The organism is Novosphingobium acidiphilum DSM 19966 (assembly GCF_000429005.1).
Taxonomy (GTDB): domain Bacteria; phylum Pseudomonadota; class Alphaproteobacteria; order Sphingomonadales; family Sphingomonadaceae; genus Novosphingobium; species Novosphingobium acidiphilum.
The window spans coordinates 1-41,563 of the sequence record NZ_AUBA01000025.1; the positions used below are offsets into that span (position 1 = coordinate 1).

A 41,563-nucleotide genomic window follows, 5' to 3' on the forward strand; every position below is an offset into this window, starting at 1 on the left:
CCTACATGACGTTCCCCAAGGAACATCGGGCCAAGTTGCACAGCACGAATCCCATCGAACGCCTGAATGGCGAGATCAAACGCCGCACCGAAGTGGTCGGGATCTTCCCCAACGAAGGCGCGATCACCCGCCTGATCGGCGCCATCCTCATGGAGCAATCCGACGAATGGGCCGTCCAGCGCGCACGCTACATGACGCTTGAAACAATGGCGCCACTCAGCGACAATCCCATCGTCATGCTATCGGCTGTGCCCGGCGCATGATCGGCTCAAACTGACGCCGAAATCGGTGGTGGCCCCAATAAGCTACACCACGCCGTGGGACACGATCTGTGCATGCGCATATTATGCGATTCTATGCACTTACATGACACGACGCATAGGTGACCGGAGCCTGATGTGACAACCCCCCGGCCAGCCGCGATGGGCGCCAACTCTGCCCGAAAGGGCGGTGGGCAGCAGCGCAAATCCGCCGCGCGCCGGCCACAAACGCGCGGCGCAGGGCAGCACAATATCTCGATGTTCCATGATACTAGACCGGGCGGACCGGGCCGATCGCGTCATGCGAACGGCTGCCCGAACCGGCCGCGATAGCGCCAGGCTAAGTACCAATACTGTATGACATTTTGCGGAGAGGCCCGGTCAGACGGCGGCGCGAAGGTGCCATGGCCACCGCACTGTTCTGCCGCGCAACTGTCACAGCGCGGCGATTGTCATGGGCTATAACGGTCGCAATCCCGGGACCTTGTGTTCAATCATGATGATTACGCAATTCAAACATGGCCCTACGCAGGATTACGCAGACATGATTGGCGAGTGCCCCCCGCCCGGACCACGGCGGGCGGATCGTGCAAGCACATATTATGCGATTTTTGCAGGTCAGGCCTATTCCCATCGCGCCCGCCGCGTGATAGTTAATTTGAGTAAACACTCACCAGGCAGCCGGCGTATGGATTTGGGTACTCGGATCAAGACGATCCGGCTTGGAATGGGGCTGGATCAGGCGCATTTCGGGGCAATGCTCGGCGCATCGCAAAGCGCGGTGGCACGGTGGGAAAACGGATCTTCCCCCAGGGCCGCTGCCCTGCGGCAAATTGCGGCGCTGGCCACGATAAGCGTTGAAGATCTGCTGGGCGACGATCGTGTCCGCAACCCGGTCAAAGCGCACATCCCGGTAATCGGATATTTCGACGGCGTCCGGATTGTGCCGCACGATCGTCATTTTTCTCAATCGCTTGAAACCGACCTGTACCCTGCGGCAACCGACGGCACGACCATCGCAATCGAAATCCGCGATGACAGCCTGATGCCGATCGTCAATCCAGGGGCGTTTCTGATTTGCGAACCGACCCCGGTCGCGGGTCTGACGAAAATCCGCAAATCATTATATCTTATAAAACTTTCGAATGAAGACCATATCTTTGGCCGGCTTCACAAAAACGCCGACAATTCGTTCAGCGCAATTTCGACCAAGTCTGCGTTTCACGATAAAATTCATATCGAATGGCTGGCCGAGGTGCGTGCCATTGTCATCGGATGACCCCGCTGGCGATCGGCCGGAAGTTTGCGGCCAGAAGTTTGCGGCGAGGCATCGCGGTGGGGTATGGGGGCAGGTGCGATGCCTCGCCGCAGCACGGGCCAGCCCATTTGGGGGGGCTTGGGGCGGGCGGCCCGGCTAGGACATTCGGCGGCCCGCTGGGCTGCGCCGATAACTGCAAACGGCACGCGACCAGCCGCAATACCGGGGACTGATAGGCGCGACACGGACAGCGCGGCGCCGAAAGCCAGGGTTCTATCGGCGCCGCGTCGTCATCTTGTGGCTGTTGACCTATCATAGGTTAGTGGCAAACCCCTCACAAGCGAACTAGACCACGGCCATAAGAGATTTTATGACATGCCGATCATGCTGACCCGCCTGCGCACATTTGTCGAAGTCTATCGCCAGCGATCGATCAGCGGCGCGGCCCGTTCGCTCGAACTGACGCAGCCCGCGGTATCCCAGCACATCGCCAGCCTGGAAGGCGCGATCGGCCGCACCCTGTTTGAACGCCATCCCCACGGGGTAAACCCGACCCCTGCTGCCGATGAGCTGTCATCCGACATCGGTGATCGGCTGGATCTGGCCGAAGCCGCGCTGGCCAGCGCGCGCGCGCGCTCGGCCGACATGGCGGGCACCGTGCGCATTGTCGGCCATGCCGATTTCCTGTCCGAAGTGGTGGCACCGCTGCTGGTACCGCTGTTGAAAGACGGGTTGCGCGTGCGCATGGAAACCGCAGACCTTGACGGGGTGATCGCCGCATTGGTCGAGGGCCATTGCGATCTGGGCATTTCCGCCTTTTCGATCACCGACCGGCGGCTGAGCAGCGAACTGGTGCATTCAGAGCCGCTGATTGCGGTGGCCGCACCCTGCGTTGCCGCGCGCATCGCCGCAGCACCCGACCGCGCTGCTGCTTTGGCATCCGAACCCGTGCTGGCCTACAATATCGAACGCGCTTTGATCGATGAATGGCTGGAAGCCAACGGCCTGTATCGCAAGACGGTCAGCCCGGCCCTGATCGCGCCCGACTTGCGCGGGTTGCGCGCACTGCTTGCGGTGGGGTTTGGCTGGTCGGTGCTGCCGATCTATCTGTGCGCGGGCGAACTGTCGCGCGGTGAACTGGTCGAAATCCCTTCGCCTGTGCAGCGCATCGTCAATTCCTATTTCCTGGTCTGGTCACCGGCTGCGCTGCGCCAGCCGCGCATCGCCCATGCCCGCCGCACGCTGATCCAGCGATTGCAGCAGGCGCCGCAGGAAATCTGACCGGTCGGCGGATTCTTTTCATTTGTCGCGGTGGGACGCGCACCGCAAATCCGCTGAAACGGAGGCGTGTGCGATGCGGATCGGATTTATCGGGCTGGGCAATGTCGGTGGCAAACTGGCGGGCAGCCTGCTGCGCAATGGCCATGATGTGGTGGTGCGCGACCTGAACCCCGATCTGGTGGCGGAATTCACCGCCCGCGGGGCGGTTGCTGCCAACAGCCCGCGCGCCTTGGCCGAAGCGGTCGATATCGTGATCACCTGCCTGCCCTCGCCCGCTGCCAGCGCGGCCGTGGCCGAAGGGATCGACGGGTTTCTGCAAGTGCTCAGGCCCGGACAGGTGTGGATGGAAATGTCCACCACCGATTATGCCGAAGTGCTGCGCCTGGGCGCGGCGGTCGAGGCCTGCGGCGCGCTGTTCATGGAATGCCCGGTTTCGGGCGGATGCCACCGTGCCGAAACCGGCAACATCTCGATCTTTGCCGGCGGCCCGCGCGAAGGCTTTGACCGGGTGCTGCCGGTGCTGACCACGCTGGGGCGCCGCGTGCTGCACACCGGGCCCCTGGGCACGGCATCGCGGCTGAAAGTCATGACCAACTATCTGTGCACGGTGCACCTGGTCGCGCTGGCCGAGGCGCTGACCACGTGCAAGGCGGCCGGCCTGGACATGAACACCACCTACGAAGCGATCCGCATTTCGTCGGGCAACAGCTTTGTCCACGAAACCGAAAGCCAGGTTATCCTCAATGGCAGCCGCGACATCAATTTCACCATGGATCTGGTGTCGAAAGATATCGGCCTGTTCGATGATCTGGCGCAACAGCACGGCGTGCCGCTGGAAATGTCGCCGCTGATCGTGCGCCTGTTCAACGAAGCACGCGCGACGTATGGTGATCGCGAATTTTCGCCCAACATCATCCGCCGGTTTGAAGAACCGCTGGGCCTGAAAGTGCTGGGCACCGGTTTCCCCGACCAGATGGTCGACGATGAACCCGAAGAGCCGGGTTACGAGGTTGTCCCCAACCGCTGATTGGCGGTCAGCCACTCGATAAACAGCCGCACCGGCAGGCGTTCTACCGCGTTGCGCCGGCAGATCAGACCCCAGGCACCGGGGCACCGGACGCGGTGCGCCACCGGGCGAACCAGCCGCCCCGCGGCCAGATCGGCGTCGGCAAATGGCCCGTTGACCAGCGCGACACCGCGTCCGGCCAATGCCATTTCCAGCGCCACGGCCAGTGTATCGACCATCAGATAGGGCGCACCCGGCGCAAAAGCGACGCCGGCGGCGGCAAACCATTTCGCCCAGTTGTGTTCCTCGGTGTAATTGGCCACCAATGGCTGGCGCATCAGTGCAGCAGCATCCAGACTGCCGCCTGCACGGTCGAGAAACGCCGGGCTGCACACCGGATCAAGCGTGTAATCGAACAGCGGCACCCAATGGTAACGATCGGGATCGGGCGCGGCCTCGCAATAGATCAGGCCCAGATCGGCGTGCGCCTCGTCAAAGGTCCAGTCCACCGCGCACGTGGTCAGCGACAGCGTGATCGACGGATGGTCCTGCAAAAACAGCGGCACCCGCGGCGCCAGCCAGCGGATCGAGGCGGTGACATAGGTCTGCACCCGCAGCGGTGTGTCCTGCGTCTGGCGGCGCACCGCCTCAACCCCTTCGATCAGCGATTCGAAGGCGGCGCGCACATACGGATAAAACAGCCTGCCTTCTTCGGTTGACACCACGTGGCGGCCATCCTGCGCAAACAGGCGCACGCCCAGCGTTTCTTCGATCAGCTGAATCTGGTGGTTGATCGCAGGCGGGGTCAGGCACAGTTCCCCCGCCGCATCGCGGATCGACTGGTGACGCGTGGCCGCCTCGAACCCGCGCAGGGCTTTCAGCGGCGGCAGATCCCGCAAATTGAACCGCGAACTCATTGTTCCTCCAGCGATCGGAGGTCTATCGCTATCGCAGATTGCGATCCTGGGCCAGCATCGCGGCGCCTTTTTCGGCGACCATCACGGTTGGCGCATTGGTGTTGCCGCTGGTGACCGACGGAAACACCGAGGCATCGATCACGCGCAGCCCCTGAATGCCGTGCACGCGCAGCCGCGCATCGACCACCGATGTGCGCGGATCGGGCCCCATGCGGCAGGTCGATGTGGGGTGATAGACGGTGTCGGCGCGGGCGCGAAAATCGGCAAACAGCGCCTCGTCGTCGGCAACATCGGGTCCCGGCACCAGTTCTTCGACAATGATGTCGGCCAGCGGCCTGCTTTGCGCAATCTCGCGCAGCAGGCGCACGCCCATCCGCGCCTCGGCAATGTCCTGTTCGGTCGCCAGGTAATTGGGATGGATCGCCGGCGGCACAAACGGGTCGGCCGAGGTGATCGCCAGGTGGCCCCGGCTGGTCGGCCGGCACGAATTGAACGACAGCAGGAACGCGGGAAACGGATCGGGATTGAGCAGGCGCCGCGCCGCGATCGGCGTTTTGGTATAGCTGACCGGGCTGAAATAGAGCTGAAATGTCGGGTGCGCATCGTCGACCCGCGCCCGGACAAAGCCCCCCGCCTGGTTTACGCTCATCGACAAAGGCCCGCGCCGATCGATCATGTAGCGGATCGCGGCGGCAAGCTTGCCGGTGAACGGACGCAGCACATTGTTCAGCGTGGGCACCGACGTGCGATAGAAATAGCTGACCGCCAGGTGATCCTGCAGGTTCTGCCCGACCGCAGGCAGATCGGCCACGACAGGTATGCCCAGACCTTGCAGCAGCGCCGCATCGCCCACGCCCGACACTTGCAGCAATTGCGGCGATCCGATCGATCCGGCGCACAACACCACTTCGCGGCGCGCGCGGATAATCCGTTCACGCCCGCCCTGCCGGTACGCCACACCGACCGCGCGCGTGCCTTCGAACACCACGCGCAGCACGCGCGCCTTGCGAATCAGCGTCAGATTGGTGCGATGCCGCACCGGGTGGAAATAGGCATTGGCCGTCGACGCGCGCCAGCCGCCGCGCGTGTTGATCTGATAGATGCCGAAACCTTCGCCATCGGGGCCGTTGAAGTCCGCGGTGACGCGGTGGCCCAGCGTGCGCCCGGTTTCCAGAAACCAGTTGCACAACGGATGCACCGAGGCGGAAATGTCGGTGACATGCTGCGGCCCACCCTGCCCGTGAAAGCCGTCGGTGCGGATATCGTGATCTTCAGACCGGGTGAAAAACGGCAGCACATCGTCCCAGCCCCAGCCGGGATTGCCCGCCGCCGCCCAGCCATCGTAATCGTGCGGAAATCCGCGCACATGGACCATGGCGTTGATCGAGCCCGATCCGCCAACCACTTTGCCGCGCGGCCAATAGCTGCTGCGGCCGCCGAGTGAAGGCACCGCCTCGGTTTCGTACATCCAGTTGATGCGCTTGTCGAAAAAGGTGCGGCCATAACCGATCGGCAACTGGATCCAGATCGACAGGTCCGATCCGCCCGCCTCGAGCAGGGCCACCTTGGTCCAGGGATCTTCGGACAGGCGGCTGGCCACCACACAGCCGGCCGTGCCCGCGCCAATCACCACATAATCGGCTTCTTCGATCATCGAACGGGGTGCTGGGTCATATCAAGGTGCAGCATGGTGCCGGTATAGGGATGCGCCAGCGCCACCGCGTCGTTCAATTCGATGCCCAGGCCCGGCGCGGTGGACGGGATGACATGGCCGTCCTCGAACCGGATCGGGGTCTTGAGGATCTGCGCGTGGAAACCGCCCCAATCCTCGATCCCTTCCAGGATCAGGAAATTGGGCGAAGCGGTCGCCAGCTGGATATTGGCAGCCCCCACCACCGGCCCGCAATAGAGATGCGGCGCGATCTGCACATGGCGCACTTCGGCCATGCCCGCGATCTTCTTCGCCTCGAGCAAGCCACCCACGCGCCCCAGGTTGAGCTGCAGGATCGCCGCCGCGCCGCAATCGAGCAGGCGCGCAAAATCATACTTGGTGGCCAGCCGTTCGCCGGTGGCAATCGGGATCGAAGTGGCGCGCGCCACGCGCGCCGTCTCTTCGGGTGCGTCGGGCGGCAGCGGTTCTTCCAGCCACAGCGGATCATAAGGCTCAAGCCGTTTGGCCAGCCGGATTGCGCCCGCTGCGGTCATCTGCCCGTGCGTGCCGAACAGCAGGTCGGCGCGGCTGCCCACGGCTTCGCGCAAGATCCGGGCAAAACGTTCGCACAGATCGAGCGCCTCGAGCGACAGCTGCCGCCCGTCAAATGCAGAATACGGCCCGGCCGGATCGAACTTCAGCGCGGTAAAGCCCATGTCGAGATAGGTCTGCGCGCGTTCGGCCGCCAGATCGGGATCGTGGTAGACATCGGTCGCGTCGCCGGGGCGCGGGTAGATATAGGTATAGGCGCGCAGGCGTTCGTGCACCTGCCCGCCCAGCAGCTTGTACACCGGCTGGCCCGCCGCCTTGCCGATGATATCCCAGCAGGCCATTTCAAGCGCCGACAGCACGCCCATCACGGTCAGATCGGGGTGCTGGGTAAACCCGGCCGAATAGACCCGCCGCCACAGCATTTCGATATCATGCGGATCGGTGCCCTGGGCATAGCGCGCAAACATGTCTTCGCACATCTGCGCCACCAGATGCGGCGAAAACGGCACGCAATAGGCCTCACCCAGCCCGGTGATCCCGCAGGCCGTGGTCAGCCGCACAAACACGAAATAGCGCCCGCCGAAATGCGGCGGCGGATTGCCCACCACAAAGGTTTCGATACCGGTCAGCCGCATGGGTACCCTGCCATTGGTTTCCTCTTTTGCGCGCCGCACAAGGCCGGGGTAACGACAACGGCATGAACCACGCGCGACGCTGCGCGGCGTCGTCGTGCGCCAAAGTGTAAGTCCTCTACCCGCGCGGCAAGTGAAGCTTTTTGCCGGACCCGACAATTTCCTTATTGCGATAGCCCGATGTCGCGCGCGCCGCTATGGGCAGCCGATGTCTGCCACGCTTTCCATTTTCGTCGATGCCGACGCCTGCCCGGTCAAGGACGAGATCTACAAGGTTGCGTTCCGCCGCAACGTGCCCGTCACGGTGGTCAGCAACAGCCGCATGCGCCTGCCCGATCACCCGCTGATCACCCGCATGGTGGTCAGCGATGCGTTCGACGCCGCCGACGACTGGATCGCCGACAATTGCAGCGCGGCGAGCGTGGTGATCACTGCCGATATCCTGCTGGCCGATCGCTGCCTGAAGGCAGGCGCCACCGTGATCGGATCGAACGGCAAACCGTTCACGCATGCATCGATCGGCGCGGCGATCGCCACGCGCGCGATCATGGCCGATCTGCGCGCCGGCGGTGACGCCATCGGTGGCCCGCCGCCCTTTGCCAAAGCCGATCGGTCGCGGTTTCTCCAGGCGCTCGATGAAGCGCTGGTGCGGCTGGCCCGATGACCCACGACGCGATCATTCTGGGCGCCGGCGCGGCCGGCCTGATGTGTGCCGCCACGGCCGGACAGCGCGGCCGGCGCGTGCTGTTGCTTGACCATGCGCCCGAAGTGGGCCGCAAGATCCTGATTTCGGGCGGCGGGCGGTGCAATTTCACCAATCTGGGCACCGTGCCCGACCGGTTTATTTCGCAAAACGCGCATTTCGCCAAATCGGCGCTGAGCCGTTACACCCCGCACGATTTCCTGGCGCTGGTCGAACGCCACGGCATTGCCTGGCACGAAAAAACCCTGGGGCAATTGTTTTGCGACGGATCGGCGCGGCAGATCGTGGCGATGCTGCTGGACGAATGCGCGCGCGGGGGCGTAGATATCCGCTGCAACGCGCAGATCGGCGAAGTCGCGCATGCCGATGGCCTGTTTCGCGTTGGCGCGGCCAGCGCGCCGGCGCTGGTCATTGCCACCGGCGGGCCTTCGATCCCCAAGATGGGCGCCACCGGCTTTGCCTATGAACTGGCACGGCGGTTCGGGCTGAAAGTGGTGCAGCCGCGTCCCGCGCTGGTGCCGTTGACGCTGGCGGGCGAAGACCTGCTGTTCCGCGAACTGTCGGGCGTGTCGTCCGACGTCATCGCACGCTGCGGCAAGGCGGCCTTTCGCGAGGCGGCGCTGTTCACCCACCGCGGGCTGTCGGGCCCGGCCATCCTGCAAGTGTCGAGCTATTGGCAGCATGGCACGCCGATCGATGTGCAGTTCCTGCCCGACCGCGCGCCCGGATGGCTGCTTGCCGCCAAGGCCGCGCACCCGCGCGCCGGGATGCGCCGCATGCTGCGCGATGGCCTGCCCGAACGATTGGCCGACGTGCTGTGCGAACGCCTGGCGATCGACAGCGAACTGGGCGCGACCACCGACCGCAAGCTTGCCGCCGCCGAGGCGCAATTGGCCGCCTGGCGGTTTACCCCCAACGGCAGCGAAGGCTACGCCAAGGCCGAAGTAACCGCCGGCGGCATCGCCACCACCGAACTGTCGTCCAAGGACATGCAATCACGCCGCGTGCCGGGGCTCTATGCCATCGGCGAAGCAGTCGACGTGACCGGCTGGCTGGGCGGCTACAACTTTCAATGGGCATGGGCGAGCGGTTGGGCCGCTGCGTTGGCGATATAGGGTCCGGACCACCCGTCAGGAGATTTGACATGATACCCCGCGAATTGATCGACACCGCGCAAGTCCCCGATGGCGAAGAGCTGCGGCTGTATCGCCACGGCACCGACTTCATGATCGTGCTCGATCGCAATGAATTGATGAGCACGCGCCAGCGCGGGTCGGAAGAGGCGCTGGCGACGATGGCCGTCGCGCGCATCGCCAAGACGCCGCGCCCGCATGTGCTGGTGGGGGGCTATGGCATGGGCTTTACCTTGCGCGCAGCACTGGCGGCACTGCCCGCCGATGCCATGGTCACCGTGGCCGAAGTGCTGCCCGATATCATCGAGTGGGCGCGCGGGCCGATGGCCGAAGTGGCCGCCGGTTGCCTGGATGACCCGCGCGTGCACCTGATCGTGGGCGACGTGGTCAAAGTGATCGAACGCTCGCCCGAAACCTTCGATGCCATCCTGCTCGATGTCGACAACGGCCCCGACGGGCTGGTCCGCCCCGACAACAATCGGCTCTATTCGCGCCGCGGCCTGGCCATCGCCGGCGAAGCGCTGCGCCCCGGCGGCGTGCTGGCGATCTGGTCTGCGGCCAAGGACGAACGCTTTGCCCGGCGGCTGGACGAGGCAGGCTTTGACGTGGACGAAGTGTTCGTGCGCGCCCGCTCCAACGGCAAAGGCGCCAAGCACGTGATCTGGTTCGCCACACAGGCCTGAACGCTATCGGCTGCTGGGCGCGCCCTTGATCCCCAGCCACAACGCGGCATTGAACTTTGCCGTGTCGAGCTTGTCCTCACCCGAAAAATCCTGCCCGGCCATGGCCGCCGCCCACCATTGCGCCGGACGTTCGGGCAGGACACCTGCCGGGCGGGTCATGGCCTGGCGCAGCGCCGGCTTGGGCAGGTCGGTCGCATCGAGCGGTTGCGGCCATTTGGCGGTGTATGTCCAGGGCGCGTTGACGCTGGCCGGGTCGAACGCCTGCGCCATCGGCAGCGCGGTGCTGTCGTTAAGGCCAAGCGCGGGCAGATCGAGCAGGCGCTCGATCGTCTTGATCAGGTTGACCGTGGAATAGCGGGTGGAAATCACCGTACCCCGCCTGACCCCGGGGCCCGCCAGATAGACGACCGAACGGTGCGCATCGACATGGTCGGCACCGTCCTGCGCATCGTCTTCGACCACCGCGATCAGCGTGTCGGCAGCGGCGGGACTGTGCGCCACCGCCTCGACCATGCGGCCCAGCGCATAATCGTTGTCCGCCATTTGCCGGTCGGGGGTGTTCACCCCGTCGATCGCCTCGTCAAAATCGCCGAAGTGATCGTGATCGATGCGCAGCAGCGTCAGGCGCGGAGTCTGGCCTGCCGCCACGCGGGGCAGCCAATCGCGTTTCCATTCCTCGACCAGCCAGTAATCGGGAAAGCCCTGGTCAAAACTGCGGTAATACGGATCGGTCACCGGATCGAGCCGCGCGTCTGCCGACCACATCACGCGCAGGCCCGCGGCATGCGGATCGCGTTCACGCGGCACGCGGTTTGCGCCAGCCTCTTTGCCATAGCGCGACAGATCGCCATAAAATCCGTAATTGCGTACCGACAGCCCGCGCGCCATGGCCGCAGCCCACAGCGATCCGGCACCGGCTGCGCCATCGGGCACATCGGGATTGGCCCTGTGCCGATCGGCAGCGCCCAGCGCCACATTGACAAAGCGATTGGTGCCTTCGCTTTCATAAGCCAGCCCCTTGCCGGCATAGCCGATCGGGGTGATCCGTTCGAGCAAGTCGACCGCGCGCGCCTGCGTCGACCAGCTCCAGCCCGTGGCCGAAACTTCGCCCGCGTCGAAAAAGCGGTCAAACGTCACGAATTCGCGCGCCAGCGCGTGGTGGTTGGGGGTCATGTTGCCCGGAAACAGCGCCAACGTTGCATCGCCATCGCCCGGCCGCAGATCGCCCAGCAACTGGTCATAGGTGCGGTTTTCCTTGACGATATAGATCACGTTCCTGATCCGCCCGCGCAGTGCCGCCATCACCCCTTCTGCCGCTTGCGCGGCTTTCGCTGGGGGCAATTGCAGGTTGCGCACCACGCGCGCGCGCAACGCGGCAAAGGTCGCATCAGCCGGCAAGGGTGCGGTCAACAGCGATCCGGTCTGCAATTGCAGGACATAACGGCCCGAGGCGCGGCACGGACCCAGATCGCTGCGCCTGGTGCCCAGCGTGTTGCGGCAGGCGCCCGGATTGGGGCCGGGAACGCCCTTGAAATTGGCCAGTGCCAGCCGGTTTCCGATCGTTGCCACAGCAGCGGGATACCAGCCGGTCGGTGCCATGCCGACCACTTGCGCGGCACTGCCCGAAGGCCGCGCCAGCGTGCGCGGCCAATCGATCGAAGCCACCGCGTTGATCCCGCCCAGCGTCACCAGCACGCGGCCCTTTGCACCAAACGCCAGTGCATCGGGATTAAGCCCCCTGGGCCGCAGCGCCCCCGGTACATCACCGGTGACCAGAACCGGATATTCGGCAACGGACCTGCCATCTGCGGCCAATGCGATCAGCGTGTCGGCATTGTCGCCCGTGGCCAGCACGCGGCCATCACCCAGCGCCAGCAGCGCGGTCGGCTGCCCTTGCGTCCTGGCGCGCGCCACCACCTGCATGCGATCGCCGTCAAGCCCAAGCGTGATCAGCTCGCGATCGCGCGGGACTGAAACGACCGCATGCCCCGGTGCCGCCATGACAATCCGGTACGGATAGGTACCGCCCGGCACACCGCGCTGGCCCGCATCGATCTTGCCCGGGCGCAAATCGATCTCGCCCACCACCGCACGCCGTGCCGTATCGACCAAAGAGACCGAATCATTGAAGAAATTGGCCACCAGCACACGTGTTTCGCCGGCCCAGACCACACCCGCCGCCGCCGGCTTGACCCGCAGGCCCAGCCCCGCCTTGTGCCCCAGCGTGATCGGCGCGCCATCGGCCACCAGCGCCTTGCCATCCCAGCGGAACAGCGCCACGCCGTCGACAAAGCCCGTCGTCGCGGCAATCCTGGTGCCATCGGGCGACCAGGCAAGCCCTCCAAACGCGGCAGGCAAAGGCGCCTCGGCGATCTTGACCGCGCCCGTCGCCCCGACCCGGAACAGCATCAGCCGCTCGGTCGAATGGGCATAATCGGTCGCGCCGCCGGGCAGCGCCATGCCGTTGAAGCCCGATGTCAGCACCGCCAGCACCGTGCCATCGGGGCTGGTCGCCAGGGCTGAAGGATTGGTGATCGCAGGCGACGATGCGGTGCCGTCAAGCGTGCCCAGCCCCGTCAGCCGCGCGCCCGGCATCGCCAGCGGGGTCAGTGCCATGCCGGGGGCCGTCACAGCATCATCGTCATCGGCATCGCGCGCCAGCGCGGGCGCCGAAACAGACAGCAAGACCTGCGCCGCCAGTAAAAGCCGTGCGATCTTCATACCCTGACCCCTTTGCAACAGGCTTTGCGTAACGGGGTTATATGATCGTTTTGCGTCTGGGAAAAAAGGATCTCCTATTCCTTGGTGCGCAGACGCAAGACCGCGGATGACACCGACCCCGGCACCGCGCGCGCCAGCCTGGCGCGCAGGCCCGACAGGAACTGGCGCTCGGTGGCATAGCTTTGCGGATCGCCTTCAAACAGCGGGTCGACCGATCCGATCGCGATCACCATTTCCGCCCCATAGGGCGCGCCCACCTGAAACTGCACTTGCGCGGTGCCGCCGGTGCCGATGCCGACCTGGCGATGGCCATGCCGATCAGGCGCGGGCTGACCGCGGTAAATCGTCACCGCGCTGCCATCGGCCTGCAGATAGATCACGGTCAGCCAGGGCCGCGCAGCGGTGGTTTCGGCGCTGAACCCGAACTTTTCACCCGCGTTCAAGACCACCGGATCGCCTGTGCGCGCGGTGCCGGTTTCGGTTTGTGCCACCAGGTGCACGCCACCTGCGCCCAGCGGTGTGGCCAAAGTCTGTTCGGCCTCGCACTGCGGCCAGGGATGGAAATCCATCGTCCATTTGCCATGCGCGTCCACCGCCAACATCGCCTTGTGCAGGGCATCAAGCGACTCTTCGCTGCCGGCAAAGCCCGACAGCGTCAGATGATCGCCCTTTTCCTCAAGCCGTGCCACGCCGCAGGGCAAGGCGGCAATCCGTGCATCGAGCGCCTGACGCGGGGTCAGATTGGCATCGGCGGCCGGGTGCGCCGGCATGTCATCGGCGCGTTGCAGGGCATAGGCCTCACCGACCAGCAGGCGGAACGTATCATAGCTGATCCAGGCATACCCGGCATCGCCCCAGGTGGTGCCCCAGCTGTTGATCAGCCGAAACGCCTGGCGATCCTCGTCATACCCGACCAGGGTCATCGCGTGCAGGTTGGTCGATTCCAGCGTGGCGTGGGTGTAAATTGTCGGGCCCGCCAGGCGCATGAAATCATCCAGCGCGGGCATTGCAAAGACCACCGGTTCGCCGCGGAACAGCGCGCCCTTGATATCGTCGATCACCACCGGGCTGCGCCGGTCACCCGGCTTTTCGCGATCGATTGCCTGCCACCCGCCCAGCCTTTGCGCTGCCTGCGCGCTGACCAGCGAATGCTGCACGGGTTCGGCGCAAGTGTCGGGTGTGTCGGGAAATTCGGCCAGCGACACCGTGCCTTCGGATTTAAGGAACGTCAGCGCATCGACAATCCGCGTCGGCACCGAACACCCCGATCCGCGCGGTCGCAGCCGGTTGTAGACATAAGCCGGGCTGGGTTCCTCGCTCGTGGCGAGTGGCCGGTGGCCAAGCGCCGCACCACGCAGATAGCCCAGCCCCGAATACGTCGTCGCCCAGGCGGTGCAATCGGGCTTGGGCGCCTGGTTTCCGGGCACCGGAAACAGCGCGGACAGATCGACCCGTTTTGGCAGCCACGCGCGAAACTTGCCCAGCTTGGGCAAGCGGTCATAGTCGTCCGGCGCAATCGGGGCGAGCCCGGTGGGATAGCGCGCGGCCTGGGCTTGAGGAACCTCGGCCGGGGCAGTTTGCGCCTGTGCGCCACCCGGCACGCTGCACATCAGCAAGGCCATGCCCGAACCAAGCGCCATGCGGATCGATTGCAATGTCGCCGCCACGGTCAAAACCGGTAACCGAGCGTCAAGGTCGCCGAGTCATAGCCGCTGTTGGCCACATAGGCGAAATGCGAATGGGTATAGAGCAGGCCCACGCGCAGCTGTTCGAACCCGTTTTTCTGTTCAGCCTCGCGCGTGCGGACGCCTATGCTCAGCCCCGCTTCGTGTTCGTGCTTGTAGGTCACCGGATCGCCGGTGGTCACGGTATAGACATAGCTGGCCCGCAACGAGGACTGGCGGCCGAACATCCGGCTTTTCAACGGCAATTGATAGGCCAGGCCGTTGCGGAACACCCAGTTGATGGTCGGCGCAAAAAAATCTTGCGAGGTCAGTATTTTGGCCGAATGGGTATAGGATACCGAATTGCCGATGATCAGATCGCCGCGGCCGATCTGGCGAATTTGATATCGGCTGGACAGCGAAGCCGTGGCCAGTTCGCCGTTGCCCCCGAAAAATCCACCCGCACCGGCCACGCCATAGGCCACCCGCGGGGTGATCAGCCAGTTGGGCAGGACCGGCATTTCCAGCCCGACGTTGACGGTGCCCAGCACCGCCGTCGCACCCTTTTCCGAACCGAAGGCCGAGGTGATCGTGCCGGCCTGGATCACGTTGACCGGTGCATCGATCACCAGCCGCGCCCGGCTGCCCTTGAACACGCGCCGCGCGTGCTGATAATGCGCATCATAGCGCTCACCGGTTTCACCCGGCACGCCCCAATACGTGAACGCGCCGCCGATCGTATCGGAATCGCCTTCGGGGCCAAGCCGTGCGTCACCCTCGGGGTCGACCGTTTCCAGATCGAGCGCGGTCTTTGCTGCCTGGAACTGCAGGCTGTTGGGGCTGCCGTAGGTCGGATAATAGGCCCCGCCATATGTCGTCTGCTGAGCCCTGGCCATGCCCGGCACGATGGCAACTGCAATGAAAAGCCCCGCAATCCACTTCATCGACGTATCCCCTTGTTGCCCGATTGCTATTGCACCACCTCGTCGGCGCGCAGATCGCGCACCACGCGCAGGCCCACATCATCGCGGCGGTGCCCGCTGCGCACATGCAGCCGACTGGCCGCGCGCAATTCATCGGGTGCGCTCTGGAACGAACCGCCGCGCACGATCTGGCTTTCGCAATGCGGATCGCCGCAGCCGCCGGTCCATTCCCACACATTGCCGTTCATCTGGTACAGGCCAAAGGCATTGGGCGGATAGGCGTTCACCGCCTCAGGATAGCCGCGATAGGGGGCGGTGGGTGATCCGCGATAGCTGGCGGTCTGGTCGTAATTGGCATCGCCGGGCGCAATCGTGTCGCCCCAGGGAAAGGCGGTGGCGGCGCCGGCCCTGTCGGCATATTCCCATTCCGCTTCGGTCGGCAGGCGATAGGCCAGCCCCGATTGCACCGACACCCAGGCGACATAGGCCTGCGCATCGACATAGCTGATGCCGGTTGCGGGAATTTGCGGATTGGGATTGTCTTTTGACCAGTCGGTGATCGGCCGGCATGCCTTGTCGCGCACGCAGGCCGCCCATTCGGCGATGGTCACTTCAAACACGCCAATGGCAAACGCGCGGTCGATCCGCAGATCGTGCTGCACCGCTTCGTCGTGCCCGCGCCCCGGTTCGGTCGCGGGCGAACCCACCGGCCCGGTGCCGGCGGGAATGATCCGCATCGTCGGGCAATTGGCACAATCGTAGAACCGGCCGGTGCTGGCCGGATCGCACGTGATGAAACAGGGCGGTTCGCCCTGCAGGCCATAATCGAACGTCGGCTTCTGGAAACGGACACCCGCCTTGACCGCGTTCATCGCCACCCGGTCGGACGTGCGTTTCAGCGCGGTCGCGATATTCTGCTGCGGGCGGCGGATTTCTTCGGCCAGAATGCGCGAAAAGGTGCCGTCATCGAATGCCACCTGATCCGCGCTGGTCGAAAATGCCACCAGATAGCCCTGATCGGGCCGCAGCAGCGTGTCCGACGCGCGGATCACCCGGCGCAGACCCTTGGTGCCGCCGGCAGCCCCTGCATCGCCGGGGTCGGGCGCAACATTGCCCGGCGCGGCCGCATCGGGCGCGATGGGCGGCTCGGTCAGCACATCGCGGCACATGTCGAGGATGATCAGCACCGTTTTTGCGCCCGACCCCAGCAGCGAACGGGTCAGCGCCGCGCGGGTCAGGCTGGTCGATCGCACATCGAGCGTGCGCCCGGCATCGACCGGCAACAGCATGACATCGCCGTACGTGCTCAGCGCTGCGCCATGCCCCGAATAATACAGCACACCAAAGGCATCGGGCCCGGCAGCCTGCAACGCCTGGCGAAATTGCGCCACCGCCGCCTGCATCTGGCCCAGTGTCAGATCGCGCTGGACCGTCACCGCGCCGCTGCCGGTTGCATCGCGGAAACCGCTGGCGGTCAGGCCGGCGGCGATACGATTGCCATCATCGCCGGTGGCGGCAAGGCGATCGAATTGCTGATAGGCCCCGTTGGCGATTACCAGCGCCAGCCGCGCCTCGCGCGCGTGGGCCGCGCCCGGAAATGCGGCGGCCAGGGCAACCAGGGCAAGCACCAGCCCGGCCAGACGGGCAAGCGGCGCGACCGGTAATGCGATCACGCCCGATCGGGTCATGACCCCGCCCGGGGTTTGAACTCCACTTGCGTCACAGCCGCCACCGCGCCGTCAACATGCAGCACCGCGTCATAGCCATCGGCCGCCGCATAGCCATCGGGCGTGCCTGCACCGAACAGCCCGCGAAACATGCCGAACAGGCCCCGGCTTTGCGCGCAATAGCTGTCGACCGTCACCGTACCGCCCGACGATTTGACCTGGCGCAGCCACGGCGCAAGCTCGGCGGGCATCGCGGCACCGATCGGCGAAGGTTGCGCCAGGTCGACCACGACGGGCCCATGTCTGCGGGCCAGACGGTGGCGCAGCGCCGCAGCAAATCCCTCCGCGCCGGTCAGCCGCACCTCGGGATGGTCGAACGGACGCCTGCAGGGTTGCTGTGCGGCCACGACCGGTGGTGGCGGGGGCGGCGGTGCCGGTACCGGTGCGACAACCGGGGCCGGGGCCGGTTCAACCGCGGGCGCCACGGGCCGCAACACGATGATCCCGCGCGTGCCCGTATCGGCAGCAGGCGATGACGGCGGTGGCGGGGTCTGCGCCCTTGCGGCGTTCAGATGCCCGGGCAGACCAATCCCGGCAAGGATCAGACAAAGCGCAAGAACAGGCCCGTGACGATGATGCGGCATAGCTGTGCCCCCCCAAGGCATTGCCCTGTTCTTAATTACGGTTAATGTATCGAACATGTACTGGCAATCCTCAATTCGCGCCCGGGCGGCAGTCGCCGCAAAAGGCCGGATCCTGAGATCGGGCGCGATCACCGCCGTCATTGGGCCATTTCTGGGCTTTGCCTTGGCCTTGGCCTGTGCCGCTGGTCCGGCGCAGGCAGAGACGCGCGCGCTGATTGCCGGCGTGTGGCAGTTCGATTCGCCGATGATCCCCAATCTGAAAGGGCCCGAAAACGATCTGGCCGCGATCGAGGCGGTGGTGCGCGGCCAGGGCGCCGGCGATGTTACCGTCCTGCGCAACACTGAAGTCACCCGCACCAGTATCGAGACCGCGTTGCATGCGCTGGGGCTGCGGGCAAAGCCGGGCGACTGGATCGTGTTCTATTATTCGGGCCACGGCGCCGAAGCAGAGGCCGAGATCAAGGGTACCGCCGACGGCAATGCCAACCAGTTCATCCCGCTGGCCGGGTTTGATCCCGATCGGCAAGACCCCGAACGGTTCATCGTCGACAAGGATTTCTATGCCTGGATGGCGCGCTATATTCCGCCCGATGTGCACATCCTGATGATTGCCGACACCTGCCATTCGGGCACGCTGAACCGATCGGTCGATGCATCGTCGTTTCGCTTTGTTCCGCGCATGGCATTTCGCGGCGATGCGGCGCAGTTCACGCTGATTGCGCGCCCGCTGCCGCGCTTTGCCGCGATCAATCCGGGCAGCGAAAGCGCCGTCGGCGCAGATGCCGCCGGGACCCGCGCGATCGATCGGCCCGACCTTGGCAATCTGGTCTACATCGGCGCGGCGCAAGATGACCAGCTGGCGCTGGAGGCGCCGATGCCGGTCAGCGGTGCGCCATCACGCGGGGTGTTGTCCTGGGCGTTGGAGCAGGGGCTGACCACCCGCGGTGCGGGTGGTACCGGTGCCGCCGCCGATCTGGACCACGACGGGCGCATCACGGTGGCCGAGATCGGGATCTATCTCGACAGCCAGGTCCGCGCGCTGACCGCGCAGCGCCAGCAGCCGCGCACCAGCTTTGTTGCCTCGGCCGGAGATCTGGTGCTTCTGGCCAGGGATGCGCCGCTTCGCCCGACCCCGCCCGCAGCCCTGCCCGGCGTGCTGACGCTGGGCCCGCCCCGGCGGCACGACGATGCCGTACCGTGGCGCGATGTCGGCACCCGCGAAGCGGCCGATTTCATCTGGGATGCGGCGCAGGGCGCCGTCATGCGCCGGTCGGGCGACACGGTGGCACAAGGCGTGACCACCCCGGCCGCATTGCGCGGGGTGATCGAAAAATGGAACACGGTCGAAGCGTTGCGCCCGCTGATGAACGAACGCATGCTGCGGCTAACGATCGGTCCGCGCGCCAATGGTGTGCGCTATGGCGCGGAGCAACAGGTGACGATCGCGCTGAACCCGATCGCGCCGGGCCAGGCCGCGCGCTATGCCACCATCGTCAATCTGGCTTCTGACGGCACGGTGCAGCGCCTGTTCCCGCTGACTGCCGAGGATGGCGAAGGGCAACTGGGGCCGGCGGGTACGGTGCCGACGATCACCAACCGCGTGGTTGCCCCGTTTGGCGCCGACCATATCGTGGCACTGGTTACGCCGGCACCACCGCTTGCGCTGCGGGCGATGCTGCGCAGCATCGACGGGCAGCGCCTGGCCGCGCGGCTGGCCCTGCCGATGCGCGACCTGCTGGCAAACGGTGGCGGCCTGTCGATCGGCGAAATCTATACCGGCCCGTGATCGGGCAGCGGCAGACGGCCCAGCACAGCCTCTATCGCAAGGCCGATGCCAAGCAGGCGACGGTCCGAGCCGGCCGGGCCATCGAGTTCGATCGCCACAGGCAACCCTTGGGCAAGCCCTGCGGGCAGCACCAGACCGGGCAGTCCTGCCGTGCTGCCGGGCGCGATATTGCGGCCCACGGCATCGGTGAAGGCGACGGTCTTGTGCCCGATCCGCACCGTCGTGTCGTCACCGATCGGGGTGGCGGCAACCATCGTTGCGGGCAGCAGCATGGCATCGACCCGGTGTTCGGCAAACCAGGCGGCCAGCACCGCGCGCAGCGCGGGCAAATGCACATCGCGCGCCGCCAGATAGTCCACCTCGGATATCGCATGGGCCGCGCCGGGCAGCGAAAAATGCCGCAGCAGCACCATGACATCGGGGCTGACTTTGGACAGCATGGCATCAAATCCGATCGGCGCGCCCGACCGTGCCAACCATTCGGTCAGCGCGGGAACGACATCGTGCACCTGCACACACAACGTGATCGCATCGATCAAGTCACCAAGGCCCGGTACATCGGCCTCGACAATGGTCACCCCGGCATCGCGCAGGCGGTCGATCACGCCGGCGACCACCCGCGCCAGCGCCGGGTCGAGATCGGCGAAAAAATAGCCCGGCGCGATCCCCAGCCGCAAGTCCGACAGGCACGGCACCGCAACCGGCGCATCATCGCCGGTGATCACGCTGTCGAACAGCACGATATCCGACACCTGGCGCGCATGCGGGCCGATCTGGTCGAACAGCGCGCTGATCGGCGCGCAACCGTCGTTGGGATAGCGCCCGGTGGTCGGGCGGAACCCGGCAATGCCGCACAACGCAGCCGGCACGCGGATCGAGCCCTGGGTGTCTTCGGCCAGGCCAAGCGGGGCCATGCCGGCCGCCACCGCCGCCGCGGTGCCGCCGCTGCTGCCGCCGGGAATACGCGCCAGGTCCCAGGGATTGCGCACCGCCCCATAGGCCAGATTGCTGCTGGTCCAGCCGAGCGACAGTTCATGCAGATTGGTTTTGCCCAGCACGATTGCCCCCGCCGCGCGCAGGCGCGCGACGATCGCGGCATCGCGCACCGGTGTGAACGCGCGCAAGGCCGTGGTGCCCGCCGTGGTCGGCAGATCGACGGTGTTGATGCTGTCCTTCACCGGGATCGGCAGGCCGTGCAACGGCCCAAGCGGTTCGCCCCGCGCGCGCCGGGCATCGGCCTTGCGCGCGGCGGCGCGCACTGCATCGGCATCCAGCGTGATGAACGCGTTCAACGCCGCCCCTGCGGCACAGCGTTCGAGCAGGGCCTGCGCATAGGCGAGCGCGGTGATCCGCCCGTCGCGCATGGCATCGACCGCATCGGCGGCGGAAAGTGCGATCATGGCATCGTGTGTCATCATGGCGGTGCCCTCTGTTGTGAAACGGTGATAAGCCAAGACCCTGGACCACTCAATTGCCCGGCGAGCCCCAACGATGCGCACCGAAACCGACAGTCTTGGCCCTGTAGACGTGCCCGACAACGCCTATTGGGGTGCCCAGACCCAGCGCAGCATGACCAATTTCGCCTTTCCCGCGACCGAGCGCATGCCCATCGCGGTGATCCATGCGCTGGCCACGATCAAGCTGGTGGCGGCGCGGATCAACCTGCGGCACGGGCTGGACGAAACGCTGGCCGGCGCAATTAAGACCGCAGCCGCCGAGGTGATCGACGGCACGCATGATGACCAGTTTCCGCTGGCGATCTGGCAGACCGGATCGGGCACGCAGACCAACATGAATGTCAACGAAGTGATCGCAGGCCGCGCCAACGAGATCCTGAACGGCCGGCGCGGCGGCAAGGCGCCGGTCCATCCCAACGACCATGTCAACCGGTCACAATCGTCCAACGACAGTTTTCCGACCGCGCTGCATATTGCCGCCGCCCGCGGCGTGATTGTCCGGCTTGATCCCGCGCTGTCCGAAATGCACCGCATCTTGGCGGGCTATCACGCGGCCTGGTCCGATCTGGTCAAGATCGGCCGGACCCATTTGCAGGATGCGACGCCTCTGACGCTGGGGCAGGAATTTTCCGGCTATGCCGCGCAGATTGCGCAATGCCGGTCAAGGATCGGCCATGCGCTCGACGAAGTGCTGGCTTTGGCGCAGGGCGGTACCGCGGTGGGCACCGGGCTGAACGCACCGGCCGGTTTTGCCGATGACTTTGCGCGCGAAATGGCCGCGATGACCGGCATGGCGTTTCGCCCCGCCACCAATCCCTTTGCCGCGCTGGCGGCCAATGATGCGCTGGTGGCGCTGTCTGGCGCGCTGTCAACACTGGCTGTTGCGCTGACCAAGATCGGCAACGACATCCGCCTGCTGGCATCGGGCCCGCGCGCCGGGATTGGCGAGCTGATCCTGCCCGAAAACGAACCGGGCAGCTCGATCATGCCGGGCAAAGTCAATCCGACCCAGTGCGAGATGCTGACCATGGTCGCAGCACAAGTCATCGGCAACCATGCCGCGGTAACCACAGGGGGGATGCAGGGGCACCTCGAACTGAACGTGTTCAAGCCGCTGATCGGGGCAAACGTGCTGCGATCGATCGATCTGCTGGCCACCGCGATCGACGGGTTCACCCGCCATGCCCTGGCCGGATTGCAGCCCGACCGTGCGCGCATTGCCGATCTGGTTGATCGATCGTTGATGCTGGCAACCGCACTGGTACCCGAAATCGGCTATGAAAACGCGGCAACGATTGCCCACCATGCACAGGCGCACGGCCTGACCCTGCGCCAGGCAGCACTCGCCACCGGGCTGGTCGATGCCGCAACCTTTGACCGGGTGGTGCGGCCCGAAACGATGGTCGGGGCAGCCAAAGCCTGATCGATCGTCCGCTTCAAACCTGGCGCGTCCCGGTCTATGGGGCAGCGATGCAGCCCTTGCCCCCCACCACCGAACACCCGCCAATCCGCGTTGCGGCGCTGTATCACTTTTGCCGGTTCGACGATCCTGCTGCCTTGCGCGAACCGCTGCAGCGGCTGTGCCGTGGGCATGGGCTGCGCGGCACGCTGTTGCTGGCGCATGAAGGGATCAACGGCACCATCGCAGGAACCGCCGATGCCATCGCCACGGTGCTGGCGCATATCCGCGGACTGCCTGGCTGCGCCGGGCTCGAGGCAAAGTTTTCGGGCGCCGCGACCATGCCGTTTCACCGCATGAAAGTGCGGATCAAGCGCGAAATCGTGACCATGGGGCAGCCCGATATCGATCCGGTGCATCATGTCGGCACGTATGTCGATCCGCACGACTGGAACGCGCTGATTGCCGATCCCGATACGCTGGTGATCGACACGCGCAACGACTACGAAGTGGCCGTCGGCACCTTTGCCGGCGCGATCGATCCGCAAACCCGCGCATTCAGCGAATTTCCCGAATGGTTTCGCGCGCATCGCGATGCGCTGCTGTCGGGCAAGGCCAGGGTGGCAATGTTTTGCACCGGCGGGATCCGCTGCGAAAAATCGACCGCGTTCCTGCGCGCCGAAGGGGTGGACGCGGTCTATCACCTGAAAGGCGGCATTCTCAAATATCTTGAAACGATCCCGCCCGAACACAGCCTGTGGCAGGGCGAATGCTTTGTGTTCGATCAGCGCGTCGCGGTCGGCCATGGCCTGGCCCCCGGCACGCATGCGCTGTGCCACGCCTGCCGCATGCCGGTGTCGCAGGCCGACAGCCAGTCACCGTTGTATGAACCGGGCGTCAGTTGCCCCGCCTGCCACGCCGAACGCACCGACGAACAACGCGCCGCCTATCGCGAACGGCATCGGCAAGAGGCGCTGGCCGCAGCGCAAGGCCGTGCGCATGTCGGCGCGGTGCTGCCCTGAGCCACGCCGGCGCGGTATACGTATTCCGCTGGAGTCCGGACAATCGGCGCAGCAGTGTCGCCCGACAGCAGCGAGAGGCAGCAGCGATGACGATCAACCGCTTGATGCGCGCGGGCCGGCGTTGCGCGCTGATCGTCCTGGCTTTGGCGGGCAGCCTGCCGGCCCGCGCCGCGCCCGCGCACGAGCCAGAGATTTTCTACCACGTATTTGTCCGCAGTTTCCGCGACGCCGATGGCGATCGGATCGGCGATCTGGACGGGGTGACCAGGGGGCTGGATTATATCAAGGCGCTGGGGGCCACCACGGTGCTGCTGACCCCGGTGCAGCCTTCCCCGTTCTATCACAACTATTTCGCCACGGATTTCAACGGCGTGGCCCCTGAATATGGCGGCATGCCCGCGTGGACCCGCCTGCTGCGCGCGGTTTGCATGTCTATATGGACCTGGAATTCCAGTATGTGGCGGGTGCTCATCCATGGCTGACCAGCACATGGCATCATCCTGCGGCACCGCGGCGCGACTGGCTGGTGTGGGACAAGGCGCATGGCGCGGTCGATCCGCTGCCGTCGCCGTTCGGGCTCTATGCCGGGGCCGCCGATGGCACCCGCCATGCGATAGCATTCGTCAATCTGGATAACCCGGCGGTGCGCGCCTATTTTCGCCGTTATCTGTTGCGCTGGGCCGATCCGCACGGCGATGGCAGCGGCCGCGACGGGGTCGATGGTTTTCGCATCGATCACATGATGGACGATCTCGACAATGCGCATGTCGTTACCCGGCTGTTCGCCGGGTTCTGGCGCCCGTTGATCGCGGCGGTCAAGGCGCGCCGCCCGGGTGTGCGGTTTGTCGGCGAACAATGGGATTGGGGTTATGGCACCGATTTCCTGGCGCGCGGCCATGCCGACATGGTGTTTGCCTTTCCGCTGCAAGCCGCGCTCAACCGGCTCGACAAGCCGGCGATCATCAAGGAAGCCCTGGCGACACAGGCGGCCACCCCCACAGGCACCTCGCAGGTGGTTTTCCTTGAAAACCACGACACCGACCGCTTCATGACAACCATCGGCGATGATCCGCAAAAGGCGCGCGCGGGCGCGGCCATCCTGTTTGCGCTGCGCGGCGAACCTTCGGTCTATTATGGGCAGGAACTGGGCATGCGCGGCCGCAAAGGCCCGGCCGAGGCCTCCGATGCCCCCGATGTGCCCAAGCGCGAGGCATTCCGTTGGCACGCAGACCTCGACGCGCCAGGATCGGCAACCTGGTACCGATCGCTCGATCGGGTGTGGAACGCCCGGGTCAATCGATCGCACGACGGGGTCTCGGTCGAAGAGCAGGACCATGCGCCCGGATCGCTGCTGAACTGGTATCGCCGGCTGATCACGCTGCGCCGCACGCGCCCCGATCTGGCCAGCGGCGACCAGGCGTTCCCCTGCGCCGCGCAATCGCCGGTGCTGTGCGTGCTGCGCACCATGGGCACGCAGCAAACGCTGGTGCTGGTCAATCTGTCCGATGCCCCTGCCGCGCCCGCGATCGATGCAAACCTGTCGCCGCGCACGTTCCATCTGCTGGCGGGCGAAGGCGCGACCGATGCGGTGCTGGCACCTTATGCCGTGCGCATTGTCGGCACACCATGACCGCGGGTTGCCTGACCGTTGCGATGGGCCAGATGCTGGTCGAACCCGGCCGACCCGAACGCAATCTGGCGCGCGCCGAGACGATGATCGCCAGCGCCGCCGCGCAAGGGGCGTCAGCCATCGTCCTGCCCGAAACGCTCGATCTGGGCTGGACATCGCATAGCGCACGCGACCTGGCGCAAGACCTGCCCGGCGCATACGGTAACACGCTGTGCGCCGCGGCCCGGCGCCACGGGCTGGTCGTGGCCGCGGGTCTGACCGAACGCGATGGCGACAGACTTTACAACAGCGCGCTGCTGATCGATGCCGACGGGCGGATCGCCGCGCGTCATCGCAAGATCGCCGAGCTCGATTTTGCCCGCGCAATTTATGCCACGGGCACCACGCTGGGCGTAGCCGACACCAGGATCGGCCGGATCGGGCTGGCCATCTGCGCCGATTACTGGACCCCCACGCTGGGCCTGGCGCAAGGCGCGATGGGCGCGCAGATCCTGCTTTCGCCAGCCGCCTGGGCGGTGCCGCCCGGGTTTGACCCGGTGCAGACACCCTATGGCGGGGAATGGATCGCCAGCTATCGCACGATCGCCGCCGCATTCCGCATTCCGGTAATCGGGGTCAGCAACGTCGGCCCTGTCACCAGCGGCGACTGGGCCGGGCACAGCTGCATCGGCGCCTCGATCGCGGTCGATGCCGACGGATCGGTCGCCGCGCGCGGCCCGTTTGGCCAGACCGCCGAGGCGCTGATCCTGGCGCAGGTGCGTATCGGCGGGTAAAACCCTGGCCGCTCAGTTCGCGGGCAAGGTTACCACGGGCTTGGGCGCAAAGGGCGTGATGCCAAAGCGCGGATAGACCTCCTGCGGAAAATAGAACGTGCCGTCCTTGACCACCATCGCGATCGTCTTGATCGCTTTGAGATCCCTGGTCGGATCGCCCGGGATCAGGAAGAAATCGGCCAGCTTGCCCTTTTCAACCGATCCCTTGCGCTGATCCTCGCCGGTATAGACCGCGCTGTCATACGTCGCGCGTTTGAGGATTTCAGGGATCGTGAAGCCGGCCTTCTGATACAGTTCCAGTTCGCGGTGATAGGTAAAGCTGCCGCCGGTGTCGGTGCCGAACACGATGAACACGCCACGATCGTGCAGCATCCTGGTCACCGCCACCAGTTTGTCGAATGCCTGGGTATAGGCCTGCGCATCGCCGGGTGCCGACACGTTGATCCAGCCCTGCATCAGGCTGCGCTGCACGCCGATCGGCATATGCGTGAAATAATCGACCGCACCCGGCGCGATCATGCCGTCGCGATTGAGCAGCAGGTTTTCGTGAATGCCAAGCGTCGGATCGATCGATGCCTTGTGCGACACCATCAGGTCGATCGAATGCTGCACGCGCGGCGCATTCAGATCGAGCGCCGGCAGGCGTTTGAGCGCGGTCAGCCGGAACAGCGTGCGCGTATCCTCGTCGGGTTTGATCACCCATTGCAGCGCAAACTGGTTGATATGGGTGGCTTCGTCAAAGCCGGCTTCGATATTGGCATCTTCGGTCGAGAACGCAGGCACATGGCCCGCCACGCGCATGCCCAGGCGGTGCGCCTCGTAAACCAGCGCGGGAATCCACGCCGGGTTCATGCTGTTATAGCTTTTGATCTGCCAGAACCCGCGCGCGCCATACCAGCGCACCGCGTCAAGCGCCGCCGCCTCGCTGTCGACGACAAAGCCGTTCTGCGCGCTGTAGGGGCTTTTGCCTTCGATAAAGCCCGAACGGATCACATCGGGCCCGGCGATTTCGCCGCTGCCGATCCGATCGATCAGGCGCGCAAGCACGGCGTTGTCGTTGCCCATGTCGCGCACCGTGGTGATGCCCGCGATCAGGTTGAGCAGCGCATCGTCCTGCGACAGATGCGCATGCATTTCGTACATCCCGGCAACCAGCGTGCCACCCGCGCCATCGATCTGCACTTCGCCGGGCGTTGCCGGACTGTCGTCGGGTTCGACGCCTGCGATCGTCGTGCCGTGCACCACGACCGACACCAGCCCGGTCAGCGCCGCCCTGTGGGGATCGAACAGGCGCACATGACGGATGCGCACCGGGCCTGTGAAATGATGCGCGACATCGTGGTTGATCGCAACATAGCGCCGCGTCGACCAGTCCGCCGCCAGCGTGCGCAGCCGGTCCTGTTCGCCTTCATAGCCGGCGCGCACGACAATGCTGCCGGGGCTGAGGCTGGCAAACAGATCGCCATGCGCATCGAGCAGCATGGTCTCGGGCGTCGTGTCGATACCCGACAGCGTATATTGGGTCACCTGCAGCGGGCCGTCCTTGCCGGTCACGGTCAGGGTTTCGCCCTTTTCAAGCTGCAACTTGCCCGAAGGCAGCGCCTCGATCGTCATATCGGGCTGCTTCAGCAGTGCGCGGGCGTAGATCTGGTCTGCAAACGGACTGCCGTTTTGCGCAACATAGATCGCGCCCGGTTTGGCCCGGGCGCTGCGCGTGCCGGTGGCATCGGTCCAGGTGGCACCGCCCCCCTTGCGCACGAAATGTTCGGCAACCGCGCTGCCGAAGGTGGTCGTGCCGGTGATGTCCCATTTGACCGGCAGGCCATCGGCCCCCAGCGTGATCGCTTCGGCCATGGTCGGCCCACGCCCGTTGTTCTTCACGTTGAAATCGATCGCGATCGTGCTGCCCGTTTGATTGGCAGTGACATGGCCGACGTTCTTGCCCCCCGACATGACGGTGAACTGACGGGTTTCGGCGTGGGCTGTGGCCATTGGCAGGGCGAGAAGGGCGATGGCGAGTGCTGCTGTGCGGTTCATGGGCAGGTTTGACCATGAATGCTGCACAATGAAAAGAGGGTACTCAAGCAACCGGGGGCACCTTGCACTGCGGATGCACGCCCGCGGCACAGGCGCCGCAGGCCGGTTGCGCGCGATACCGGACCCACAGCCCCCAACATGCACGCTTGGGGATCCGCAAAGCGTGTCCGCATGGCTGAAAACGGCATCGCCGCGCCGCAGACGGCCTTGTCGGTTGCGGGGCGCGCAATCATGCCGGAAACACCACCGGGTTCAACGGCGTGTCGATCACTTCGCCCACCGTCGCGCCCGGGCACCACCGGTCCCGGTCGGCCGCCTGCATGTGATTGACCGGTTCGGCCAGCCGCATCGCCGCGTCCATATAGATCATCGTCATCACCGAACGCGGTCGGTTCGAGGTGTTGGCCCCGGCGCGATGGAACGTCCACCCGGCATGGAAACTGACATCGCCCAGCGCATATGGCCGGTCATCAAGCGCAAAGCCCTGCGCCTCCATCGCGGCGGTGATCTGCACCTCGCTTTCGTCCGAAATCGGCAGATCGCGCCCCAGCGCGGTGCGATGGCTGCCGGTATAGAATGCCAGCGGCCCCATTTCGGCGGGCACGGCCTGGAGCGGGATCCACACGGTGATGGTCTGGTCCGATGCCAGCGGCCAGTAATACTGATCGGCGTGCGCGGGCGTGATCCCCCCCGACGGTTCCTTGTACAGCGATTGGTCATGGTACAGCCGCACCGATTGCACCCCCATCAGCGCCGCCGCGATCCCTGCCAGGCGTTGGCCGAACACGAAACGGCGCACCACCCCGGACGATTGCCACAGGTTCATCACCTGCAAGAATGCGCGATCGTAAGTGCTGCGTTCCTCCAGCGCAGCGGTCTGGGTGTTGAGCGCCAGCGTCTGCCGGGTGATCTCGGCCCCATAGTGCCCAAGGGTATACGGATCGAGCACACCGGACAGCCGCAGAAAGCCATCGCGGCCATATTGCGCGATCTGCGCAGGCGACAGCACAAAGGGAAAATCGATCGGTGACGTCATGGCCGGTTCCGCAAATTGGGGTCAGCCATTTGTGATAGCTATCGAATTTGCAACCGTCGCTTGGCGTGATTGTCAGCAAACGCGCGATAAACTGTCGCAATCTTGTCATGTTGCTGCCCTTGTCCGAACCGGTGCCGTTGATGCCCGGCATGCCCGCACGCGTCGAACGCGTGCAACGTGGTCCGCAATCGCCCCCGCCCGAGCGGTTTGCGCATTTTCACGGGCCCGCCGAACTGGTGCTGATCGAGCAGGGCTGCGGCACATTTCTATGCGACGATCGTGCCTTTGCCATCGCACCGGGCATGGTGGCCTATGCCCCGCCGATGACAGTGCACGATTTTGCGTTCGATGCAGGGCCGCTGGCGTGGACGCTGATCCAGTTCGATCCGCATGCGCTCGACCCGGCAATAGTGGCCCTGCCCGCCGGCCCGCTGGGGCTGATGCCTAACGCCGAGGAGGCGATGCGGATTGCGATGCTGGCGCGCTGGCTGATGCAATCGATCACCGGGCGGGCACCGCAGCGCGCGCAACTGCTGCAACTGCAGGCGTTGATCCTGGCACTGGGCGAAGCGCCGGGGCAACAGGCGCGAAGCACCGCGGCTGTGCCATCATCGCTGGCGCGGTTGCGTCCCGTGCTCGACCGGCTTGAGCACAAGCCTGCGCAAACCTTGACGCTGGCACAGGCGGCATCGGCCTGCGCGATGTCGCCCGCCTATTTTTCGCGCGTCTTTGCGCGCACTTTCGGCACCGGTTTCGTTGCCTATCAGACCCGGCTGAAGCTGCAGCTGGCGGCGCGCCACCTGGCCACGGGCGACATGCCGGTGGCGCAGATCGCGTGGGCCACCGGATTTCGCTCTCACGCGTATTTTTCGCATTGTTTCAAGGATCTGTTCGGCACCACCCCCAGCGAATATCGTCAGCGGGGTCAGGTCGGATAACCCACTGCGCGCGGCGAACCGGGTTATTGGTGGCGGTAAACCGCGCGTTCGTGGCTGAAGCATTTGAAGCCGAAATAGCCGTGATAGCTGCCCATGCCGCTGGTATTGACCCCGCCGAATGGCAGGTTGTTTTCCAGATAATGCGAAAACAGGCCATTGACCGTCACGCCACCCGACGACGTGCGCGCCAGCACCGTGTCGATGGTGGCGGCATCGTTGCTGTAGACATACAACGCCAGCGGCTTGTCGCGTGCCTCGATATACCCGATCGCCTGGTCGAGCGTTTCATAGGTCATCACCGGAATGACCGGGGCAAAGATTTCGTCCTGCAGGATGGTCATCTGCGGGGTGACATCGGTCAGCATGGTCGGGTGGATGGTCAGGTCTGCGGCGTCGAACCGGCCGCCTACCGCCACCCTCGCGCCTTTGGCCACGGCATCGTCGAACATCGCCTTGACCCGGTCGAAATTGGCGCGGTTCACCACTTGCGCGATGCTGTCCTTTTTCAACTGTCCCGCATCGTCGTACAACGCCTTGCCCACGCCGGCGGCAAACCCTTCGACCAGCGCGGCCTTGGCGTCCTCCTTCACAAAGACATAGTCGGGGCTAATACAGGCCTGCCCGCCGTTGAACTGTTTGGCTGCGGCCAGTTGCGCCGCGATCGGGCCGATGTCGACGCCATCATCGATGATCACCGGCGATTTGCCGCCCAGTTCCAGCGTCACGCTGGTCAGATGCCGCGCAGCCGCGGCCATCACGATGCGGCCCACCCGCGGGCTGCCGGTAAAGAAGATATGGTTGAACGGCAGGTCGAGCAACGCAGTCGCCACCGAGACATCGCCTTCGAACAGCGCCACGTCCTTTTCGTCGAATGCCGCGCGCACGATCGTCGCGCCGATCCGTGCGGTGGCAGGGCACAAGTCGGTCAGCTTGACGATACAGGTGTTGCCCGCCGCGATCGCCGCCGCCACCGGCCCCAGCGCCAGACCCAGCGGGAAATTCCACGGCCCAAGAACCAGGCACACCCCGCGCGCTTCATACAGGATCTGCGCCCGGTCGGCCGGATTGAGCGAAGGCGTGACCTCGGTGGGCCGCATCCAGGCATCCAGATTGTCGATATTGCGCTGGATATTGGCGGTCACGTTCAGCACTTCGGTCACGCGGATTTCGCCTGCGGGTTTTCGCGTATCTTCCAGGACCGCGGCAATGATATCGTCGGCATGGGCCTCGACCGCGGCCTTCAACCGCGCCAGCTTGGCCTTGCGCGTGGCGGCATCCGATGCCTTTGCCTCCCACTGGTGCGCCTGCTGCAACGCGAACACGCGGGCGATGTCGGCGGCCAGATCGGTCGCGGCGGGAACGGGTGCGGTCATGATCGGGGCATCCTGCTGGCGGCTTTTGTTCGGGTCCGGATATTAGTATGCAACACTAACAAATGAACGCCGGTCAGGCAAGAATTCGCGCAATCGCCCCGTCGCGCCCCCGGGCGATATCCGCGCGCGTTTGCGCGACCACGATGTCGGGCAAGATCCCGCTGTCAGGCTGGGGCCCGGGCGGAAAATAGCCGATCAGCGGAATATCGACCTCGATCCCGCTTGCCGGCAGGCGCAGAAACAGAAACGCGCCGCCATTGATGCCGCGCCGGTTGCCGCCGGTCGGTTCGCCGATCAGCGTACCAAGCCGATTGTCCTTGACGATCTGGGCAAACCCGAACGTGGCCGAACTGTTGGCGGCATCGACCAGCACGATCAACCGGCCGGCAAAGCGTTGTCCTGCCGGCTTGATGATGACCCGTCCGCCGGCATAATCGCCCGGCCGCGACAGGTCATAGAATCCGTCCGCGCGCGGGCCTGCGGCAGCCGCGCCCCAATCGCGGAAACTGTCGTCCCAGGTATCGACATGGGTGCCAAGATCGGACGGCAGCGCGCGGTACCGCACCCGCCGCCCGCTGCCCGTGATCACCAGATCCCGGTCGATCAGCCGCGCCAGGATCGGGTTGCCGCAATCAAGCCCGCCCTCGTTCCCGCGCAGATCGACGACCAGCGTGCGCGTCGCGTCGGCGATAATCGCGTCAAGCTGCATGTCCAGCCACCCGTGCCAATCCCAGGTGCCGTTATAAACCGCCCAGGTCGGCATCGTCAGCACGGCCACGCCGCCGGGCCTGCGATCGACCCGCCACAGCACGGCATCCCTGGGCCTGTCCTCCACCAGGGGTGCGGCGGCCTTGCGCTCGGCCGCGGTCATAAGGTCGACTTCGACCGCAAGGCGTTTGCCGGCGGGATCTTCGGCCAGGATCCGGATCCGTCCGCGTTCGACGATCCGCGGCAACGCCATCGGCAGATAGATATCGAACGCTTCCCACAGGTCGATACCGCCAAGTTCGAGAATGCGGCGGCGTTTGGCATCGTTGTGGCCATCGGCGCGGGCCAGGGGCATCAGCGATTGCAGGATATCGGCAGCACCAAAGCCTTCGATCGCATGGATTTCGGTCCCCGGCGCCAGACGCGAACCGGGCGACAGATCGCGCGTCACGATCATGCGCCGGTCGATCCAGCGGAACTGGAACGGCACCCGATCGCGGTGTTCGAACAGCGCTGCGCGCAGCCGGGCCGACTGGTTGTAGAAATTGGGATAGCTGTGTCCGCAGCGCACCGCAGCCGTGGTCCTTGCCAGCGCAAGGTAGGCCTGCCCCAGGCTGCGACTGACCGATAGATAATCATGCAACGCGGTGAAGCGCTGCGCCATGGCGGCCGGCGTGTTGTAACGCATCAGCCCCGGATGCAGCGCGGTATAGGCACGCGCCAGCAGATCGGCATCGTCGCGAAAGACACCCGCCGGCGCGGGCGTTGTTTCGGCCCCCGCCACCCGGCCGGTGCCCAGTGTCGCAAGCAGGGCTCCCTGACCAACCCCGCTCAGCACAGCGCGGCGATCGCACGTGGCGCGCGGCCCGGGGCAACAGGTGTTGCCAAGGTCCTGCAAAGCAGTGGCCGGGAAAGCGTTTGGTGCGGGCAGGTCGTGATATCTATTCATACCGCCGTATCAATGCGCGGCGCAGCATGCGGTCTTCAAGCGAATAATACAGCGCAATCATATCCCCCTCGATCACGGTCGAGGCGGCAAAGGCGATGTCGGTGGCATCGCGTTCGGTCGGCGGGGGTGGCACCAGCATCGGTTCGAGCCCGCGACCCGTCACCGTGGCAAAGTCCGCATCGAAGCTGATCCACCCGATCCGCCACCGCGCGTCGTGCGTGGCGCCGTTGTAGAACATCACCGGATCGTGCCCGGCAACCATGGTCATCGGGCCGGTCGACAGGTGCCAGTTGTCCCAGCTGTCTTCGCGGATGCCGAACGGATCGGGCAGCACGGTCCACGGACCGTCGGGCGACGGGCTGCCTGCCAGCCCGATCCGCGAAGCGCCGTGCGCGGCGTATTCGTAAAACAGCCGCCATTCGCCGGTGGAGGTTTGCGCCAGCGTGGCCTCCTTGATGTTGCCTTCGCCGGGGGGCGCCTTCAACACCAGCTGCATCTTGGTCAGCGCGTCAAAACTGCGTCCTTCGGCCAGGATCATCGCGCTCTGCTGTCGTTCGGCATCCACGCCGGTATAGAACACCAGGTAACGTCCGTCGGGCAGAACCACCACCGTGGGATCTTCGCAGCCTCCGGCATCGTCGGTACCGGCGGTCGGTGCGATCGTGGGGGTGGGATCCATGGTGAAGTTCAGGCCGCGTTCGCTGCGGCCGCCACCGATGATCCCGGTCGGATCGGCGGGACCCTGCGGATAAGGCACGCCGCGCACCAGGATGCGGTACAGATCGCCTTCGCGCCAGACGAACGGGCTCATCAAGTCGAAACTCTTGCCCAGCGGGCCGCCGGTCAGCGTGACGTCGTCGAGCGTCTCGACAGTGTATGTCGGCATGGTCAGGCCCCTTGCGCAACGGTCAGCGACAGCGCACCATCGATCGTGACCGTGGTGCCGGTGATGTACTCGGCGTCGGGCGACAGCAGGAACAGCACCAGGCGGGCCACGTCATCGGGTGTTCCCGCCCGGCCCCACGGTATCGCCGCCTCCAGCGTTTTGCGGTATGCCGCATCGTGCACCGCGCGTTCGTTCATCGGCGTCAGGATCATGCCCGGCGCCACGCCGTTCACCGCAATCCGCTTGGGCGCCAGTTCCAGCGCCAGCGTTGCCGTCAATTGCGACAGACCGCCCTTTGCGGCGTCGTAATCAACGCCGCCCGCCCTTGGTGCCTTTTCGTGGATCGACGAGATATTGACGATCCGCCCGCTGGCGCCCCTGCCTTCCAGCCCGCGTACCAACGCACGGCAGGTCAGGAACGGACCGTAAAGATCCGACCGGATCACGCGGTCGAACTGGGCCAGTTCCATATCGACCAGCAGCACCCCGGTCATGTTCAGGCCGGCCGAATTGACCAGCAGGTCAGGCGTGCCGAAGGCCTGCGCACAGGCGGAAAACAGACCCGCGACCGAGTCCTCGTTGCCGACGTCGGCCTGGACCGCAATGGCGCGGGTGGTGTCACCGATGGCTGCGCACACCCGATCTGCCGCAGCCTTGTCCTTGAAATAGGTTATGACAACGCGTGCGCCTGCTTTGCCAAGGGCACGCGCACACGCAGCGCCAATGCCCGATTCGCCACCGGTTACGATGGCGATGTGATCCTGCAACATGGTGCTTGCTCCACAGGGGCCGCGAACGCATCGACAGGACATGCCGGGTCAACAAACGCATTCGTGCAAAGCAAAGACGCTTCAGGCGCAAAAAGGTTGCGGATTTATAACGCCACGGTCGTTTGCGCACCGCGGCCTGCAGCCCGGTACCGGTCCACGACGCGACAGCCCGACAGGGCGGCGCGCATCCGGTCCCCGCGGGGGGAGGCTTTGTTCTGTCAGGATTTCAGGACTGTCTGGTGCGGTCGAGAAGACTCGAACTTCCACGGCCTTTCGGCCACAACGACCTCAACGTTGCGCGTCTACCAGTTCCGCCACGACCGCACATCGCAAACGGGGCCGGGCCAAGAGCCGGGGCCTCCGTCGGGGTAGGAGCGGGCCCCTAGCAAAGCCCTGTACGGGGTGCAACCGTGATTCCGGCAAATTTGCCGATTTTCGGCAAAAGGCCGCGGGCCGTCTATTCGGGTTTCCAGCCGATTTCGGCCACGCGCGCGGTTTTCGGCACGTCGGTCACCGCCTCGTTGATGGTTTCGCTTTCGCCCGGTTTAAGCACATCCTTGGGCGGGATCACGGTCCAGGTATAGACCACGTGGTTGCCCGCATCGCGCAGCACGATCAGGATCGGCGGCACTTCGCGCACGTCTTTGCCGACATTGGTTACCGTGCCGCTGGCGCCGTAATATTCCTTGCCATTGGGCAAAGTGCGGCGATCCTGGCGTTCGGGCGGAAACGACAGGTCCAGATCTGGCCGGGTTCCGCCGAATGTCTGATGCGCGACCGGCAGCCACGCGGGCATGCCGGAATAGGTGACCGCGGCCATTGCGCCTGCAACCAGCAGCGCAAACAGCACCGCCGCGATCGTCCACAGGCGCGCGGGATTGCGGCGCGGGCGAAATGGCGGTTCATGGGCAAACGGCGATGGTGCCGCGGCCTGGGGCGTGGTGCGCCGCGTGGCCGGCACCGGCCGGGTCGGCCGGATTGATGGGGGCGGTGCCTCTGCGGGCGGCGCGGCAGGCGGTGGCGCGGCCTCGACCGGGGGCGGCGCTGGCGCGGGCGCTGGCGCAGTCGCTGGCGCGGGTGGCTGCTCTTGCGCGGGCGCGCGCGCAGGCAGTTCGGGGCCCGTCTGAAACCAGCTGTGCTTGCAATTGGCACAGCGGACAGTGCGCCCGTCGATACCGATCGCACTGTCGGGAACGACATAGCGCGTCGAGCATGCGGGACAGGCAATGATCATGCACACGGCTTAAGCATGCAAGACCCACATGAAACAATAGCTTCATGTGGGGAGAATTGCCTTGCGGGCCTTTTTTCCACATGCATTGACGCGTATGCTGCCCGCAGGCACATCCGGCCATCCAATTTCATGCGAAACCAACAGCCGCGACCATGACCGAGCCAGATGCCGAAATCGTGCAATTCGACAATGTCGGGCTGCGCTATGGCACGGGCAAAGAGGCGCTGACCGACATTTCGTTCACGCTGTACCCCGGCCGGTTCTATTTCCTGACCGGCGCGTCGGGTGCGGGCAAGACCAGCCTGCTGAAGCTGCTCTATCTGGCGCAGCGTCCTTCGCGCGGGCTGATCCGCATGTTCGGCACCGATGCGATCACGCTGCCGCGCGAACGCCTGCCCGGATTTCGCCGCCGGCTGGGCGTGGTGTTTCAGGATTTCCGGCTGGTGCAGCACCTGTCGGCGTTCGACAATGTGGCATTGCCGTTGCGCGTGGCCGGCGTGGCCGAGCGCGAGATTACCAAGCCGGTCGATGAAATGCTCGACTGGGTGGGGCTGGCCGACCGCCGCGATGCACGCCCGGCCACGCTGTCGGGCGGCGAACAGCAGCGCGTGGCCATCGCGCGCGCGGTCATCGCCCGGCCCGACATGCTGGTGGCGGATGAACCCACCGGCAACGTCGATCCCGAAATGGCGTTGAAACTGCTGCGCCTGTTTGAAAGCCTGGGACGGCTGGGCACGACCGTCGTCGTGGCCACCCACGACGTGCACCTGATCCGCAAAGTGCCGGATTCGCTGATCATGCGGCTGGACAAGGGGCGCCTGTCGGACCCGACCGGCGCCTTGCGCTATCCGCCGCGCCGCAGTCCGCCTGCGGGCGAACCACCGTTGTCGGCGGCGCCGCGCGACGCGCTTGATGGCCAGCCGCTGGGATTTTCCCCGGCATGAACGGCACCGGCCTGATCGGCGGATCGCGCAGGGGCGAACCCGGGCTGCTGCCCGATCCACGCCTGGGCAGTCCGATGCCGTGGGTGATCGCGATTGTCATAGCCCTGACAGTCATCGCGGCGGCCAGCGGGCTTGGCCTGCGCAATGCCGCCGCACGCGCCAGCGCCGATCTGAATGGCGGGGTGACGGTGCAGATCGTGACCGCCGCGCCGACCGACCGCAACCACCAGGCCGATGCCGCACTGGCCACGCTGACCCGCTTTCCCGGCGTGGTCGAAGCGCGCCGGGTGGCCCAGGACCAGCTCGACACCCTGCTCGAACCGTGGCTGGGCACGCGTCCGGGCGATACCATCGATGATCTGCCGATCCCCGCGCTGATCGACGTACGCCTGGACACGCCTGCCACACCCGAACGGATCGGCGCGCTGTTGGGCGCGATTGCGCGTGTGGCCCCTGCGGCACGCGTCGATGGCGAAGCGGCATGGCTGACCCCGGTGTTCCATGCGATTGCCACGCTGCAATGGCTGGCCGGCGGCCTGATCGCACTGCTGGCGATGGCCACCATTGCCGCCGTCGTGCTTGCGGCGCGCAACGCGCTGGCCGGCCATCGCGAAACGATCGAGATCGTGCATATGCTGGGCGGCACCGATGCGCAGATCGCGCGGGTGTTTCAACGCACCGCCGCGATGGAGGCGGCTGCGGGCGGGATCATCGGACTGTTCGCCGGAATCGTTGCGATCGTCGCGTTGTCGCGGCAATTCAGCGCGCTTGGTTCGGGCATGGTCGGCGGGGCCATGCTGGCCTGGACCGACTGGGTGGTCATCGCACTGATCCCGGCCGGCGGCGTGGGGCTGGCCGTGCTGACCGCGCGGCTGACCGTGCTTTCCGCGCTGCGCCGGATGTTGTAGGCGCCGGAACGATGGCTCGTCTGAAACCGCCCGGCCTGTTTCGCCGTTTGGCCTCGCTGCTGGTGCTGGGCTGGCTGCTGGGCTTTATGGTGTTTGCGCTGGCCCTGCCCCGCCCGGCCGCCGGCACGCGCACCGACGGGGTGATCGCGCTGACCGGGGCGCAAGGGCGCATCGGTCATGCGCTTGACGTGCTGCACGCGGGCCAGGCGCGCAAGATGCTGGTTTCCGGCGTCGACAGCCAGGTCAGTGCGGCCCACTTTGCCAGCGAGTATCATGTCGATCCGGCGCTGTTCGCGTGTTGCCTGACGCTGGGGTATGAATCCTACGACACCCGATCCAACGCGCACGAGGCGGCCGGCTGGATCGCGCGCAACCAGATCCATTCGGTGCGGCTGGTTACCACCGACTGGCACATGCGCCGGGCCGCGTTCGATCTGACCGTGGCGGGGCCACGCGGGCTGGTGATCGTTGAGGATGCGGTGCCGTCGCACCCGTCGATGAAGATCCTGTTCATCGAATACAACAAGTTCATTGCGCGGGTCATGGCCTGGCTGGTCGGCTGGCCCGAAACGAAACGTCAACCCGCCATGGTCCATGACCACCACTGACCGCTCCCCCCGGATGGCCGACGTGTTGCGCAGCCTGGTGTTCTATCCCGTGTTTTACGGGACAAGCGCGGTGCTGATCACGCTGAACCTGCTCAGCCTGCCGTTTCCGCCGGTCGTGCTGCGCACGATGGTGCGCGTGTGGTGCACCTGGCACCGCTGGTGCTGTCGGCATATCCTGGGCATTCGCGTGGTGGTCGAGGGCCGCATGCCCGATCACCCGGTGCTGGTGGCGATGCGCCACGAATCCTTTTTCGAGGCGATCGACCTGCCGGTGCTGCTGCCCAGCCCGGTGATCTTTGCCAAGCAGGAACTGTTTGCCATCCCCGTCTGGGGCCTGTTGGGGCGTCGCTACGGCCTGATCGTGGTGCAGCGCGATGCCGGTGCCCGCGCCTTGCGCAGCATGATTACCGCGGCGCGCAACAATGCGCTGGCCGCAGGGCGGCCGCGCCCGCTGGTCATCTTTCCCGAAGGCACGCGCGTGGCCCACGATGCCGCGCCGCCGTTGCAGGCGGGCTTTGCCGGGATCTACAAGATGGCCGGGCTGCCGGTGGTGCCGATCGCGGTGGACAGCGGCCCGCTGTACCAGCGCCGCTGGAAACGCGCGGGCGTGATCCGCTATCGCATTGGCGAACCGATCGCCCACGGGCTGCCGCGCGCGGACATCGAGGCCAGGGTGACAGCGGCAATCAACGCGTTGCATTGACCGGCGGCTGGGCAGGGAATTCAGGCGGTTCCGTTGTGATCGCTGCGGCCAAAGTCGGGGCGCGCGTCGTCCTGGCCCATTTCGATGATCGAACGGCGGATTTCGCGGGTGCGGGTGAAATGGTCGAACAGTTCGCTGCCGTCGCCTTCGCGGATGGCCGTTTCCAGCGCCGACAGATCGCGGTTGAACCGGCCCAGCATGTCGAGCACGGCCTCGCGGTTGGTCAGAAACACATCGCGCCACATCGTCGGATCGGACGCGGCAATGCGGGTGAAATCGCGAAACCCCCCTGCGGAAAACTTGATCACCTCGCTTTGCGTCACGCGTTCCAGATCGGACGCGGTGCCGACGATGCAATAGGCGATCAGGTGCGGCAGATGGCTGGTTACCGCCAGCACCAGATCGTGGTGTTCGGCATCCATCGTTTCAACGCGCGCGCCAAAGGCCTCCCACAGCGTGACCAGCCGCGCCAGATCGGCAGGGTCGGCATCGGCGGGCGGGGTCAGAATGCACCAGCGATTGCGGAACAGCGTGGCAAACCCGGCGTCGGGCCCGCTCTGTTCGGTGCCGGCCACGGGGTGCGCAGGAATGATGCGGTGTCCGGGCAGCGCGTGCGCCAGCATTGCGGCAACCCCGGCCTTGCTCGATCCCACATCGCTGATCAGCACACCCGGTGACAGGCCGGGCGCCATCGCGCGGGCGGCATCGCCCATCGCGCCAACCGGTACGCACAGCACCACCAGATCGGCACCCGCCACCGCGTCTGCGGCAGTGTCGGCAATCGTTCCGGCCAATGCAATGTCGCGTGCGCGCTGCCGCACCGCGGGATCTGCGTCGTGGCCGGTGATGCGGATATCGGGCAATGCGGCCCTGGCCGCGCGCGCCACCGAACCGCCCAGCAGGCCCAGGCCGATCACCGCCAGATGGCGAAAGGGTACGTCCGCGCTCATGCGCCGGCCATCCTGGCCAGCGCGTCGGCAATCGCGTCCATCTGCGCCGCGGTGCCGATGGTGATGCGCAGGCATTGCGGCAGGCCCTGCCCCGGCAGCCAGCGGGTGATATAGCCGTGATCCATCAGTCCGCGATAGGCATCCTCGGCGCGCAAAGCGCCTGAAAATTCGATCAGCACGAAATTGGCCTCGCTCGGCAAAGGCCGCAGCCCGCGATTGCCCAGCGCCGCCAGCCGTTCGACAAACCGTGCGCGTTGATCGCGATTGTGTTCGAACGAGGCACGCACGAATTCCTGATCGCCCACCGCGGCCAGCGCAGTGGCCTGCGCCGACAACGACAGATTGAACGGCCCGCGAATGCGATTGAGCATATCGACCAGCGCCGCATCGCCCGTGGCCCAGCCGACACGTTCGCCGGCCAGTCCATAGATCTTGGAAAAGGTGCGCGTAACCAGCACGTTGGTCGTGCGCGCCGCCAGCGCCAGCGCGCCGTCGTCGTCGGCGGGCGCGACATATTCGGCATAGGCCTGGTCGATCACCAGCAGGATATCGGGGCGAAGCCCGGCGTGCAGCCGCGCGATCCCGGCCGCACCGGTATAGCTGCCGGTGGGATTGTTGGGATTGGCCAGGAACACCACGCGTGTCGCCGGCGTGACCGCGGCCAGCAGCGCATCGACATCGGTGCCGTAATCGCGGTCGGGCGCCACCACCGGCGTTGCGCCGCAGCGCCGCGCGGCAATGTCATAGACCGAAAAGCCATAGCGCACATAGACGACCTCGTCGCCGGGCCCGGCAAAGGCCTGCGCCGCCAGGTTGAGCAATTCGTCCGATCCGGTGCCCATGACGATGCGATCGGGTGCAATGCCGTGCAGCGCGCCCAGCGCCTGGCGCAGCACCACGCTGTCGGGATCGGGATAGCGCGCCTGATCGCCCGCGCCATGGCGTGCCGCCTGCGCCTGCGGGCTGGTGCCAAGCGGGTTTTCATTGGCCGACAGCTTGGTCAGCACTTGCCCGTCGGCGCCGGTGGTCTTGCCCGGCACATAGGCATGGATTTGCGCGATCCACGGCTTTGGCTGCGGGCGGTCGGCAAACGGGGGCAAAACGGGCTCGGTCATGGCGCGCGGCCTTAACCGGGAACGCGTCGCAAGGAAACTGCGGACTTTGGGCACTGCTGCGGGCGATGACCCGAAAAAAGGCCCGGAAGACGAATCTTCCGGGCCAGGGTTGTTCGCAGGAGGAACAAGGTCAGGCGGGGCACAGACAGTGGAAACAGGATCACTTTGTCCACCCCGCCAATTGGGGAAACACTCAATAGTTGTAGGCGCGTTCGCCGTGTTCGTTGATGTCCAGCCCTTCGCGTTCGACCTCTTCGGTCGGACGCAGGCCCATGGTCTTGTCGAGCACGAAAAACAGCACGGCCGACACGGTGCCCGACCACAACAGCGTGATCAGCACCGCTTCGAACTGGGTCACCAGCTGTGCGCTGATCGAATAGGGCGCCGCGACATACGGGATCTTCGTATAGTCGGCCGCACCCTGACCGCCCAGCGCGGGGCTGGCGACGATCGCGGTGGCCAGCGCGCCGGTGATCCCGCCAATGCAGTGCACGCCAAACACGTCGAGCGTGTCGTCATATTTGAACCGGTTCTTGACCGTGGTGACAAACAGGAAACAGATCGGCGACACGACCAGCCCCAGCACCAGCGCGGTCATCGGATGGGCATAGCCCGACGCGGGCGTTACCGCGACCAGCCCCG

At 65.6% G+C, this 41,563-nt stretch carries 35 protein-coding genes, 1 tRNA gene and 1 pseudogene; 17 read left to right on the forward strand and 20 right to left on the reverse strand.

Annotated features, from left to right (window positions below; genetic code table 11):
- From G404_RS19515 to G404_RS0116255, 4 genes are all read left to right on the forward strand, one after another.
- Positions 1-263 (forward strand): transposase (locus G404_RS19515; RefSeq protein WP_036521818.1); only part of this gene is annotated, 263 nt, incomplete at its 5' end.
- A 493-nt stretch (positions 264-756) separates the two neighbouring features.
- Entirely contained in the window at positions 757-1,539 is a 783-nt protein-coding gene (locus G404_RS0116245) for a helix-turn-helix domain-containing protein (RefSeq protein ID WP_169719728.1), read from the forward strand.
- 354 nt (positions 1,540-1,893) lie between these two features.
- Positions 1,894-2,799 (forward strand): LysR family transcriptional regulator, encoded by a 906-nt coding sequence (locus tag G404_RS0116250; RefSeq protein WP_245584568.1) that lies wholly within the window; start codon positions 1,894-1,896, stop codon positions 2,797-2,799.
- A 22-nt stretch (positions 2,800-2,821) separates the two neighbouring features.
- Positions 2,822-3,826 carry an NAD(P)-dependent oxidoreductase gene (locus tag G404_RS0116255; RefSeq protein WP_342663727.1) on the forward strand — a complete coding sequence of 335 codons (1,005 nt, stop codon included), beginning with the start codon at positions 2,822-2,824 and terminating at the stop codon, positions 3,824-3,826.
- On the opposite strand, the gene G404_RS0116260 is transcribed toward G404_RS0116255, so the two are convergent.
- From G404_RS0116260 to G404_RS0116270, 3 genes are read right to left on the reverse strand one after another with little or no spacing between them, the layout of a single operon-like run.
- Positions 3,802-4,722 carry a LysR substrate-binding domain-containing protein gene (locus G404_RS0116260; protein ID WP_028642005.1) on the reverse strand — a complete coding sequence of 307 codons (921 nt, stop codon included), beginning with the start codon at positions 4,720-4,722 and terminating at the stop codon, positions 3,802-3,804. The two genes, G404_RS0116255 and G404_RS0116260, sit on opposite strands and share 25 nt — an antisense overlap.
- 28 nt (positions 4,723-4,750) lie before the next feature.
- On the reverse strand, positions 4,751-6,376 hold the full coding sequence (locus G404_RS0116265; RefSeq protein ID WP_211230798.1) for a GMC family oxidoreductase: 1,626 nt from the start codon (positions 6,374-6,376) through the stop codon (positions 4,751-4,753).
- Positions 6,373-7,560 carry a mandelate racemase/muconate lactonizing enzyme family protein gene (locus G404_RS0116270; RefSeq protein ID WP_028642007.1) on the reverse strand — a complete coding sequence of 396 codons (1,188 nt, stop codon included), beginning with the start codon at positions 7,558-7,560 and terminating at the stop codon, positions 6,373-6,375. Before G404_RS0116270 ends, G404_RS0116265 begins: the two co-directional genes overlap by 4 nt.
- A gap of 205 nt (positions 7,561-7,765) precedes the next feature.
- Between G404_RS0116270 and G404_RS0116275 the strand changes: the two genes are divergently transcribed.
- From G404_RS0116275 to G404_RS0116285, 3 genes are read left to right on the forward strand one after another with little or no spacing between them, the layout of a single operon-like run.
- Entirely contained in the window at positions 7,766-8,221 is a 456-nt protein-coding gene (locus G404_RS0116275; RefSeq protein WP_028642008.1) for a YaiI/YqxD family protein, read from the forward strand.
- Positions 8,218-9,375, forward strand: a complete 1,158-nt coding sequence (locus G404_RS0116280) for a BaiN/RdsA family NAD(P)/FAD-dependent oxidoreductase (protein WP_028642009.1) — start codon at positions 8,218-8,220, stop codon at positions 9,373-9,375. Before G404_RS0116275 ends, G404_RS0116280 begins: the two co-directional genes overlap by 4 nt.
- 29 nt (positions 9,376-9,404) lie before the next feature.
- Positions 9,405-10,076, forward strand: coding sequence for a spermidine synthase (locus tag G404_RS0116285; protein ID WP_028642010.1), 672 nt, complete (start codon positions 9,405-9,407; stop codon positions 10,074-10,076).
- A gap of 3 nt (positions 10,077-10,079) precedes the next feature.
- Here G404_RS0116285 and G404_RS19520 read toward each other — a convergent pair whose 3' ends face one another.
- From G404_RS19520 to G404_RS19525, 5 genes are all read right to left on the reverse strand, one after another.
- Complete coding sequence (locus tag G404_RS19520; RefSeq protein ID WP_051280891.1) at positions 10,080-12,797, reverse strand: hypothetical protein; 2,718 nt, start codon at positions 12,795-12,797, stop codon at positions 10,080-10,082.
- Between the two features lie 74 nt (positions 12,798-12,871).
- Complete coding sequence (locus G404_RS0116295; RefSeq protein WP_245584569.1) at positions 12,872-14,464, reverse strand: C1 family peptidase; 1,593 nt, start codon at positions 14,462-14,464, stop codon at positions 12,872-12,874.
- A gap of 2 nt (positions 14,465-14,466) precedes the next feature.
- Positions 14,467-15,405 carry a hypothetical protein gene (locus G404_RS0116300; RefSeq protein WP_028642012.1) on the reverse strand — a complete coding sequence of 313 codons (939 nt, stop codon included), beginning with the start codon at positions 15,403-15,405 and terminating at the stop codon, positions 14,467-14,469.
- Positions 15,406-15,431: 26 nt separating this feature from the next.
- Positions 15,432-17,057 (reverse strand): SUMF1/EgtB/PvdO family nonheme iron enzyme, encoded by a 1,626-nt coding sequence (locus tag G404_RS0116305; RefSeq protein ID WP_245584570.1) that lies wholly within the window; start codon positions 17,055-17,057, stop codon positions 15,432-15,434.
- Between the two features lie 11 nt (positions 17,058-17,068).
- Positions 17,069-17,695 (reverse strand): hypothetical protein, encoded by a 627-nt coding sequence (locus G404_RS19525; RefSeq protein ID WP_036521821.1) that lies wholly within the window; start codon positions 17,693-17,695, stop codon positions 17,069-17,071.
- A gap of 55 nt (positions 17,696-17,750) precedes the next feature.
- On the opposite strand from G404_RS19525, the gene G404_RS0116315 reads away from it, so the two are divergent.
- Positions 17,751-19,481, forward strand: coding sequence for a caspase family protein (locus tag G404_RS0116315; RefSeq protein WP_084601431.1), 1,731 nt, complete (start codon positions 17,751-17,753; stop codon positions 19,479-19,481).
- Here G404_RS0116315 and G404_RS0116320 read toward each other — a convergent pair.
- Positions 19,466-20,881 (reverse strand): amidase family protein, encoded by a 1,416-nt coding sequence (locus G404_RS0116320; protein WP_169719729.1) that lies wholly within the window; start codon positions 20,879-20,881, stop codon positions 19,466-19,468. The genes G404_RS0116315 and G404_RS0116320 overlap by 16 nt on opposite strands.
- 91 nt (positions 20,882-20,972) lie before the next feature.
- Between G404_RS0116320 and G404_RS0116325 the strand changes: the two genes are divergently transcribed.
- From G404_RS0116325 to G404_RS0116345, 4 genes and pseudogenes are all read left to right on the forward strand, one after another.
- Positions 20,973-22,361 carry a class II fumarate hydratase gene (locus G404_RS0116325; RefSeq protein WP_036521823.1) on the forward strand — a complete coding sequence of 463 codons (1,389 nt, stop codon included), beginning with the start codon at positions 20,973-20,975 and terminating at the stop codon, positions 22,359-22,361.
- Positions 22,362-22,408: 47 nt separating this feature from the next.
- Positions 22,409-23,359 carry an oxygen-dependent tRNA uridine(34) hydroxylase TrhO gene (gene trhO, locus G404_RS0116330; protein WP_028642017.1) on the forward strand — a complete coding sequence of 317 codons (951 nt, stop codon included), beginning with the start codon at positions 22,409-22,411 and terminating at the stop codon, positions 23,357-23,359.
- Between the two features lie 104 nt (positions 23,360-23,463).
- A pseudogene (locus G404_RS20900) lies at positions 23,464-24,989 on the forward strand (alpha-amylase family glycosyl hydrolase).
- Complete coding sequence (locus G404_RS0116345; protein WP_028642020.1) at positions 24,986-25,762, forward strand: carbon-nitrogen hydrolase family protein; 777 nt, start codon at positions 24,986-24,988, stop codon at positions 25,760-25,762. Before G404_RS20900 ends, G404_RS0116345 begins: the two are co-directional and overlap by 4 nt.
- A 12-nt stretch (positions 25,763-25,774) precedes the next feature.
- Here the strand turns inward: G404_RS0116345 and G404_RS0116350 are convergent, their stop codons facing one another.
- Positions 25,775-27,754, reverse strand: a complete 1,980-nt coding sequence (locus G404_RS0116350; protein ID WP_245584571.1) for an amidohydrolase family protein — start codon at positions 27,752-27,754, stop codon at positions 25,775-25,777.
- Positions 27,755-28,028: 274 nt separating this feature from the next.
- The gene (locus tag G404_RS0116355; protein ID WP_028642022.1) at positions 28,029-28,835 is read right to left on the reverse strand and encodes a phytanoyl-CoA dioxygenase family protein; all 807 of its coding nucleotides are present in this window, start codon (positions 28,833-28,835) and stop codon (positions 28,029-28,031) included.
- Positions 28,836-28,942: 107 nt separating this feature from the next.
- On the opposite strand from G404_RS0116355, the gene G404_RS0116360 reads away from it, so the two are divergent.
- On the forward strand, positions 28,943-29,773 hold the full coding sequence (locus tag G404_RS0116360; RefSeq protein ID WP_156906352.1) for a helix-turn-helix transcriptional regulator: 831 nt from the start codon (positions 28,943-28,945) through the stop codon (positions 29,771-29,773).
- Positions 29,774-29,796: 23 nt separating this feature from the next.
- Here G404_RS0116360 and G404_RS0116365 read toward each other — a convergent pair whose 3' ends face one another.
- From G404_RS0116365 to G404_RS0116390, 6 genes are all read right to left on the reverse strand, one after another.
- Positions 29,797-31,146, reverse strand: a complete 1,350-nt coding sequence (locus tag G404_RS0116365) for an aldehyde dehydrogenase family protein (RefSeq protein WP_051280892.1) — start codon at positions 31,144-31,146, stop codon at positions 29,797-29,799.
- A 73-nt stretch (positions 31,147-31,219) separates the two neighbouring features.
- Complete coding sequence (locus G404_RS19530; protein WP_084601434.1) at positions 31,220-32,803, reverse strand: S41 family peptidase; 1,584 nt, start codon at positions 32,801-32,803, stop codon at positions 31,220-31,222.
- Positions 32,796-33,689 carry a glycoside hydrolase family 130 protein gene (locus tag G404_RS0116375; protein WP_028642025.1) on the reverse strand — a complete coding sequence of 298 codons (894 nt, stop codon included), beginning with the start codon at positions 33,687-33,689 and terminating at the stop codon, positions 32,796-32,798. The genes G404_RS19530 and G404_RS0116375 overlap by 8 nt, the downstream gene beginning before the upstream one ends.
- A gap of 2 nt (positions 33,690-33,691) precedes the next feature.
- The gene (locus tag G404_RS0116380) at positions 33,692-34,459 is read right to left on the reverse strand and encodes an SDR family NAD(P)-dependent oxidoreductase (protein WP_028642026.1); all 768 of its coding nucleotides are present in this window, start codon (positions 34,457-34,459) and stop codon (positions 33,692-33,694) included.
- A 237-nt stretch (positions 34,460-34,696) separates the two neighbouring features.
- Positions 34,697-34,783 (reverse strand) — tRNA-Leu (locus tag G404_RS0116385).
- 133 nt (positions 34,784-34,916) lie between these two features.
- Positions 34,917-35,693, reverse strand: coding sequence for an MJ0042-type zinc finger domain-containing protein (locus tag G404_RS0116390; RefSeq protein ID WP_028642027.1), 777 nt, complete (start codon positions 35,691-35,693; stop codon positions 34,917-34,919).
- Positions 35,694-35,845: 152 nt separating this feature from the next.
- Between G404_RS0116390 and ftsE the strand changes: the two genes are divergently transcribed.
- Genes ftsE through G404_RS0116410 form a run of 4 tightly spaced genes read left to right on the forward strand, consistent with a single transcriptional unit; the run spans position 35,846 to position 38,856 of the window.
- Positions 35,846-36,637, forward strand: a complete 792-nt coding sequence (gene ftsE, locus G404_RS19535) for a cell division ATP-binding protein FtsE (protein WP_051280894.1) — start codon at positions 35,846-35,848, stop codon at positions 36,635-36,637.
- On the forward strand, positions 36,634-37,545 hold the full coding sequence (locus G404_RS0116400) for a cell division protein FtsX (protein ID WP_028642028.1): 912 nt from the start codon (positions 36,634-36,636) through the stop codon (positions 37,543-37,545). The genes ftsE and G404_RS0116400 overlap by 4 nt, the downstream gene beginning before the upstream one ends.
- Before the next feature lie 11 nt (positions 37,546-37,556).
- Positions 37,557-38,153: a YdcF family protein gene (locus tag G404_RS19540; protein ID WP_051280895.1), complete on the forward strand. Its 597-nt coding sequence runs from the start codon at positions 37,557-37,559 to the stop codon at positions 38,151-38,153.
- Positions 38,140-38,856 carry a lysophospholipid acyltransferase family protein gene (locus G404_RS0116410; RefSeq protein ID WP_028642029.1) on the forward strand — a complete coding sequence of 239 codons (717 nt, stop codon included), beginning with the start codon at positions 38,140-38,142 and terminating at the stop codon, positions 38,854-38,856. Before G404_RS19540 ends, G404_RS0116410 begins: the two co-directional genes overlap by 14 nt.
- Positions 38,857-38,876: 20 nt before the next feature.
- Here G404_RS0116410 and G404_RS0116415 read toward each other — a convergent pair whose 3' ends face one another.
- The 3 genes from G404_RS0116415 to G404_RS0116425 all read right to left on the reverse strand — a co-directional run.
- The gene (locus G404_RS0116415) at positions 38,877-39,806 is read right to left on the reverse strand and encodes a prephenate/arogenate dehydrogenase family protein (protein ID WP_028642030.1); all 930 of its coding nucleotides are present in this window, start codon (positions 39,804-39,806) and stop codon (positions 38,877-38,879) included.
- Positions 39,803-40,921, reverse strand: coding sequence for a histidinol-phosphate transaminase (gene hisC, locus G404_RS0116420; RefSeq protein ID WP_036521829.1), 1,119 nt, complete (start codon positions 40,919-40,921; stop codon positions 39,803-39,805). The genes G404_RS0116415 and hisC overlap by 4 nt, the downstream gene beginning before the upstream one ends.
- Positions 40,922-41,114: 193 nt before the next feature.
- On the reverse strand, positions 41,115-41,563 hold a 449-nt coding region (locus G404_RS0116425; RefSeq protein WP_028642032.1), incomplete at its 5' end, for an ammonium transporter.

What these genes read in the sequence shown, in the direction of transcription:
- G404_RS0116245 (WP_169719728.1), top strand. Translation starts at nt 757, where the DNA reads ATGATGATTACGCAATTCAAACATGGCCCTACGCAGGATTACGCAGAC.
- G404_RS0116250 (WP_245584568.1), top strand. Translation starts at nt 1,894, where the DNA reads ATGCCGATCATGCTGACCCGCCTGCGCACATTTGTCGAAGTCTATCGC.
- G404_RS0116260 (WP_028642005.1), bottom strand. Translation starts at nt 4,722, where the DNA reads ATGAGTTCGCGGTTCAATTTGCGGGATCTGCCGCCGCTGAAAGCCCTG.
- G404_RS0116265 (WP_211230798.1), bottom strand. Translation starts at nt 6,376, where the DNA reads ATGATCGAAGAAGCCGATTATGTGGTGATTGGCGCGGGCACGGCCGGC.
- G404_RS0116270 (WP_028642007.1), bottom strand. Translation starts at nt 7,560, where the DNA reads ATGCGGCTGACCGGTATCGAAACCTTTGTGGTGGGCAATCCGCCGCCG.
- G404_RS0116275 (WP_028642008.1), top strand. Translation starts at nt 7,766, where the DNA reads ATGTCTGCCACGCTTTCCATTTTCGTCGATGCCGACGCCTGCCCGGTC.
- G404_RS0116280 (WP_028642009.1), top strand. Translation starts at nt 8,218, where the DNA reads ATGACCCACGACGCGATCATTCTGGGCGCCGGCGCGGCCGGCCTGATG.
- G404_RS0116285 (WP_028642010.1), top strand. Translation starts at nt 9,405, where the DNA reads ATGATACCCCGCGAATTGATCGACACCGCGCAAGTCCCCGATGGCGAA.
- G404_RS19520 (WP_051280891.1), bottom strand. Translation starts at nt 12,797, where the DNA reads ATGAAGATCGCACGGCTTTTACTGGCGGCGCAGGTCTTGCTGTCTGTT.
- G404_RS0116300 (WP_028642012.1), bottom strand. Translation starts at nt 15,405, where the DNA reads ATGAAGTGGATTGCGGGGCTTTTCATTGCAGTTGCCATCGTGCCGGGC.
- G404_RS19525 (WP_036521821.1), bottom strand. Translation starts at nt 17,695, where the DNA reads ATGCCGCATCATCGTCACGGGCCTGTTCTTGCGCTTTGTCTGATCCTT.
- G404_RS0116315 (WP_084601431.1), top strand. Translation starts at nt 17,751, where the DNA reads ATGTACTGGCAATCCTCAATTCGCGCCCGGGCGGCAGTCGCCGCAAAA.
- G404_RS0116320 (WP_169719729.1), bottom strand. Translation starts at nt 20,881, where the DNA reads ATGATCGCACTTTCCGCCGCCGATGCGGTCGATGCCATGCGCGACGGG.
- G404_RS0116325 (WP_036521823.1), top strand. Translation starts at nt 20,973, where the DNA reads ATGCGCACCGAAACCGACAGTCTTGGCCCTGTAGACGTGCCCGACAAC.
- trhO (WP_028642017.1), top strand. Translation starts at nt 22,409, where the DNA reads ATGCAGCCCTTGCCCCCCACCACCGAACACCCGCCAATCCGCGTTGCG.
- G404_RS0116345 (WP_028642020.1), top strand. Translation starts at nt 24,986, where the DNA reads ATGACCGCGGGTTGCCTGACCGTTGCGATGGGCCAGATGCTGGTCGAA.
- G404_RS0116350 (WP_245584571.1), bottom strand. Translation starts at nt 27,754, where the DNA reads ATGGCCACAGCCCACGCCGAAACCCGTCAGTTCACCGTCATGTCGGGG.
- G404_RS0116355 (WP_028642022.1), bottom strand. Translation starts at nt 28,835, where the DNA reads ATGACGTCACCGATCGATTTTCCCTTTGTGCTGTCGCCTGCGCAGATC.
- G404_RS0116360 (WP_156906352.1), top strand. Translation starts at nt 28,943, where the DNA reads ATGTTGCTGCCCTTGTCCGAACCGGTGCCGTTGATGCCCGGCATGCCC.
- G404_RS0116365 (WP_051280892.1), bottom strand. Translation starts at nt 31,146, where the DNA reads ATGACCGCACCCGTTCCCGCCGCGACCGATCTGGCCGCCGACATCGCC.
- G404_RS19530 (WP_084601434.1), bottom strand. Translation starts at nt 32,803, where the DNA reads ATGAATAGATATCACGACCTGCCCGCACCAAACGCTTTCCCGGCCACT.
- G404_RS0116375 (WP_028642025.1), bottom strand. Translation starts at nt 33,689, where the DNA reads ATGCCGACATACACTGTCGAGACGCTCGACGACGTCACGCTGACCGGC.
- G404_RS0116380 (WP_028642026.1), bottom strand. Translation starts at nt 34,459, where the DNA reads ATGTTGCAGGATCACATCGCCATCGTAACCGGTGGCGAATCGGGCATT.
- G404_RS0116390 (WP_028642027.1), bottom strand. Translation starts at nt 35,693, where the DNA reads ATGATCATTGCCTGTCCCGCATGCTCGACGCGCTATGTCGTTCCCGAC.
- ftsE (WP_051280894.1), top strand. Translation starts at nt 35,846, where the DNA reads ATGACCGAGCCAGATGCCGAAATCGTGCAATTCGACAATGTCGGGCTG.
- G404_RS0116400 (WP_028642028.1), top strand. Translation starts at nt 36,634, where the DNA reads ATGAACGGCACCGGCCTGATCGGCGGATCGCGCAGGGGCGAACCCGGG.
- G404_RS19540 (WP_051280895.1), top strand. Translation starts at nt 37,557, where the DNA reads ATGGCTCGTCTGAAACCGCCCGGCCTGTTTCGCCGTTTGGCCTCGCTG.
- G404_RS0116410 (WP_028642029.1), top strand. Translation starts at nt 38,140, where the DNA reads ATGACCACCACTGACCGCTCCCCCCGGATGGCCGACGTGTTGCGCAGC.
- G404_RS0116415 (WP_028642030.1), bottom strand. Translation starts at nt 39,806, where the DNA reads ATGAGCGCGGACGTACCCTTTCGCCATCTGGCGGTGATCGGCCTGGGC.
- hisC (WP_036521829.1), bottom strand. Translation starts at nt 40,921, where the DNA reads ATGACCGAGCCCGTTTTGCCCCCGTTTGCCGACCGCCCGCAGCCAAAG.